At 64.5% G+C, this 55397-nt stretch carries 56 protein-coding genes (2 of these 56 cut by a window edge); 31 read left to right on the forward strand and 25 right to left on the reverse strand.

The genetic code is table 11. From position 1 onward, the window contains the following. Window positions 1-112: the start of a TIR domain-containing protein gene (locus P6U28_RS10975; protein ID WP_407122206.1), read on the reverse strand. The gene continues 812 nt to the left of window position 1, outside the view; the window shows 112 of its 924 coding nt (coding positions 1-112); the start codon lies at window positions 110-112; its stop codon lies off the left edge, out of view. A 158-nt stretch (window positions 113-270) separates the two neighbouring features. Here P6U28_RS10975 and P6U28_RS10980 point away from each other — a divergent pair, with 158 nt between their 5' ends. The 6 genes from P6U28_RS10980 to der all read left to right on the forward strand — a co-directional run bounded on the left by P6U28_RS10980 (window position 271) and on the right by der (window position 6143). Continuing rightward, the gene (locus P6U28_RS10980; RefSeq protein ID WP_122403615.1) at window positions 271-921 is read left to right on the forward strand and encodes a queuosine precursor transporter; all 651 of its coding nucleotides are present in this window, start codon (window positions 271-273) and stop codon (window positions 919-921) included. Window positions 922-986: 65 nt separating this feature from the next. Then, window positions 987-1571 (forward strand): NnrU family protein, encoded by a 585-nt coding sequence (locus P6U28_RS10985; protein WP_122403614.1) that lies wholly within the window; start codon window positions 987-989, stop codon window positions 1569-1571. Between the two features lie 139 nt (window positions 1572-1710). After that, a complete protein-coding gene (locus P6U28_RS10990) occupies window positions 1711-3303 on the forward strand; it encodes a class I adenylate-forming enzyme family protein (RefSeq protein ID WP_122406717.1) in 1593 nt (530 codons plus the stop codon). 169 nt (window positions 3304-3472) lie between these two features. Continuing rightward, complete coding sequence (locus tag P6U28_RS10995; protein ID WP_209295589.1) at window positions 3473-4126, forward strand: tetratricopeptide repeat protein; 654 nt, start codon at window positions 3473-3475, stop codon at window positions 4124-4126. A 32-nt stretch (window positions 4127-4158) separates the two neighbouring features. Then, entirely contained in the window at window positions 4159-4710 is a 552-nt protein-coding gene (locus P6U28_RS11000; RefSeq protein ID WP_129143366.1) for a hypothetical protein, read from the forward strand. Window positions 4711-4760: 50 nt separating this feature from the next. Next, window positions 4761-6143 (forward strand): ribosome biogenesis GTPase Der, encoded by a 1383-nt coding sequence (gene der / locus P6U28_RS11005; protein ID WP_122403611.1) that lies wholly within the window; start codon window positions 4761-4763, stop codon window positions 6141-6143. Between the two features lie 123 nt (window positions 6144-6266). Here der and P6U28_RS11010 read toward each other — a convergent pair whose 3' ends face one another. From P6U28_RS11010 to radA, 5 genes are all read right to left on the reverse strand, one after another. Further along, on the reverse strand, window positions 6267-7490 hold the full coding sequence (locus P6U28_RS11010; RefSeq protein WP_122403610.1) for an ABC transporter substrate-binding protein: 1224 nt from the start codon (window positions 7488-7490) through the stop codon (window positions 6267-6269). 272 nt (window positions 7491-7762) lie between these two features. After that, window positions 7763-8503, reverse strand: coding sequence for an SDR family NAD(P)-dependent oxidoreductase (locus tag P6U28_RS11015; protein ID WP_122403609.1), 741 nt, complete (start codon window positions 8501-8503; stop codon window positions 7763-7765). 157 nt (window positions 8504-8660) lie between these two features. Next, on the reverse strand, window positions 8661-10184 hold the full coding sequence (gene purF / locus P6U28_RS11020) for an amidophosphoribosyltransferase (RefSeq protein ID WP_122403608.1): 1524 nt from the start codon (window positions 10182-10184) through the stop codon (window positions 8661-8663). Between the two features lie 28 nt (window positions 10185-10212). Then, window positions 10213-10842, reverse strand: a complete 630-nt coding sequence (locus tag P6U28_RS11025; RefSeq protein WP_122403607.1) for a CvpA family protein — start codon at window positions 10840-10842, stop codon at window positions 10213-10215. 168 nt (window positions 10843-11010) lie between these two features. Then, window positions 11011-12456: a DNA repair protein RadA gene (gene radA, locus P6U28_RS11030; protein WP_122403606.1), complete on the reverse strand. Its 1446-nt coding sequence runs from the start codon at window positions 12454-12456 to the stop codon at window positions 11011-11013. 195 nt (window positions 12457-12651) lie between these two features. Between radA and P6U28_RS11035 the strand changes: the two genes are divergently transcribed. Then, window positions 12652-13800 (forward strand): ABC transporter substrate-binding protein, encoded by a 1149-nt coding sequence (locus P6U28_RS11035; RefSeq protein ID WP_122403605.1) that lies wholly within the window; start codon window positions 12652-12654, stop codon window positions 13798-13800. Beyond that, window positions 13800-15869 carry a putative bifunctional diguanylate cyclase/phosphodiesterase gene (locus P6U28_RS11040; protein WP_407122208.1) on the forward strand — a complete coding sequence of 690 codons (2070 nt, stop codon included), beginning with the start codon at window positions 13800-13802 and terminating at the stop codon, window positions 15867-15869. The genes P6U28_RS11035 and P6U28_RS11040 overlap by 1 nt, the downstream gene beginning before the upstream one ends. A 12-nt stretch (window positions 15870-15881) precedes the next feature. On the opposite strand, the gene P6U28_RS11045 is transcribed toward P6U28_RS11040, so the two are convergent. Then, on the reverse strand, window positions 15882-16607 hold the full coding sequence (locus P6U28_RS11045) for a sulfite exporter TauE/SafE family protein (protein ID WP_122406716.1): 726 nt from the start codon (window positions 16605-16607) through the stop codon (window positions 15882-15884). 367 nt (window positions 16608-16974) lie between these two features. On the opposite strand from P6U28_RS11045, the gene P6U28_RS11050 reads away from it, so the two are divergent. Continuing rightward, the gene (locus tag P6U28_RS11050) at window positions 16975-17343 is read left to right on the forward strand and encodes a GFA family protein (protein ID WP_122403603.1); all 369 of its coding nucleotides are present in this window, start codon (window positions 16975-16977) and stop codon (window positions 17341-17343) included. Window positions 17344-17346: 3 nt separating this feature from the next. Here the strand turns inward: P6U28_RS11050 and P6U28_RS11055 are convergent, their stop codons facing one another. Further along, on the reverse strand, window positions 17347-18117 hold the full coding sequence (locus P6U28_RS11055) for an exodeoxyribonuclease III (protein WP_122403602.1): 771 nt from the start codon (window positions 18115-18117) through the stop codon (window positions 17347-17349). 40 nt (window positions 18118-18157) lie between these two features. Here P6U28_RS11055 and P6U28_RS11060 point away from each other — a divergent pair, with 40 nt between their 5' ends. Further along, on the forward strand, window positions 18158-18379 hold the full coding sequence (locus P6U28_RS11060; RefSeq protein ID WP_122403601.1) for a cysteine rich repeat-containing protein: 222 nt from the start codon (window positions 18158-18160) through the stop codon (window positions 18377-18379). 134 nt (window positions 18380-18513) lie between these two features. On the opposite strand, the gene alr is transcribed toward P6U28_RS11060, so the two are convergent. The 4 genes from alr to P6U28_RS11080 form a co-directional block, all read right to left on the reverse strand. After that, window positions 18514-19779, reverse strand: a complete 1266-nt coding sequence (gene alr, locus P6U28_RS11065; RefSeq protein WP_162500604.1) for an alanine racemase — start codon at window positions 19777-19779, stop codon at window positions 18514-18516. A gap of 106 nt (window positions 19780-19885) precedes the next feature. Then, window positions 19886-20749, reverse strand: coding sequence for an SDR family NAD(P)-dependent oxidoreductase (locus P6U28_RS11070; protein ID WP_122403599.1), 864 nt, complete (start codon window positions 20747-20749; stop codon window positions 19886-19888). Window positions 20750-20798: 49 nt separating this feature from the next. Next, the gene (locus tag P6U28_RS11075; RefSeq protein WP_122403598.1) at window positions 20799-21179 is read right to left on the reverse strand and encodes a carboxymuconolactone decarboxylase family protein; all 381 of its coding nucleotides are present in this window, start codon (window positions 21177-21179) and stop codon (window positions 20799-20801) included. Further along, window positions 21176-22597 (reverse strand): aldehyde dehydrogenase family protein, encoded by a 1422-nt coding sequence (locus P6U28_RS11080; RefSeq protein ID WP_122403597.1) that lies wholly within the window; start codon window positions 22595-22597, stop codon window positions 21176-21178. The genes P6U28_RS11075 and P6U28_RS11080 overlap by 4 nt, the downstream gene beginning before the upstream one ends. A gap of 116 nt (window positions 22598-22713) precedes the next feature. Here P6U28_RS11080 and P6U28_RS11085 point away from each other — a divergent pair, with 116 nt between their 5' ends. Continuing rightward, window positions 22714-23775 carry a LysR family transcriptional regulator gene (locus P6U28_RS11085; protein WP_407122212.1) on the forward strand — a complete coding sequence of 354 codons (1062 nt, stop codon included), beginning with the start codon at window positions 22714-22716 and terminating at the stop codon, window positions 23773-23775. Between the two features lie 37 nt (window positions 23776-23812). On the opposite strand, the gene P6U28_RS11090 is transcribed toward P6U28_RS11085, so the two are convergent. Then, window positions 23813-24079 (reverse strand): hypothetical protein, encoded by a 267-nt coding sequence (locus P6U28_RS11090; RefSeq protein WP_122403595.1) that lies wholly within the window; start codon window positions 24077-24079, stop codon window positions 23813-23815. Window positions 24080-25149: 1070 nt separating this feature from the next. On the opposite strand from P6U28_RS11090, the gene P6U28_RS11095 reads away from it, so the two are divergent. The 5 genes from P6U28_RS11095 to P6U28_RS11115 all read left to right on the forward strand — a co-directional run bounded on the left by P6U28_RS11095 (window position 25150) and on the right by P6U28_RS11115 (window position 29647). Then, window positions 25150-25668, forward strand: coding sequence for a DUF305 domain-containing protein (locus tag P6U28_RS11095; RefSeq protein WP_407122213.1), 519 nt, complete (start codon window positions 25150-25152; stop codon window positions 25666-25668). 104 nt (window positions 25669-25772) lie between these two features. Beyond that, a complete protein-coding gene (locus P6U28_RS11100; RefSeq protein ID WP_122406714.1) occupies window positions 25773-26834 on the forward strand; it encodes an alpha/beta fold hydrolase in 1062 nt (353 codons plus the stop codon). Window positions 26835-26844: 10 nt separating this feature from the next. Then, entirely contained in the window at window positions 26845-28314 is a 1470-nt protein-coding gene (locus P6U28_RS11105; RefSeq protein ID WP_407123052.1) for a YncE family protein, read from the forward strand. Window positions 28315-28349: 35 nt separating this feature from the next. Next, a complete protein-coding gene (locus P6U28_RS11110) occupies window positions 28350-28877 on the forward strand; it encodes a sigma-70 family RNA polymerase sigma factor (protein WP_122403591.1) in 528 nt (175 codons plus the stop codon). Further along, window positions 28874-29647: an anti-sigma factor gene (locus P6U28_RS11115; RefSeq protein WP_122403590.1), complete on the forward strand. Its 774-nt coding sequence runs from the start codon at window positions 28874-28876 to the stop codon at window positions 29645-29647. The genes P6U28_RS11110 and P6U28_RS11115 overlap by 4 nt, the downstream gene beginning before the upstream one ends. A gap of 348 nt (window positions 29648-29995) precedes the next feature. Here the strand turns inward: P6U28_RS11115 and P6U28_RS11120 are convergent, their stop codons facing one another. The 3 genes from P6U28_RS11120 to P6U28_RS11130 form a co-directional block, all read right to left on the reverse strand. Then, window positions 29996-31345: an IS701 family transposase gene (locus P6U28_RS11120; RefSeq protein ID WP_122400733.1), complete on the reverse strand. Its 1350-nt coding sequence runs from the start codon at window positions 31343-31345 to the stop codon at window positions 29996-29998. A 61-nt stretch (window positions 31346-31406) separates the two neighbouring features. Then, on the reverse strand, window positions 31407-32912 hold the full coding sequence (locus P6U28_RS11125; protein WP_122403589.1) for a replicative DNA helicase: 1506 nt from the start codon (window positions 32910-32912) through the stop codon (window positions 31407-31409). An 803-nt stretch (window positions 32913-33715) separates the two neighbouring features. Further along, entirely contained in the window at window positions 33716-34966 is a 1251-nt protein-coding gene (locus tag P6U28_RS11130) for a cyclopropane-fatty-acyl-phospholipid synthase family protein (protein ID WP_162500309.1), read from the reverse strand. Window positions 34967-35244: 278 nt separating this feature from the next. Between P6U28_RS11130 and P6U28_RS11135 the strand changes: the two genes are divergently transcribed. From P6U28_RS11135 to P6U28_RS11145, 3 genes are all read left to right on the forward strand, one after another. Next, complete coding sequence (locus P6U28_RS11135) at window positions 35245-36201, forward strand: hypothetical protein (RefSeq protein WP_162500308.1); 957 nt, start codon at window positions 35245-35247, stop codon at window positions 36199-36201. A gap of 107 nt (window positions 36202-36308) precedes the next feature. Beyond that, complete coding sequence (locus P6U28_RS11140; RefSeq protein WP_122403585.1) at window positions 36309-36905, forward strand: TetR/AcrR family transcriptional regulator; 597 nt, start codon at window positions 36309-36311, stop codon at window positions 36903-36905. Window positions 36906-36919: 14 nt separating this feature from the next. Continuing rightward, the gene (locus tag P6U28_RS11145; protein WP_122403584.1) at window positions 36920-37387 is read left to right on the forward strand and encodes a PaaI family thioesterase; all 468 of its coding nucleotides are present in this window, start codon (window positions 36920-36922) and stop codon (window positions 37385-37387) included. 120 nt (window positions 37388-37507) lie between these two features. Here P6U28_RS11145 and rplI read toward each other — a convergent pair whose 3' ends face one another. From rplI to rpsF, 4 genes are all read right to left on the reverse strand, one after another. Further along, complete coding sequence (rplI, locus tag P6U28_RS11150) at window positions 37508-38107, reverse strand: 50S ribosomal protein L9 (RefSeq protein WP_122403583.1); 600 nt, start codon at window positions 38105-38107, stop codon at window positions 37508-37510. Window positions 38108-38154: 47 nt separating this feature from the next. After that, a complete protein-coding gene (locus tag P6U28_RS11155; protein ID WP_122403582.1) occupies window positions 38155-39117 on the reverse strand; it encodes a DUF2232 domain-containing protein in 963 nt (320 codons plus the stop codon). A gap of 130 nt (window positions 39118-39247) precedes the next feature. Continuing rightward, on the reverse strand, window positions 39248-39487 hold the full coding sequence (gene rpsR, locus P6U28_RS11160; RefSeq protein ID WP_007592020.1) for a 30S ribosomal protein S18: 240 nt from the start codon (window positions 39485-39487) through the stop codon (window positions 39248-39250). Window positions 39488-39492: 5 nt separating this feature from the next. Continuing rightward, window positions 39493-39960: a 30S ribosomal protein S6 gene (gene rpsF / locus P6U28_RS11165; protein WP_024338128.1), complete on the reverse strand. Its 468-nt coding sequence runs from the start codon at window positions 39958-39960 to the stop codon at window positions 39493-39495. 344 nt (window positions 39961-40304) lie between these two features. On the opposite strand from rpsF, the gene P6U28_RS11170 reads away from it, so the two are divergent. The 9 genes from P6U28_RS11170 (at window position 40305) to gmk (ending at window position 48908) form a co-directional block, all read left to right on the forward strand. Then, the gene (locus P6U28_RS11170; protein WP_122403581.1) at window positions 40305-41009 is read left to right on the forward strand and encodes a TetR/AcrR family transcriptional regulator C-terminal domain-containing protein; all 705 of its coding nucleotides are present in this window, start codon (window positions 40305-40307) and stop codon (window positions 41007-41009) included. 3 nt (window positions 41010-41012) lie between these two features. Beyond that, window positions 41013-42038 carry a fatty acid desaturase family protein gene (locus P6U28_RS11175; protein ID WP_122403580.1) on the forward strand — a complete coding sequence of 342 codons (1026 nt, stop codon included), beginning with the start codon at window positions 41013-41015 and terminating at the stop codon, window positions 42036-42038. A 171-nt stretch (window positions 42039-42209) separates the two neighbouring features. Beyond that, a complete protein-coding gene (fabD, locus tag P6U28_RS11180; RefSeq protein ID WP_407123053.1) occupies window positions 42210-43169 on the forward strand; it encodes an ACP S-malonyltransferase in 960 nt (319 codons plus the stop codon). A gap of 11 nt (window positions 43170-43180) precedes the next feature. Next, window positions 43181-43918 carry a 3-oxoacyl-[acyl-carrier-protein] reductase gene (fabG, locus tag P6U28_RS11185; protein WP_122403579.1) on the forward strand — a complete coding sequence of 246 codons (738 nt, stop codon included), beginning with the start codon at window positions 43181-43183 and terminating at the stop codon, window positions 43916-43918. A 311-nt stretch (window positions 43919-44229) separates the two neighbouring features. Then, window positions 44230-44469, forward strand: coding sequence for an acyl carrier protein (locus P6U28_RS11190; protein WP_008551805.1), 240 nt, complete (start codon window positions 44230-44232; stop codon window positions 44467-44469). Between the two features lie 108 nt (window positions 44470-44577). Beyond that, window positions 44578-45843 carry a beta-ketoacyl-ACP synthase II gene (fabF, locus tag P6U28_RS11195; protein WP_027574175.1) on the forward strand — a complete coding sequence of 422 codons (1266 nt, stop codon included), beginning with the start codon at window positions 44578-44580 and terminating at the stop codon, window positions 45841-45843. A 126-nt stretch (window positions 45844-45969) separates the two neighbouring features. Next, entirely contained in the window at window positions 45970-47244 is a 1275-nt protein-coding gene (gene mltG, locus P6U28_RS11200) for an endolytic transglycosylase MltG (protein WP_122403578.1), read from the forward strand. A gap of 113 nt (window positions 47245-47357) precedes the next feature. Further along, on the forward strand, window positions 47358-48245 hold the full coding sequence (locus P6U28_RS11205; RefSeq protein ID WP_122403577.1) for a YicC/YloC family endoribonuclease: 888 nt from the start codon (window positions 47358-47360) through the stop codon (window positions 48243-48245). Window positions 48246-48248: 3 nt separating this feature from the next. Continuing rightward, window positions 48249-48908, forward strand: a complete 660-nt coding sequence (gmk, locus tag P6U28_RS11210; protein WP_122403576.1) for a guanylate kinase — start codon at window positions 48249-48251, stop codon at window positions 48906-48908. Here the strand turns inward: gmk and P6U28_RS11215 are convergent. Further along, the gene (locus tag P6U28_RS11215) at window positions 48841-50061 is read right to left on the reverse strand and encodes a hypothetical protein (RefSeq protein ID WP_174221587.1); all 1221 of its coding nucleotides are present in this window, start codon (window positions 50059-50061) and stop codon (window positions 48841-48843) included. The two genes, gmk and P6U28_RS11215, sit on opposite strands and share 68 nt — an antisense overlap. 634 nt (window positions 50062-50695) lie before the next feature. Here P6U28_RS11215 and P6U28_RS11220 point away from each other — a divergent pair. Then, window positions 50696-51694, forward strand: coding sequence for an IS110 family transposase (locus P6U28_RS11220; protein ID WP_122403573.1), 999 nt, complete (start codon window positions 50696-50698; stop codon window positions 51692-51694). Window positions 51695-52260: 566 nt separating this feature from the next. Here P6U28_RS11220 and P6U28_RS11225 read toward each other — a convergent pair. Both P6U28_RS11225 and P6U28_RS11230 read right to left on the reverse strand, forming a co-directional pair. After that, the gene (locus tag P6U28_RS11225; protein ID WP_122403571.1) at window positions 52261-52962 is read right to left on the reverse strand and encodes a Crp/Fnr family transcriptional regulator; all 702 of its coding nucleotides are present in this window, start codon (window positions 52960-52962) and stop codon (window positions 52261-52263) included. 17 nt (window positions 52963-52979) lie between these two features. Next, window positions 52980-53219, reverse strand: a complete 240-nt coding sequence (locus tag P6U28_RS11230) for a hypothetical protein (RefSeq protein WP_407122219.1) — start codon at window positions 53217-53219, stop codon at window positions 52980-52982. Between the two features lie 152 nt (window positions 53220-53371). Here P6U28_RS11230 and P6U28_RS11235 point away from each other — a divergent pair, with 152 nt between their 5' ends. Both P6U28_RS11235 and P6U28_RS11240 read left to right on the forward strand, forming a co-directional pair. Further along, the gene (locus P6U28_RS11235; RefSeq protein ID WP_122403569.1) at window positions 53372-54109 is read left to right on the forward strand and encodes a Crp/Fnr family transcriptional regulator; all 738 of its coding nucleotides are present in this window, start codon (window positions 53372-53374) and stop codon (window positions 54107-54109) included. A gap of 78 nt (window positions 54110-54187) precedes the next feature. Then, window positions 54188-54415, forward strand: coding sequence for a hypothetical protein (locus P6U28_RS11240; protein ID WP_122403568.1), 228 nt, complete (start codon window positions 54188-54190; stop codon window positions 54413-54415). A gap of 54 nt (window positions 54416-54469) precedes the next feature. On the opposite strand, the gene P6U28_RS11245 is transcribed toward P6U28_RS11240, so the two are convergent. Both P6U28_RS11245 and P6U28_RS11250 read right to left on the reverse strand, forming a co-directional pair. Then, a complete protein-coding gene (locus P6U28_RS11245) occupies window positions 54470-54706 on the reverse strand; it encodes a hypothetical protein (protein ID WP_122403567.1) in 237 nt (78 codons plus the stop codon). A gap of 76 nt (window positions 54707-54782) precedes the next feature. Beyond that, on the reverse strand, window positions 54783-55397 hold the 3' portion of the coding sequence (locus tag P6U28_RS11250; protein WP_407122220.1) for an alcohol dehydrogenase. Its footprint extends 444 nt past the window's final position; the window shows 615 of its 1059 coding nt (coding positions 445-1059); the start codon falls outside the window, past its right edge — the gene reads right to left on this strand; it ends in the stop codon at window positions 54783-54785.

Raw genomic sequence — 55397 nt, forward strand, 5'->3', positions numbered from 1 at the left:
TGATCAGCACCGATCCGGCATCGGCTGCCGGGCTGATCGCAATCGCCGTTTGCAGGAATTCTACAATGATTGCTTCCTGCGAACGGCCGTGGGAAGCACGAAGGAAATCCAATATTCTGACGTCAAAACTGATTTTGTCGGCGTCCGGTCGTTATGCAATGCCCGGATCATATTCCGCCGGATGTCTAATTCAACAAGAAGTTGTTTTTGGGAGTTTGGGCCCGTAGCCTTGACCTATCAACGCCAGACCGCCCCGGGGGCCGTGAGCCGATGGATGCCAGGATCAGCTATTTTCTATTTCTGCTCACACTCCATTCCTCGCTGCTGATCACCAGCACGATCGCGGGCTCAAAGCTGTTCGCCCTGCCTTTCGGCCTGGACGCCAGCGCGACCGTGTTCAGCTATCTCTTGACATTCATCATTCTCGACACGATCGCGGAATTGTTCGGCAGGGAGTATTCCAGGCGGGTGATCAATCTCGGCCTGGTCAGCATGGCCTTGTCCGCCGCCTATTTCGAGTTTGCCGCCTATCTCCCGGCGGCTTCGGGCTGGCACCACCAGCAGGATTTCGAAACGGTCGTCAGCTCCTCGGTTCGAATCTGGATCGGAGGCTGGATCGCCTACATGGTCAGTCAACACTTCGACCTGTCGTTCTTCCTCCTGCTGCGCAAGACGGCGTTCGGCAGGAGGTCCGTGGTGCTGTCGGCCTGGCTTAGCCTGATGTTGGCTCAGCTGCTGGACACCGTCATATTCGTGTCGATCGCGTTCTACGGTACCGGCGTCGTCCTGCCGACGATCGTTGGCCAGTACATGATCAAGCTGCTCTTCTCCACGGTTGCCGCGCCTCTGGTGAAGTTGAGCATCGCGATGGGACGAGACTGGATCGAAGCCCGAAGCGGAAAGCTGGTTGAGAAGGACTGACGCATTGCGCTTCGCTGGGTGAAGATGATACCTGATGGAGCACGGGTCTTACGCAAGGGGATGTCGTGGGTCTGCTGGTCATGGTCCTGGGGCTGGTGCTGTTCTTCGCGGCCCATATTTTCACGACGAAACGCGAGGCGCGCGCGCAGGCGATCGCGAAGCTGGGCGAGGGGACCTACAAGATCCTCTATTCGCTGGTCTCGCTGGCGGGCCTCGCTTTGATCATTTGGGGCTTTGCCCACTACCGCAGCTCCGGCTGGATCGACGTCTGGTATCCGCCGAAGGCGATGAAGCACGTCACGCTCGCGCTGATGCTGCCCGCCGTCATCCTGGTGGTGGCGTCATATTTGCGCGGCCGTATTTATGCGACGCTGAAGCATCCGATGTTGGCCGGCATCAAGTTGTGGGCGGCGGCGCATCTGCTCGCCAACGGTGATCTCGGCTCGATCATCCTGTTCGGCTCGTTCCTCGCCTGGGCGGTGTATGACCGCATTACGCTCAAGCATCGCACCGACGCCGGCGGCCCGCCGATCCCGGTGGGCGGCGTCACCAACGATCTGATCGCGGTCGGGGTCGGGGTCGTTGCTTATCTGGCGCTGGCCTTTGCGTTCCATCCCGTCGTGATCGGTGTTCCCGTCGTGGGCGTGTAGCGCATGATCCGTTAGCGCAAAGTGTGGAGCGGTTTTCCGACGAGATCATGCGCCAAAGGTGAAGACAGCCGGTCAGCGCAAGACAGCTCCGCCTGCGCATGCGCGGAAGCTGACGAAGCAACAAGGTCAGGGCATTCCGATGGACTGGTCGCAATCTCAGATTCCGCCGATGCGGCTCGAGGCGCGCTTTGGCGACCGGGTGGTGCCGGCGTTCTGCGACCGGCCGGCGAGTCTCTGGGCGATGATCGCCAATGCCCGCGCCCGCAATCCCGACGGTGAAGCGCTGATCGCAGGCAATATCCGCCTGAGCTGGCAGCAGGCCGTGGAGCAGGCCGCACGGATCGCAGCTGGATTTCGCAAGCTCGGATTGCAGCGCGGCGACCGCGTCGCCATCCTGCTCGGCAACCGCATCGAATTTCCGCTGCTGCTGTTTGCCGCCGCGCATGAAGGGCTGGTCACCGTGCTGCTCAGCACGCGCCAGCAGAAGCCGGAAATCGCTTATGTGCTGACCGATTGCGGCGCAAAGATCCTGATCCACGAAGCCGCCCTCGCCGAGCGGCTGCCCGATGCGCCGGATTTGCCCGATCTGATCCACCGTATTGCTATCGACGATGATCCGGCTCTGTCGCGGTTCGCAGTGCTCGCCGACAACTCGCCGGCGCCTGCGCCGGTCGAGGTAGGGGAGGAGGACACCGCGATGATTCTCTACACCTCGGGGACGACGGGCAAGCCGAAGGGCGCGATGCTGGCCCATTGCAACATCGTGCACTCCTCGATGGTGTTCGAGTCCTGTCTGCAGTTGGCGGAAACCGATCGCTCGATCGCGGCGGTGCCGCTCGGCCATGTCACCGGGGTCGTCGCCAACATCACGACCATGGTCCGCTGCGGCGGCGCGCTGATCATCATGCCGGAGTTTAGGGCGGCCGACTATCTCAAGCTCGCCGCGCGCGAGCGCGTCACCTACACCGTGATGGTGCCGGCGATGTACAATCTCTGCCTGCTCCAGCCCGATTTCGACAGCTACGATCTGTCGAGTTGGCGCATCGGCGGCTTTGGCGGCGCGCCGATGCCGGTCGCGACCATCGAGAAGCTGAAGGCGAAGATTCCCGGACTGAAGCTGATGAACTGCTACGGCGCGACCGAGACGACGTCGCCCTCGACCATCATGCCGGGCGAGCTGACGAAGATCCACATCGACAGCGTCGGCCTGCCGTGCCCCGGCGCGCGCATTGTCGCGATGGGGGCGGACGGGCGCGAGCTGCCGCGCGGCGAAATCGGCGAGCTCTGGATCCATGGCGCCTCAGTGATCAAGGGGTACTGGAAGAATCCGAAAGCCACGGCCGAAAGCTTCACGGGCGGCTTCTGGCACTCGGGCGATCTCGGCTCGGTGGATGCGGACGGATTTATCCGCGTGTTCGACCGGCAGAAGGACATGATCAATCGCGGCGGCCTGAAGATCTATTCGGCCGAGGTCGAATCCGTGCTGGCCGGCCATCCCGCCGTGGTGGAGAGCGCGATCATCGCCAAGGCCTGCCCGGTGCTGGGCGAGCGCGTCCACGCCGTGGTGGTGACGCGCGCACCCGTTGCCGACGCGGATTTGCGCGCCTGGTGCGCCGAGCGGCTGTCCGACTACAAGGTGCCCGAAACCATGGCGATCACATCAGAGCCGCTGCCACGCAATGCCAATGGCAAGGTGCTGAAGCGGCAGCTGCGGGAACTGCTCGGCAGCTGAGCCGGGCAGGCGGTTCTCCCAGGGCCTTCCCGGGTGGTTAACGCCTTGATCGGGCTCGCTTTGCCTTGCCACCGCCATATCGTTAGGGTACCTCGCCGCCACGTGGGGACGGGATTTCTGACGCGAACGCTTCCGCGCGCGTACCCGGACGGGCATGGGATTAGCATAAGTGTCTGAATTATTTGACGAAGTCGACGAGGAAGTACGTCGCGAACAGCTCAAGAAGCTGTGGGACAAGTATTCGATCTACTTCATCGCCCTGATGGTGCTGGTCGTGGCCGCCGTCGGCGGCTGGCGCGCCTACCAGTATTTCGAGGCCAAGAAGGCGGCCGAGGCCGGTGCCGCCTTCGAGAAGGCGGTCGAGCTGTCCGAGCAGGCCAAGCACGAGGACGCCGAGAAGGCCTTCACCGAGCTCGCCGCCAAGGCTCCGTCCGGCTATCGCACCCTGGCGCGGCTGCGTGCTGCGGCCGAGGCCGCGAGCCGCGATCCCAAGGCCGCCGCGAAGATGTATGACGACATTGCCGCCGATCGCAGCGTTGGTGGCGAGTGGCAGGATCTGGCGAAGATCCGGGCCGCCGGCCTGCTGCTCGACAGCGCCAGCTACGCCGACATGCAGCAGCGGCTGGAAGCCTCCACCGCGCCCAAGTCGACCTTCCGCCACAGCGCTCGCGAGATGCTGGCGCTGTCGGCCTGGCGCAACAACGACATGACCGCAGCCCGCAAATGGCTCGACGCGATTGAAGGCGACGGCGAAACGCCGCCCGGCCTGCGCTCGCGCGCCGAGGCGCTCCAGGCCCTGTTGCCGCCCGTTGCCAAGAGCTGACGACGGTCCTCTGACGCAAGACGAGACACAAGATGCGCCGCACGCCACGCTTGATCGCAGCCGCCATCCTGATCGCCTTCACGGGCGTCCTGGGCGGCTGCTCGAGCTTCGATCCAAGCGATATGCTCGACTTCCTCGACACCAAGAAGAAGCTGCCGGGCGAGCGCAAGCCGGTCTTTCCGGAAGGCGTGCCGGGCCTCGAACAGGGTGTCCCGAAGGAGATGTACAAGGGCGCGCAGCAGCAGCAGGACGCGAATGCGCCGGCCGTCGCGGCCTTGCCTGCGGAGCCGCCGCCCGAGCCGGCCAAGCCGGCAAAGGGGAGCAAGGCGAAGCGCACCAAGCAGCCCGCCGCCGCGGCAGCAGCACCGGCTGAGGCGCCTGCCGGCGAGGTCGACGGCGAGGCTCAGCCGGAGGCCGCACCAGCTACGGCCGCTCCGCCGCCCAAGCACAAGATCGTCCGCAAGCGCACCACCGCGCCGGCGCCGGATCAGCCCGCCCAGCAGGCGCAACCGGCCCAGACCACCCAGCAGCAATCGCAGAGCGCTTTCCCGGCGCCGCTGCCGAGCGGCAGCTTCTCGCGCTGATATCCCTCATTGCATTGACAGGCGCAGCCCCGGCAGCGCACGAATGACCGATGTCCTTCACGATCGCCATCATCGGCCGGCCCAATGTCGGCAAATCGACGCTGTTCAACCGCCTGGTTGGACAGAAGCTCGCGCTCGTCGATGACCTGCCGGGTGTCACCCGCGACCGCCGCGAAGGCGAGGCCAGGCTCGGCGACCTCCAGTTCACCATCATCGATACCGCCGGCCTCGACGAGGGCGCCAGGGGCTCGCTGACTGCGCGCATGCAGGAGCAGACCGAGACCGCGATCGCGCAAGCCGACGCGCTGTTCTTCGTCATCGACGCCCGCATCGGTCTCACGCCCACCGATCGCGCCTTCGCCGATTTCGCCCGCAAGGCCAACAAGCCGGTGCTGCTCATCGCCAACAAGAGCGAGGGCAAGCATGGCGATGCCGGTGCGATGGAAGCGTTCGCCCTCGGCCTCGGCGATCCCATCCAGATCTCGGCCGAGCATGGCGAGGGCATGGGCGAGCTCTATGACGCGCTCAGCAGGCTGATGCCGGAGCCCGCCGAGAACGATGAGGCCGAGGACGACGAACCGCTCTCCGAGGAGGAGGCCGCGACCCGCCCGATCCGTGTCGCCATCGTCGGCCGGCCCAATGCCGGCAAGTCGACGCTGATCAATCACCTGCTCGGCGAGGAGCGCCTGCTGACCAGCCCCGAGGCCGGCACCACGCGCGATTCCATCGCGGTGGAGATCAACTGGAAGGGCCGCGATTTCCGCGTGTTCGATACCGCCGGCCTGCGCCGGCGCTCGCGGATCGAGGAGAAGCTGGAAAAGCTCTCCGTCGCCGATGCGCTGCGCGCGGTGCGCTTTGCCGAAGTCGTCGTGCTGATGATGGATTCGCAGAACCGCTTCGAGGAGCAGGATCTGCGCATCGCCGATCTGATCGAGCGCGAGGGAAGGGCGGTCGTGCTCGCGGTCAACAAATGGGATCTGATGGAGACCAAGGGCGGCGGCGCCATCTCGGGCCTGCGCCGCGATGCCGACCATTGGCTGCCACAGCTCAAGGGCGTGCCGATCGTCGCCGTCTCGGGCCTGATGGGTGAGGGCATCGACCGCCTGATGCAGGCGATCCAGGACGCCTACGCTGTCTGGAACAGGCGCGTGCCGACCTCGGCGCTCAATCGCTGGTTCGAGCAGGCCATCCAGGCCAATCCGCCGCCGGCGGTGTCCGGCCGCAGGCTGAAGCTGAACTATATCACGCAGAACAAGGCGCGCCCGCCGAGCTTCGTGCTGTTCTGCTCGCGCGCGGACGCGGTGCCGCAATCCTACTTGCGCTACCTCACCAACTCCATGCGCGAGACCTTCGATCTGCCGGGCACGCCCGTGCGCATCACCTTGCGCGAGAAGGCCAATCCCTTCGCGCACAAGCGCAAGCGGCCGTCGTGAGCGAACAGGCGGCGAGGCGATAGGCCTGAAACGTCGATGCCCGGGCCTTTGCCGCGCCGAAGCGGTTTCGGCCGCGCAGGCGGGACAAGCCCGGGCATGACGGAATGCCCGACCGCTACGGGGTCACTTCTTCACCAGCGGACACTCGCTGTCCTTGAGCGGCCTGGCGGCATCTTCCGCCGGGATGTTGGCAACCAGCTTGTAATAGTCCCACGGTCCCTTCGACTCCTCCGGCTTCTTCACCTCGAACAGATAGGCCGGGATGATGCGGCGGCCGTCCTCGCGGAGCGGGCCCTTGCCGAACAGCGGATCGTCAGTCGGGATTTCCTTCATTCTGGCGACGACTTTGGCGCCGTCATGCGGATTGCCGCCGAGCGCTTCGAGCGCCTTGAGGTAGTGGATCACGCCGGCATAGTTGCCGGCCTGGGTCATCGACGGCATCGCGTGGTTGCTCACCTTCTCCTGGAAGCGCTTGGACCAGGCACGGGTGCCATCGTTGAGATCCCAGTAGAAGGACTCCGTGAAGGTCAGGCCGTGCGCGGTCTTGAGGCCGAGCGAGTGAACGTCGTTGATGAAGAGCAGCAGCGCCGCGAGCTTCTGGCCGCCTTCGACGATGCCGAACTCGGCCGCCTGCTTGATCGAATTGGTGGTGTCGCCGCCGGCATTGGCAAGCCCGACGATCTTCGCCTTGGAGTTCTGCGCCTGGAGCAGGAAGGACGAGAAGTCCGAGGTGTTGAGCGGGTGCTTGACGCCACCCAGCACCTTGCCGCCGTTTGCGGTGACAACGGCACTCGTGTCGCGCTCGAGCGCGGCGCCGAAGGCGTAGTCGGCGGTCAGGAAGAACCAGGTGCCACCGCCGGCTTTCGTCAGCGCCTTGCCGGTGCCGTTAGCCAGCATGTAGGTGTCATAGGTGTAGGAGATGGTGTTGGCGTTGCAGGCCTTGCCGGTGAGGTCGGCGGTGGCGCCGCCATTGTTGAGCAGGACCACGTTCTTTTCCTTGGCGACATTGCTGACCGCCAGCGCCACGCCGGAGTTCGGCGTGTCGGTGATCATGTCGACCTTCTGGGTGTCGATCCACTGCCGCGCAATGTTGACGCCGACATCAGGCTTGTTCTGGTGGTCGCCGCTGAGGACTTCAATTTTCCAGCCTTTGGCCAGCAGGCCCGAATCCTCGACCGCCATCTTGACCGCCGCCACGGAGCCGGGACCGCCGATATCGGCGTAGAGGCTGGACATGTCGTTGAGCACGCCGATCGTGACGGTCTTGTCCTGAGCGTAGGCGGATGATGCAAAACCGAAAGCGGCGCAAGCCAGAAGGGCCGCGGAGCGGCGCGCGAACGTCGTCATGAAAGGTCTCCTCCATTGTCAAATATTCGGACGGCTCTCTTGCGGAGCCTTATTCCTGCTGTTGGCTCTACCGTGTCCGACGGCTGGCGGCAATGCGCCTAAAGCCGGATGACGCTGCGTCGCAGCGTGATCCGTCGGTTAACTTTTGGGCAAAATGCGTTGAGACGCTATTTGAGCGCGTCCGATGTCAGCTTGAATTTCTGGATGCGTTTTCCGGTATCGACCTCGGCGGTATCGTCGTCACCCGCGATGGTTCGACAAACCGCTCGCCTTCATGCTGGCGACTGAAAGCTCATCAAGGTGCGGGTCTTGTAATCGTAGAACTTGCCGGTCTCGGTCCAGTCGGGCGCGCACAGCGGGACGATGAATTCGGCAACCTGCTCGGGTGTGTCGAGCGTCGCAGGATCCTCGCCCGGCATGAACGTGGCGCGCATGCGGGTGCGGATCGGTCCCGGATTGAACAAATTGACGCGCAGTGGCGTGTTCGCGGTCTCCTGCGCCCAGGCGCGCGCCAGCGTTTCCAGCGCGGCCTTGGAGGCGGCGTAGGGACTGACATAGGCGGTCGCCTTGTTGGCGGCGCCCGAGGTGATGAACACTGCGCGGCCGGCGTCGGACTGCTTCAGCAGCGGCTCCATGCAGCGGATCAGCTGGAAGTTCGCGGAAACGTTGACGGCCATCACGTCGTTGAAGGCCTTCAGCTCGATGTGGCCGATCGGTGAAGAGGGCCCGAGCACGCCGGCATTGCCGACGAGGATGTCGAGCTTGCCGTAGCGCTCGTGCAGGCCGGCGCCGAGACGCGCGATGCCGTCGAAATCGGTGAGGTTGAGCGGCACCAGGGTGGCGCTGCCGCCGTCCTTGCGGATCTCGTCGTCGAGTTCTTCCAGCCCTCCTTGCGTGCGTGCGACCGCGACGATGTGCGCACCGGCTTTGGCAAGCGCGCGTGCCGTGGCGAAACCGATACCGCGCGAGGCGCCGGTGACGAGAGCGATGCGGTTGGCGAGGGGCTTTGTCATGTCGGGGTTTTACAGGCGTGGACGGCCGGGACAAGCCCCCACCACACCGTCATTCCGGGCGTGCGGAGCGCAACTTCGGAATCTCGAGGTTCTCAGATGCGGAAGTGCGCACCATAGTTCGGTCCTTACGGACCGCCCCGGGATGACGGCTGCGCCTTCAGCTCGCTTCCGCCAGCAGGGACAATTGCCGCGGCTGCGGCTCGGTCTGGGTCTGGTCGGTGAGGTGGGTCGGATAGGCCCCGGTGAAGCAGTGGTCCGAGAATTTCGGATTGGCGGGGTCGCGGCCGGGCTCGCCCATGGCGCGGTACATGCCGTCGATCGACAGGAAGGCGAGCGAGTCGGCGCCGATGATCTCGCGCATCTCCTCCAGCGAGTGTGTTGCGGCCAGGAGGCCGCCGCGGTCGGGCAGGTCGATGCCGTAATAATCCGGATAGAGGATCGGCGGCGAAGCGAGACGGAAATGCACTTCCTTGGCGCCGGCATCGCGCATCATGCGCACGATCTTCTTCGAGGTGGTGCCGCGCACCAGCGAGTCGTCGATCAGGATGATGCGCTTGCCTTCGATCGCGGCGCGGTTGGCCGAATGCTTCATGCGCACGCCGGATTCGCGGATCGCCTGCGTCGGCTGGATGAAGGTGCGGCCGACATAATGGTTGCGGATGATGCCGAGCTCGAACGGCACGCCGGAATGTTGGCTGTAGCCGACTGCGGCCGGCACGCCGGAATCCGGTACCGGCACCACGACGTCGATCGGCACGTGACTCTCGCGCGCGAGCTGCGCGCCGAAGGCCTTGCGCACCTCGTAGACCGAGCGGCCGTGAACGATGGAATCCGGGCGAGCGAAATAGATGTATTCGAAGATGCAGGGGCGCGGCGCCATCGGCGGGAACGGCTTGTGGATGTCCTGGCCGTTCTCGTCGAACACGATGACCTCGCCCGGCTCGATGTCGCGCACGAAGCGCGCGCCGATGATGTCGAGGGCGCAGGTCTCCGAGGTCAGGATCGGGCAGCCGTCGAGCTCGCCGAGCACGAGCGGGCGGATGCCGCGCGGATCGCGCGCGCCGACCAGCTTCTTGTTGGTCAGCGAGACCAGCGCGTAGGCGCCCTCGATCTCGCGCAGCGCGTCGATATAGCGCTCGATGAAACGGGCGCGCTTGGAGCGCGCGACCAGGTGCAGGATCACCTCGGTGTCGGTGGTCGACTGCATCATCGCGCCGTGCTTCACGAGCTCGCGGCGCAGCGTCAGGCCGTTGGTGAGATTGCCGTTGTGGGCCACTGCAAGGCCGCCGGCATTGAGCTCGGCGAATAGCGGCTGCACGTTGCGCAGGATGGTGGCGCCGGTGGTGGAATAACGGACATGGCCGACCGCCACACTGCCGGGCAGGCGGTCGATCACCTCGCGGCGGGAGAAGGTGTCGCCGACGAGGCCGAGGCGGCGTTCCGAGTGAAAGCGGCTGCCGTCGTAGGAGACGATGCCGGCGGCCTCTTGGCCGCGGTGCTGGAGGGCGTGAAGGCCGAGCGCGGTGATCGCGGCCGCATCAGGGTGACCGTAGATGCCGAAGACGCCGCATTCCTCGCGCAACGTATCGCCTTCCAGATCGTCCTGAAGTTCCAGCGCGGCCGGACCCGGACCGGCGTTTGGATCGAGATCAAGTTGGGCGTCCTGGTCAGGGTGTCGCATCTCGTCCGCGCCTCTCTTTAGGGCTCTATCAACGCGCCGCAGGTTTCTCGATCAGCTTTTTCATGCCGTCACGAGCAGATTTGCTGTATCCGTCGCCACTGCCCGAAGGCTGCTGCTCGGATTCAGCTTGATCATCATCTGGTTTGTTTTTCTTGAATCTCTTCAAGATGGTGTTCTCGGGATCATCAGGCAAGAGGGCCATCAGCCAATCCCCGGTTCCCTGGAGCACCACGCGCGACTTGGCCCCCGTGACCCAGTCCGGACGCTGCTTGTCCGGCACCAGCCAGGTGAAGAACAGGAAGGCGACCACGACGATCAAAAGGCCGCGAGCCAGGCCAAACAGGAAACCCAGGGTGCGGTCCAGCGCGCCGATGCGCGAATCCAGGATCATGTCGGAGATCCGGACCGTGATCACGGAGACCACGATCAGGGTGCCGACGAATACGCCCGCAACGACGACTACGCTCGCGACTGTGTCGTTGTTGAAATAGCTCTTGGCGGTCGGCAGCAGCTTCGAGAAGGAATAGAGCGTCACGATCGCAGCCGCACCCCAGGCTGCGATCGACAGGATTTCGCGCATGAAGCCGCGGACCATGGCGAGCAGGCCCGAAATCAGCATCACACCGAGCAGGATCAGGTCGAGGAGTGTTACTGGCATCGGCTGGTCTGGTCCGCTCGTACTTCAAAGATGCTCTAGCCGAATCGGTGTTTGGCCGTTGCCCTAAAAGAAGGGCAGACGGCGTTCCCGGCAAGGCCGCAACCACGCAATCCCATGCTGCTTTTGTGACGGCTGTATAGCGGTGGGGACCTGCGACGTCACCTCCAGCTAACCCTGTTCACGGCGGAATCTTGCCGGTGTGGCATTTTTCTCGGCCGGCGGGTTCGATTCGCTCCGGCGGGAGCCGCGGGCGGCGATCTCGGCCACCAACGTCGTCAGGCTGTTCACCGCGTTGAGCGACAATCCGGCATCGCCGCCCGCCTCGCCGCGGGCCGATTCGGGCAGCACGGCGCGCTGAAAGCCCAGTTTCGCCGCTTCCTTCAGCCGGGCCGGGGTCTGCGCCACCGGGCGCACCACGCCGGACAGCGAGATCTCGCCGAAATAGACCGCATCGGTCGGTAACTGCGCATTAACCAGGGACGACACCAGCGCCGCGGCAGCGGCGAGATCAGCCGCGGGCTCCTGGATGCGCAGGCCGCCCGCGACGTTCAGATAGACGTCGTGGCCGGACAGCTTGACCCCGCAATGGGCCTCCAGCACGGCCAGCACCATCGAGAGTCGGCTCGGGTCCCAGCCGACCACGGCCCGGCGCGGAGTGCCGAGCGAGGTCGGGGCGACCAGCGCCTGCAATTCGACCAGAACGGGCCTCGTGCCTTCGATGCCCGCAAAGACTGCCGTGCCGGGCGTGCCGAGATCGCGCTCGGACAGGAACAATTCGGAGGGGTTGGTGACCTCGCGCAGGCCGAGGCCCGTCATCTCGAACACACCGATCTCGTCGGTCGGCCCGAAGCGATTCTTCACGGCGCGCAGGATGCGGAATTGCTGCGAGCCTTCGCCTTCGAACGACATCACCGCGTCGACCATGTGCTCGACCACCCGGGGCCCTGCGATCTGGCCGTCCTTGGTGACATGGCCGACCAGGATGATGGCCGCTCCCGTCTTCTTGGCGAAGCGGATCAGCGCCTGGGCCGAAGCGCGCACCTGCGTCACCGTGCCGGGCGCGGACTCCACGGTGTCGGTCCACATGGTCTGGATCGAGTCGATCACGATCAGCCGGGGCACCGCGCCCTCCGACAGCGTCGAGACGATGTCCTCCACGGACGTTTCGGCCGCGAGCTGTACCGGCGCGTCCGACAGGCCGAGCCGCTCGGCGCGCAGCCGCACCTGGGCGACCGCCTCTTCGCCGGAGATGTAGACGACGCGATGGCCGGCGCGCGCCAGCAGGCTGGTCGCCTGCGTCAGCAGCGTCGACTTGCCGATACCGGGATCGCCCCCGACCAGCAGCACCGAGCCGCGGACAAAGCCGCCGCCGGTGACGCGGTCGAGCTCGGTCATCCCCGAGGACAGGCGCGGCGCATCCGGGCTTTTTCCGGCGAGACTCTCCAGCGCAAACGTCCGCCCCTTGCGCTTGGAGCGGATCGACACCGGCACGTTGCCGCCGGTGTCTTCTTCCGCGAGCGTACTCCACTCGCCGCAGGACTCGCATTTGCCCTGCCAGCGGTTATAGGCCGCGCCGCAGTTCTGGCAGACGAAGGAAAGGGTGGATTTGGCCATGAGGATAGCGAGTCGCGGGTTTCAGATTGCTGATAGCACGGAAATAGCGCCCTGATCGCCGGCGCTTCCATGATCTCGATTCGGCACGGTGGATATACCTTTCGTTAGCTCTGCGCTGCGGTGCCCGCTTGGATTTTGCCAAATGTTAGCGGACGCAGGTCCAATCTCGGAACCATTGGGGGGCGGCGAAGAGAAATGACGAGATTCTTGCGAATATTGCTCGCTGCGGGCATGGCCTGCGGCGTTTTCGCGTCCGCCGGCCGTAGCCTTGCCAAGCCCCTCGACATCGTCTTCGTCAACCCCGGCAAGACCGGCGAGGTCTTCTGGGACATGGTCGCGCAGAGCATGCAGGCTGCCGGCCGCAAGCTCGACGCGCATGTCGAGGTGCTGACCAGCGAGCGGAATTACCGCACCATGCAGGAGCTCGGCTTTAGCGTGGTGGCGCGTCCCGACAAGCCCGATTTCCTCATCCTGTCGAACGAGGAGTCCGCCGCCGTCCCGATCCTGGAGGCGGCCGAGGCTGCGGGCGTCAAGACGCTGCTGCTCTCGAACACGCTGATCGGCCAGGATGCGGCGCGTCTTGGACCGCCACGTCAGAAGCTCAAGACCTGGCTCGGCGACATCACCACCGATCTTCAAACCGCGGGCGCCCGGATGGCCAATGCGCTGATCGGCGTGGCGCGTGCCGAGAAATGGCAGAGCCCCGACGGCAAGATCCACATTCTCGGCATCGGCGGCGACGAGATCACGCCCGCCTCGATCGCCCGTAACGCCGGTCTCAAGCTCGCTGTGGATGCCGCGCCAGACGTCGTGGTGGACCGACTTCTGTTCGCCAACTGGACGGAGTCGGAGGCCGAGCGGGTCACAGCCAACTACCTGGGCTGGGCTTCTCGCAAGGAGATCCGGCCTGCCGGCATCTGGGCCGGAAACGATCCGATGGCACTCGGCGCGCTGCACGCGGTGATCGCTGCCGGTCTCGTGCCCGGTCGGAATATCCAGGTGGTGGGTCTCAACTGGTCCGAGGACGCGCTGCGCGAGATCAAGGCGGGTCGTCTGCTCCTGACCGACGGCGGGCATTTCCTGCTCGGCGGCTGGTCGATTGTTCTCCTGCGCGACTATGCCGACGGTTGCGATTTCGCAGCCGTTTCCCCCCGCGTCGAGGTCAAGACGTCGGCGATCACGCGCGACAATCTCGCTTCGATCGGCGACCTCATCAGGATGCGTGCGTTCGACCGGATCGACTTTACGCGGTTCCGGGCGAAGGCCGGCCGCTGCGGCCAATACGACTTCTCTCTCGATGCGCTCATCTCGTCGCTGCCGCTTGCCGAAGGCGTCACGGACTGATGCGCAAGGATGAGGCGATGATCGATCCGGACTGCAACCAGGAGGGAGCGCCACCGCGCTTGCGCTCGGTCGTCCACGCGATGATCTGGGCCACCGTGCCCGTTCTGCTGCTGGTGCAACTGCTCGCCTCCGCCGGCGTCGAAGCATCGAGCTTCTGGTCGCGGGTCAGGCAGCTCGACGCCCGCATGGTCCGCGTCGCCGAGAGCCGGGCCGAGCTGATCGCCGAGCCGCTCTGGAAGATGCGCTACGATCAGGTCACGGGCGTGCTCAACGAGATCATGCACGACGAGACCATCGCGGCGGCGGCGGTCTATGACGACACCGGCGCCGCGATCGCCCGCGTGGTCGCGCGCCCCGAAGGCCAGTCGGTCGCGGAGGTCTCGCGCCCCATCCACTACAGCAACGGCAACATGGCCGTTCAGGCCGGCCGCATCGCCATCGCCTATTCCCGTACGACGCTGTATGCGGATGCGGGCAGCCGCCTGGTGCTGCTGCTGGTCGTCGGCCTGCTCGCAACGTTTGCGACGCTGATCGCCATGCGGATATCAGCCAACATCTTCATCGGCAGGCCGCTCGCGGCCATGATGTGGGCGATCCAGCGCAGCAAGCAGGACGGCCGCGCCTATCCGGCCGACGTCACATCCTCGAACGAATTCGGTCAACTCGCGCGCGCCTTCAACGCCATGCAGCACACGACGTCAGGCGCGCTGGACCGGCTCGGGCACATGGCCACGCACGATCCGCTCACCGGGCTGCCGAACCGGCGCGCCCTGACCGAGCGCCTTGCCGTGGCAAGCGGGGACGGAGGCTCGCCGGATACGCTGGTCGCGTTCTGCTTCATCGATCTCGACGACTTCAAGGGCATCAACGACACCTTCGGTCACGAGGCCGGCGACGCGTTCCTGGTTCAGATTTCGCAGCGTCTTCGTGGCGCGGTCGAAGCGGAGGACTGGGTTGCCCGGCTCGGCGGCGACGAGTTCGTCGTCATTCGTCCCGAGGTGAGCAACGAGCAGGCCGCGCACGCATTCGCACAGCAGGTGCTCGATGCCATTTCCGAACCGATCCGGCTTCACGACAAGCAGGTGGTGCCGCGCGCCAGCATCGGTCTTGCCGTGCGCCACGCCGACGATCCGGAGCTGTCGCATCTGCCGACGCTCGCCGACATCGCGCTCTATCATGCCAAGAGCAAGGCGCCCGGCACGGTCGCCGTGCTGGACGAAGCGCTCCAGCGCGACTATCGCCGCCGCCGGGATATCGAGCTTGCCATTCCCACCGGTTTCGCCGAAGGGCAGTTCGAGGTCTGGTACCAGAGCCAGGTCGATCTCGAAAGCCACGAGGTCGTCGGTCTGGAAGCGCTGATCCGCTGGCGCCATCCTGAACATGGCTTGATCGGTCCCGGCGAATTCTTGCCGCTGATCGAGCGCAGCGGCAACAATGCGCGGCTGACCCGCTACGTGCTGACCGATGCCTGCCGGGCGTTGCAACGATTGGCAGCCGCCGGCAGGCCGCAGATCCGGATCGCGATCAATCTGCCGCCGTCCGAGCTTGCCGACCATTCGCTCGCCGCCGAGCTGCGCGCGACCTGCGCGCGCTTCGGTGTCGCGGCATCGCTGCTCGAACTCGAGATCACCGAGGGATCGCTGATCAACAACATCGCCAGCGCCTCCGAGACGCTGCATCGCCTGCGGCGCTTGGGCGCCACGATCGCACTCGACGATTTCGGCACCGGGTACTCTTCGCTCGCGCATCTCAGGCGCTTCCCGCTCGACAAGGTCAAGATCGACAAGGCGTTCATCCGGGAGATACCGGACAGCGCGGAAGACAAGGCCATCGTCGGCGTCATTGCATCGCTCGCCGGCACGCTGGGGCTGACCCTGGTCGCAGAAGGCATCGAGCGGGCCGATCAGGCCGAGGCCATGCGTGAGATGGGCGTGGGGCTCGGGCAGGGATTCCTCTATCAGCGGCCGCAGCCGCTCGAGGCCGTGCTGCACTGGCTCGACGGGCAGCCGGCGGCGGCGAGCCGCGTCATCACCGAGAGCCCATCGATCACCCCGGAATTCGCTGCCTGAGCCGCCGCCGTGTCACGGCTGAGCTGCGTTCCAAAGCATCGAGAGCCCGGCCGCGATCATGATCGCGTCCATCACGAGGCGGAACACGTCCGGCTTCAGATGCAGCACGAAACGTTTTGCGATGAAAGCGCCTGACATCAGTGAGGAGCCCGCGATCAGGCCCTTGATGAAGACGTCGCCCGTCAGCGCGCCGAAACGCTCGAAGGTCACTGATTTCGCGAAATAGAGGCCGAGCGAGGAGGCCGCCTCGGTGGCAAGGAAAGCGCCCTTGGACAGGCCATAGAACAGGAACAGCGGCACGCTGAGCGGGCCGGTCGAGACCACGATGCCGGTGAGATAGCCGATCACCGCGCCGCCGATCGCGAGATGCCAGAGATTGGCCTTCAGGTCATGCCGTGCCAGCCAGTGCCGCACCGGCACCATCGCGATCAGGAAGCTGCCGATGGCGAGATCGACCGCATGCGAGGGCAGCGCCAGCAACGTCCGCGCACCGAGTGCAGCCGCCGGAATGCCCGTCGCCGAATAGGCCGCGCAGGCCCGCCAATCGACCTCGCGCCACCACGCCAAAATCCGGGAAAAATTCGCCATCACCGAAGCCACGGCCATGATCGGCACGGCCTCCTTCGGCCCATAGGCATAGACCAGCACCGGCATCAGCATGATCGACGAGCCGGTGCCGACGATGCCTGAGATGGTGCCGGCGATGAGGCCGACGATGAGAACGAAGAGGAAGGCCAAGGCGATCTCCACGAATCGGGAGAGTTTAGCCGCGGGCCGCGCCCCGAGCGATGCGTTCTACGCGAGGGCAGCTATCGGGCAGTGCACCGGCCATCAGCAATAACGCGGATCGCGTCGAGCCTCCCGAAGAGTACTCGCCGCCGCCGAGAGGCACCTGTGGAGTTCCTGGATGCTGACATCCTGCCAGTGTTTTGCCCGACGAGTCAAACCGAACTCCGAATAAGCGCAAGTCATTGAACGGACAGGGGTCGGCTACTGTGCATGGGGTTGTTTTTCATATTTTTGTCCTGGCATCCCGCGCTGCTGACAGCATGTTGGCAGCAGGGGCGGGCTACGACCCTCTCCTGACAAATGGGGAGAGCGGATCATGCCGATCGAGGCGAGTTGTCATTGCGGTGAGACGGTGTTCGAGGTGACGGAGGCGCCTTCGAGCGTGACGCGCTGCACCTGCACGCTCTGCGCCAAGCGCGGCGCGCTGTGGGCCTATTACGCGCCGGCGCAGTTTCGATTGCTGTCACCGGCGGAGAACGTCGCGACGTATCTCTGGGGCAGCCGCACCGTCAAACACCATTTTTGCGCGGCTTGCGGCTGCGGCACCTATTCGGAGTCGCCGGACTGGTCGAGCGGCAAGCCCGACTTCGACAATCCCAAGGTCGCCGTCAATGCGCGCCTGTTCGACGACTTCGATCTCGATGCCGTGCCGGTGAACGTGATCGACGGCAGGAATTTGTGGTGAGGGTCACCGCAACACCACCCACGCCGGCGCATGATCGCTCGCGCCATCCTCGCCGCGAATGTTCTTGTCGACGCCGGCTTTGGCCAGACGCGGGGCGAGGGCGGGGCTGAGCAGGAGATGATCGAGCCGCAGGCCCGCATCGCGCAGCCAGCGGTTTCGCTTGTAGTCCCAGAAGGTGTAGATGCGCTGGCCCGGATGCAGCTCGCGGATCGCATCGCACCAGCCTTGTTCGACCAGCGCGGCGAACGCGGCGCGGCTCTTTGGCTGGATCAGCGCATCCTTGTCCCACGAGCGCGTCGGGTAGATGTCGATTTCCGTCGGCGCGACGTTGTAGTCGCCGGCGAGCACCACGGGCAGGTCGTGCTTGATGAAGGTCTTGGCGTGGCGCCTCAGCCGCGCGAACCAGTCGAGCTTGTAGTCGAATTTCGGTCCCGGCTGCGGATTGCCGTTCGGCAGATAGATGCTGGTGACGATGATGCCGCGCACGGCGGCTTCGATGTAGCGGGCTTCGAGATCGCTCGCCTTTCCCGGCAAGCGATCGCGGGTCATCACGGGCGCGGCGTTGCGGGCGAGGATGGCGACGCCGTTCCAGGTCTTTTGTCCACACCACACCGCGCCGTAGCCGGCCTTTTCGATGGCGGCCGCCGGAAATTCGCCATCACTTGCCTTCAACTCTTGAAGTGCGACGACGTCGGGCTTCGCGACGCGCATCCATGCCAACAGATTGGGCAGGCGGCGGTTGATGTTGTTGATGTTGAATGTCGCGATCTTCATGTAGAGCTAGCGGCTCCTGCCTTCCGTCACCGGAGATCCAATGTCCAAGTTGAGCTTTGTTGCCATCGCACTCGTCATCGCGTTCTCCGGAGGCGTATCGGCACAATCGTCCGATCCGCGCGGCGCGTGCAAGGCGGACTATGACAAATTCTGCGCCGGCGTCGCGCCGGGCGGCGGCCGCGTCGTTGCCTGCCTCAACGGCAAGCGCGATCAGCTCAGCGCTGCCTGCAAGACGGCGATCGACAGCCGGAAGAAGCAGTAGACCTCGCGTCCCGGACGCGCGGAGCGCGAGCCGGGACCGAGAAGGCGACACGGTATGCTGTTGAGAGATGGGCCCCGGCTCTGCAGCGCACTACGCCGCGAATCGCGGCGCGCTGCGTCCGGGGCACGAGTCGCTTAGCTCGGCGGTCGCGGAGGGTTTGCGGGCTGCTCGACCGGCGGCGGCTCGGCCGCTTGCACGAGTTCAGGCTTGACCAGCGGCTCGACAACATTGCCGCCCTTGTAGACGCGGGCATAGCGGTGGCCGAGGCTGGTCAGCACCTCGTAACCGATGGTGCCGAAATGGTGCGCGAGCTCGTCGACGGTGATGCCGTCTCCGAGCAGCGTCACCATGTGGCCGCGTCGCGCCGCGTTCGGCGGCAGGTCGGTGATGTCGATGGCAATCAGGTCCATGGAGATGCGGCCCGCGATCGGGCAGCGTTTGCCGGCCACGATGACCTCGGCGCCGCGGGTGCCGTCATTGGAGCTCGCGGCACGGAAATAGCCGTCGGCATAGCCGACCGCGATGATCGCAAGCTTGGTCGGCCGCCGCGCCGTCCAGGTACCGCCATAGCCGACGGTCTCGCCGCGCTCGATGGTGCGGATCTGCACGATGCGTGCCTTGAGGTCGACCACCTGCTGCATGGGATTGTCGGCTTCCGGGGTCGGGTTGACGCCATAGAGCGCAGCCCCCGGTCGCACCAGGTCGAACTGGAAGGGCGCGCCGAGGAAGATGCCGGAGGAATTGGCAAGGGCCGCCGGGACGCCCGAGAACTCACTGGCGATGCTGCGGAAGGTCGCGAGCTGTCTTGCATTGATCGGGCTGTTGAGCTGCTCGGCCGAGACCAGATGGCTCATCACCAGCGTGATGCCGTGATCCCCGGCGTTGATGCGGGGGATGATGGCCTGCGCATCCGATAAGGTCAGGCCGAGCCGATTCATGCCGGTGTCGATGTGAACGGCAGCGCCTCCGTTCCAGCCGGTGCGGCGGCAGAACACGTCCCATTCGGCGAGCTCGTTGAGATCGCCGATCACGGGCCGGCAGTTGATCTGGGCATAGTGCTCGCCGGTGTTCTGGAAATAGCCGCCGAGCACGTAGATCGTGGGTTCCGGAACGGCTGCGCGCACCTTGCGCGCTTCCTCGATGGTGGCAACGAAGAAGGTCTTGCAGCCGGCCTTGCTCAGCGCGCGCGAGACCTCGGCGGCGCCGCAGCCATAGGCGTCGGCCTTGATCACCGCCGCGCATTCCGCCGGCACCGCCGTCTTCTCGAGCTTGCGCCAATTGGCGATGATCGCGTCGAGATCGACGGTCAGCACGCCGCCATAGGCGGCGAGCGCGGCAGCCTGATTGGCCTCTGCGGAGAGAGGGCCGGATTGCGGGATCGTTTTCGGGTCGGACGCCATTGTCATGGCGCCGTTTTACGCAAGAGGCCCGTGCCGTTCAACCCGGGTGCACGATCTAGCCAACGCGGCCAATAATCTCACCCGTTGCCCGGTCCCTGCTCCGCTATCACGTCGCCGGAATATCTATCGGGAACGCTTCAGCGAAGTCGGCAGAGGCGCTGACACCTTGCCAACGGGTAGCATCAGCGATCTGTTGGGTCGCGTACGCGATCGCGCTGGAGGCAGCGTAGGCGCCAAGCGGCAGGTGTGAAGGCACGTCGCGGCGAGCTACCGTGCGGACCAGAATGTCCGCCGCCCGCGCCGGGTCGCCAGCCCGCATGAGGTCATGGGAGCGCATCATGTCGGCCGAGACGCCGACCGTGGCCGCATAGTTCTGGTCAACCGCATCGATCTGCATCGAGGATCCTGCCCAATCGGTGGCGAAGCCGCTCGGCTCGATGACGAGGCAGCGGATACCAAACGGCGCCACTTCGGCGGCCAGGACGCGGGTGAAGCCATCGACTGCGAACTTGGCCGCCTGGTAGGAGCCCAGTCCCGGCGTGCCCCCTACGCGACCGCCGATCGATGAGAATTGAACGATCGTTCCCGATTTCTGCTCGCGCAGCACCGGCACCGCCGCCCGGGTGACATTGTAGACGCCCCAGAAGTTGGTCTCAAACTGGGCGCGAAAATCGCCGTCGGGGATGGTTTCGATCGGGCCGACATTGGCGTAGCCGGCGTTGTTGACGACCACATCAAGTCGGCCGAACCGCTCGACCGCTGCCGCAATGGCGCTGAGGGCGGCGGCCGCGTCGGTGACGTCCAGCGCGAGCGGCATCACGGCCGACCCAAACTGCTCCGTGAGGTCCGAGAGTTGTTCCGGACGCCGGGCCGTAGCGACGACGTTATGACCAGCCTCCAGCGCAGCGAGTGTGATCGCGCGGCCAAAGCCGCGTGTCGATCCGGTAATGAACCAAACCTGCTTATCCATTCCAAACCCTTCTGTTGATCGCAATTTACGTGAATTGCGACTTGGCTGATCAGCCGCGATGCTCGCCAAGGATTTGCCGCCATCGGTCAGCCGCGCGCCAGGCAGCCGGCAGGCCCGCATAGGGAGCGGCCTGTATGATCGCCTCGTCGATCTCCTGGCGCGAGAGGCCGTTGGCGAGACCTGCCTGGAGGTGATTGCCGAGTTCTTCCGTTAACCCGAGCGCGATCAGGACGCCCATGGTGACAAGGCTGCGTTGTGCGCGGCTGAGCCCTTCGCGCGACCACACCCCGGCAAAGACGAAGTCGCACGACAATTCGGCCAGCGCGCCCTGCGCCCCTACGGCGCCGATCTTTTCCGCCATGGATTTAGCGGCGGCTTCGCCCCTGATCTCGGCCAGCACGCGCAGACCCTCCTGCGTGCTCGGCTTCATGCAGGCACCGACTCTAGCAACGTTTTCGGCTCCAAATAGGACTGGAGGCCGAAGATACCGAACTCGCGGCCGATGCCCGACTGCTTCACGCCGCCGAAGGGCGCCCGCACGTCGGGCGCAGCCCCATTGATGCCAATCGTGCCCGCCTCTAGCCGGTCCGCGATCGCGTGGATGCGCTTCGTATCCTGGCCGAGGATGTAGGCGCACAGGCCGTAGGGCGTGTCGTTGGCGATGCGGATCGCCTCCTCATCGTCGCGATAGGTGAGCACGCACAGCACCGGGCCGAAGATCTCTTCGCGCGCGATTACCATGTCGTTAGTGACGTCGGCGAACAGGGTTGGCCGCACGCAGAAGCCGCCCGTTCCCTCCGGGTGACCCTCGCCGCCCGTGACCAGGGTCGCACCCGCGTCGATGCCCGCGCGGATATAGTGCTGGACCCGATCATATTGGGTCCGGCTGACCATGGGACCGATCACAGTCTCGGGGTCGCGCGGATCGCCGGACGTCATCTGCTCGACCGCCGCCTTGAGCGCGGCCACCGCTTCGTCGCGCCGCGATGCCGGCACTAGGATGCGGGTGCCGTTGACACACGCCTGGCCACTATTGCCCATGCCGATCCGGGCGGCGACGGGTATCATGCTGGCGAAGTCGACATCGTCGAGAACGATCGTCGGCGACTTGCCACCGAGTTCCAGCGTCACTCGCTTCATGGTATCGACGGCAGCGCGCTGGATCGACTTGCCCACGGGAGTGGACCCGGTGAACGAGATCTTGGCGACGCCGGAGTTCACGGTGAACTCGGCGCCGACCACATCGCCGCGCCCGGTGACGACGTTGAACACGCCGGGCGGTGCGCCCGCCTCGTGGAGCGCCTCCACCAGCACCTGCGTCTGCCAGGCGCTCATTTCGCTCGGCTTGAGGACGGCCGTGCAACCCGCGGCGAGTGCGTAGGCGAGCTTGGTACCGATGAAGCCGGCATTGTTGTTCCACGGCATGATGAGCGCAGCAACCCCAATCGGCATCATCCGCACCCGTGACTGGCCGACTGAAAGCTCCAACTCGGTCTGTTCGAGCGCGTCGGCCGCATGGCGGTAGGCATCGGCGGCGTGCGTCACCATGAAACCGGACCGCGCGACGGGAGCGCCGAATTCCTGTGCAATCGCGTCTTGCAGGCGATCCTTATGGCGCGTCACCGCCTCGTGCATCCGGTGAAGTAGCGCGATGCGCTCGGCCTTGTCGGTCCGAGACCAAGCGGGGAACGCGCGTCCCGCCGCAGCGATCGCCGCCTTCGCATCCTCGCGATCACCGAGCCGAACTGTTCCAGTAAGCTCGCCGGTGAAGGGGTTGTGCAGATCGAACAGCTCCGTGCCATGCGGCTCCACAAAACGTCCGTCGATGTAAATTTCGTCGATATTCATTGCATCTCCATGTCGTTGGACAGGACGTAGCATCCGGGGCATGCTACGATAAGTGCGACTATGCATGACACGCTGTCATGGAAACAGGATCAATGCGGTACTCAGGACTGTTGGAATTGGAAGCTGTCGTCGCCGTGGCACGACTGGGCGGCTTCCGTGCGGCGGCACGCGACCTGGGCGTGTCACCGACTGCTGTCAGCAATGCGGTCGCTGGTTTGGAGGAGCGGATTGGCACGCGGCTGTTCAACCGGACAACGCGGAGCGTGACGCCGTCGGACGCGGGCTCGCGATTCATCGCCACGATCGCGCCGGCGCTGGCTGAAATCCAGGGTGCGATGGCAACGCCCGAGGCGAGCGACGCGGAACCGCGCGGCACGCTCAGGATTAATTGCGCGGTCGCGGTCGCCGATCACATCGTCCTGCGGCATTTGCTTGACTTCCGCGCGCGCCATCCGGCAGTGACGGTTGATCTCATCACGGAAGATCATCTGATCGACATCGTCGCGCACGGTTGCGACGCCGGTATACGCACGCGCGACGCGGTCCCCCGCGACATGATGTCGATCCCGTTCGGGCCGGATCTTCGCTTCGTCGTCGCGGCCTCGCCAGATTATCTGCGCGCCAACGGAACGCCGACGGTGCCAGGCGAACTCATGGATCACCAATGCATCCGCGCGCGCTGGCCGAGCGGCCCCATGTATCGATGGGAGTTCCGCGGAGAGGGCAAGCCGCTGACGATCGACGTGCCGGGTACGCTCATCCTCGACGATCCGCGTCTCATGCGACAGGCAGCGCTCGCCGGGGCAGGCTTTGCCTATCTCTGGGAGGCGCATGTCGGAGACGATCTCGCAGCCGGCCGGCTCGTCGCGGTGCTCGACACGTGGGTGCCGACCTCGCCGGGCCTCGCGCTTTATCACCCTGGCCGGAGGCATGTTCCTCCCGCTCTGCGCGCCTTCACCGCTGCGCTGGTTGGGGCTGAAGGGAGACGACCAAGGCCCATAAGCGGGATTCCTTCGGCAACCGGAATGTGCTTCAGGCTCCGCATCAGCGGGAGCGTGGATTTCAGCGAATTCTGGTTGAGCGAGGAGCAATTCGAGCGGCTTCGGCCACTGCTGCCCAACGAGGTGCGAAGTCAAATTGTCCGGCCAGCCCTGACCGACAAAGCACCGAGCGCTTAGTCTGATGAAATCGACCAACGCTGGGTTCGAGGGTCATTCATGATGGACGAGATTGTTTTAACCCAACGCACAGATCGTTCAATTCGATCTGACGGGTGGTGATTATCACCTGTCGAGCGCCCTCACTAACTGCGCCCATCGCCTGCAGGGCGTCGAGAACGAGGTTAAGCACGACTTGCTGGAGTTGGACCCGATCACCTGCAATGATAGGCAGACCTTTCGGGAGTTGGCTCTCCACTGAGACTCCGTTCTTCAGTGCTTCTCCTCGGGTAAGGTCAATCACTTCCTGCAGATCCTCGTTCATATCCACCCTAATCGGGCCGACGCTTTCTGCATAAGCGCACGCATTCGACCGACGATGGCACCAACTCGGTCAGCGTCCTTAACAGCAGCGGCGAACGCTTCTCTGACCTCCTGCAAATCCGGAGGGTTCCGATCCAAGACATGCAGCGCCGCAATGACGTTGTTGCGCCCCGCTGCAATCGGCTGATTGACCTCGTGTGTGATAGAGGCGCTTAGTTCCCCAATCGTTACGAGGCGGTTCAGATTACGTTTCGGTAATCCGCCCTGCGAGCAGCATCTAAACGGCGTCCATCACAAACCTTCGATTAGGGCAAGCTAACCCAGCCGAGCCGGAATAAAACGCCGCGCGATTCGTCATGACGAGAGCGCAACGGGTGGCGGCAGTGAGGGTAAACGTCCTCGCGCTTGCTGAAGCCCAAACCCAAAGGAGACGTTCGATGACTCCAATTCAACTCTTTTCGGCGGGATTGATTGCGGTCGCCATGCTCACAACATCAGCCGCGGCTCACGAGACCTCAGCGGCCGAGCGATACGTCGTACAGACGCACCATGCGAAGTCCGCGCCGGCGGACCACTGGCTCTACAGTCATCCCCGGATGCCGGCACTGGCCACCGCGAAATCCGACCTGTCGCTCCAGAACCAGCCCGGAGGCGTTTGCGACGCCGGCGATAATCCGCGAATCTGTTGAGCCCGGTTGGTAAGGGCGGGTTAGCGAAGCGTAACCCAGCGCCGTATTGCGAGAGAGAGGCGGATTTGGCTTTGCGGGAAAAGCTGAGCCCAATCCGCCGCTTGGACGGGCAAATCGGCGGGTTGGCACCCTTCAAGATGCGATGGACGTAATCGGCCAGCTTCGGGGCATGTCCTTTCGGCCCGATAAATGCGAGCCCGCCGCTAGGTGCCAGCAATCCTAACGTCTATGTGATCGGTCTCCCTGGACGATCCTTTGTCCTTGCAACGATTGCGCTTTTCAAGATTCGGCGAGCCGCCGCTCCGGAGTTTCTTGCAGGCGCGGCGGAATAAGACGCCCCCCGGCACGTCACACCCCCAACACACCAGTCATGGAGCTGACAATGCATCAGTCATCGTTTCGCGGCGTCGCAATGGCATTCTTGGGCCACCTCCCTAAGCATGGTCTCGGCGCTGCGTTCCTCGGCGCGCGCCTTCTTGTCGCGGTTGCCCTTCCGTCACATGTGATGGCGCAGGAACACCACCCGCCTGCGTCGCCGGCAGCCACCGTCGACGAAGCTCCGTTCTGGAAAGAGAACGAGGCGGCAATGATCAAGATGATGAACGATATGGCGATCAAGCCGACCGGCGATATCGATCGCGATTTCGTAGCAATGATGATCCCTCATCATCAGGGCGCGATCGAGATGGCGGTCAGCGAATTGCGCTATGGCAAGAACGAACAGCTGCGGCGCATCGCGCAGGAGATCATTGTCGACCAGGTTCAGGAAATCGCGGCCATGAAACTTGCTATTGGCGAATCCGTAGCGAATTCCACGCCTGCTCCAACGCAACAGCAACCGGCTTCCAGTCCGGCGCAACATCACCACTCCGGCATGCAGATGGACACGCCATTACGGTAACGAGGCCTCCAGCTGGTGAATTGATCGTGGCATTGCAAACCAAACCGGCAAGGGCGGGCGAACTCATCAGCGCACGAAGATGCAACGATCAGGAGAACATCAAGATGTCAGAAAAGATCAATCACGATCGGCGGCGCTTCTTCGGCACAGCAGCGACGATCCTCGCCGCCGCCCAATTCGCCCTCAACGACTCCGCCGACGCGCAATCAGCGAGCAAGAAGACTTGGGATGCGCGCACCTTCAAGCCGAGCACGAACACCTCGTTCGCGTCGCTGAAGCAAGTCGACGCAGGGCTTCTCAATGTCGGCTACGCCGAAGCCGGTCCCGCCGACGGCGCGCCCGTCATCCTACTGCATGGCTGGCCCTACGACATTCACAGTTTTGCCGATGTCGCGCCCTTGCTGGCGTCGGCGGGTTATCGCGTGGTTGTGCCCTATTTGCGCGGTTACGGCACCACGCGCTTTCTCTCGGATGCGACGATCCGCAACGGCCAGCCGTCGGCAGTCGCCGTCGATACTATCGCGCTGATGGACGCGCTCGGGATCGAGCAGGCGACGCTCGCCGGTTTCGACTGGGGCGCGCGGACGGCTAACATCGTCGCGGCACTCTGGCCGGAACGCTGCAGGGCCATGGTCTCGGTGAGCGGTTATCTGATCGGCAACCCCGAAGCCGAAAAGAAACCACTGCCTCCAAAGGCCGAGTTGCAATGGTGGTACCAATTTTATTTCGCGACCGAACGCGGGCGAGACGGCTATGACAAATATCGTCACGACTTCTCCAAGCTGATCTGGCAGCTCGCGTCGCCGAAGTGGGCGTTCGACGACGCCACCTTCGATCGCAGCGCGAAGGCATTCGACAATCCCGATCATGTCGCGGTCGCGATCCATAATTACCGCTGGCGGCTCGGCCTCGCCGAGGGCGAACGGAAATACGACGATCTGGAGAGAAGGCTCGCCCAGCGTCCGGTTATCACCGTGCCGACCATGACCATGGAAGGTGACGCGAACGGTGCGCCGCATCCCGACCCTGCGACCTATGCAAAGATGTTTTTCGGCAAATATTCGCACCGGACCATCACGGGCGGCATCGGGCACAATCTGCCGCAGGAGGCTCCTCAAGCCTTTGCCGAAGCGGTGGCTGACGTCACGAAAGCTGCTGGCCTTTAACCAAAGGATGATGAAAATGAGCAAGCTGTTCTCAATCGCCAAAAGCCTTCTTCTTGCAAGCACGATGCTTGCGGCCTGTGGCAGTGCGTGGGCGGGCCAGGCGCCCGGCGCGCTATCCGCGCCTGATGTCCCGATCAGCCATCACGACCGCGTTTATGCCGCGGAACAGTTCTCCAACACGGTCTCGGTGACTGACCCGGTCGATAACAAGCTCCTCGGCGTGATCAGGTTGGGAGATCCGCAGCCAGCCAATTTCAGCCCTCTCTACAAGGGCCAGGTTCTCGTCCATGGCATGGGCTATTCGCCCGATCATCGCACGCTGGCCGTGGTTTCGATCGGATCGAATTCCGTGACCTTTATCGACACTGCCACGAATGCCGTGAAACATATGACCTATGTCGGCCGCTCTCCGCATGAAGCGTTCTTCACTCCCGACGGCACGGAGGTCTGGGTAACTGTGCGCGGCGAGAACTATATCTCCGTGATTGACAGCAAGACCTTCACGGAGAAGACGCGCATCACGACGCCTAACGGGCCCGGCATGCAGATCTTCTCGCCCGACGGCAAATACGGCTATATCTGCTCGTCCTTCAATCCGGAAACCGACGTCGTATCCGTCGCTGACCACGAAATCATTGCAAAGGTCCAGCAGGAAAGCCCGTTCTGTCCGAACATCGCCGCGACGCCGGACGGGAACCAGGTGTGGTTCACGCTCAAGGATGTCGGCAAGACCCAGGTGTTCAACGCCAGGCCGCCGTTCAACCTGATCAAGACGATCGACACAGGCCCGATCACCAACCACGTGAACTTCGCTCATACGGCGAAGGGAACGTTTGCCTATGTAACAATCGGCGGCTTGAACGAAGTCAAGGTATTCCGCACCGACGATTTTTCGCAAGCCGCAACCATCCCGGTCGGGAATCTTCCGCACGGCGTGTGGCCGTCCGGCGACGGGTCGCGCATCTATGTTGGACTGGAGAATGCCGATGCACTCGCGGCCATCGACACTGCAAGCAACACCGTGATCGCAAACATTCCAGTCGGACAAGCGCCCCAGGCGATTGCCTATGTGCCCAATGCTGCTCCAGATCCCGACGATCGCCAGAACCTGCAGCCTCTTGGTGTCGCCGCCCAGGCCTCGCATCTGTCGCTTGCGGCAAAGGACGCCAAGGACGGACAGCCGCCGACCAACGTTGCGCTGTTCGATCAGGGATTGATCCAGGTGTTGCAGGCGTCCGTCACGGGGCTCGAGCCAAAGCAGAAGTACGTGCTCGCGCTGGCCGATCGCGCGGACGGGGGTGGTCCCCTGCAACCGCTGGCGGCCTTCATGACCAATCCGGCGGGATCGGCGATCGTTACTGCGACCGGTCCGATCCGGCAAACCGTCAAAGATCCCGCGCCCCCGGAGCGGCGCTACCTGGTGATTGCCCCCGGAGATATGACGACGTTCGGAGAGGCAGTACAGGTGCAGACCCGATAGTGCTAGAGTAATGCAAGCCGCAGGCGGAGCGCGCCATGAAAGACATGCTGCTGCAGGTCGAACCGCTGATACCCGCGCTCCGCCGCTACGCCCGCTCCCTTGTGCGCGATCGCACCAATGCCGACGACTTGGTGCAGGATTGCCTGGAGCGGGCCGTGAGCCACTGGTACCAGCGCCGCGACGGCAATGTTCGCGCCTGGCTCTTCACTATCGTCCACAACCTGGCAATCAGTCAGTTTCGTCAAACGGCGACGCGCGGCAGGCATGTTCCGATCGATGAGACCAATGAGGACGATTTCTGCGAGCCCGCCGTGCAGGAACGGAAAATGATGTGTCAGGATGTCATGAACAAGCTCGCGAGACTTCCGGAGGACCAGCGCGCCGTGCTGCTGCTTGTTGCGGTAGAGGATCTCTCTTATGCGGATGCTGCAAAGGTGCTTGATATTCCCGTGGGTACGGTGATGTCGCGGCTTTCGCGGGCCCGGGAAAGGCTCCAGCAGGAGATCGAAGGGACTGCAGGCAATATGCCGGCCAACGTCGTGTCACTACGGAGCGGGAAATGAGCCCTCGACCGATCACAGAAGATGATCTCCACGGCTATGTGGATCGTGTCCTTGAGCCGGAGCGGCAGGCGGAAGTCGCCGATTATTTGGGCGAACATCCTGATGTGGCCAAGCGTGTCGCTGCCTTGACTGGCCAGCGGGATCTGTTGCGCGCGGCGCTCGCGCCCATCGCCGAAGAACCCCTGCCGCCGGAGCTCAATTTGTCGCGAATCATCGAAAACCGCGCGCGGCCGCCTTCGATAGCCCGGTGGGCGATGGCGGCAATGTTATTGCTGAGCATCGGAGGTTTGGGCGGCTGGGCGGTACGCGGTGCGCTGGAGGTGGCGCCTGGCGGATTGGCTGCGCTCGCGCAGGAGGCCTCCGTTTCGTATAACGTCTACGCGCCGGACCGCGTCCGCCCTGTCGAGGTCCGCGCGTCCGATTCCGCTCAGCTCGTGCAATGGGTTTCTGACCGGCTACATCGGCCGGTGAAGGTTCCGGATCTGACTACGTCGGGATACCGGCTGATGGGAGGACGGCTTGTCGCCACCTCGCACGGGCCCGCTGCGATGTTCATGTATGACGATGATCGCGGCGGCCGGATTGTCGTGCTGACCCGGCCGATGAGCAATGCGGACCAAAATGCGCCCATGACGCCCCGGTCGCAGGGCGATGTCGGAGGCTTCGCCTGGGCTGATGACGGCGTGGGCTACAGCCTGGTCGGTCAGGCAGCCCCGGAAACCCTGAGGCCGATTGCAAATGAGGTTCGCAGGCAGGCACGGGCGGTTTAGACGCCGGATCGGTGACACCGATCAAGGCAGGACCTCGCCATGAGTACAACCGCGTGCAGGTTGATCTCGGAACTTCGAGTGAGGAGTCTCAACCGACGCTGCCGTTGCGTCACGATCTGGCGGAAGGGCTACTATGGGAATGAATTGAAAACTCCCGCGGCGGACAAATCCGCCCTTCCTCTTAGAACAGACATCTTGCGCCCCGCCACCATGTCGCCTTTGGGTCAAAACCGGTAATGCTATGACCAAGCAGAATTTTTCCGCTTTGCTCTCAAAATCGGACATCGGTGAGTTTATGAGTACACGCCCTAGCACTACTTTGGCAGATTGTGTTTTCGCCGCTGTTTTTCACGGATTTGCCTTCGGCAATATGGGCAATGCTGAGACGGCGGCCGAAGGATGAGATCGACGATGGCGTGACGTACGGCTGGCATGGTTGGCTGAGGCGGAGGCCCGTAGATTCTTTTTTTTCCGCCCCGCGTGTGCGAGGCGACGATGTTGCAGGAAGGCGTAGGCAATCATTGTCATCAGGGCGTGGCGATGAAGACCTTGCCATGATCGCCCTTCGAAGTGATCAAGTCCAAGTTCCTCCTTCAACTGCTGATGCGCCTGCTCACAAATCCACCGTGCCTTGATGGTGGCGGCCAGCGTGCGCAGATCCGTCGCCGCCGGAAGATTGGCCAGATAGTATTTCTTCTCCCCGGACGCACGTTGCTCGCCAATGAGCCAGGCTTCGTCGCCTGGGAGATGCTGCTGACCTTTATCCCATATCCGCTGCGGAGGGCCGTCGGCGGTCCGGACACGGACCGCAGCAAATTGGGCTTTAAGCCGACCTTTCGTCCCGCTACGCCAACTCACGGTTTTCCATTTGGCGCCGGCCAGCATTTGCTCGGCCGCAATTGATAAGATATCGGGCACGTGGTGCTTTCGTGGTTTGCCGCGGGCTTTGGTAATCGGCCAAATGAGCTTCACATCGACCGGATACACTTTCAGGTGCCGCGGGATTCCGACAGCCCAGACCAGCCCGCGCTCTGTTAGCCCTTGTCGAAACGGTGCGCTGAGGCCGTATCCTGCATCCGCCAGCACATATCCAAAGCGCACGTTGGCTGCTATCGCGCGGTCAATCTCGGCCAAAGCAATCTCCGGCTTGGACCGTGGCGTTCGATGTTCGACTGGCACGCGAGCGCGCTTCAAACGAGATTCGTCGCTTGTCCAACTGTCAGGCAGAAAGAGACGTAACGCGACCATCACGGGTACTTCGCCGCGCGCAAGCGTCAAAGACACCAGTGTTTGGCAATTTGCCGTTTTACCGAGAGCCGAGGCGTATTGAGCCGCAACACCGACCGAGCGCTCACCCTTCTTGGGAAGTGAGGTGTCATCAATAACCAGCACCGCATCCCTGCCGCCGACAAGTCGGTCCGCCTGGTTGAGCAACTCTGTCTCCAGCGGCGTCGCGTCCCAGACACCGTCCGCAATGAAATGGTGCAACTGGTCGTAGGTGCTGGTGGCAAGGCGTTCCGCCATCGGCTGAACGCTCTTACGATCGCCGGGACCGATCAATCCCGCAACATACAGAGGACACATCCGCTGCCGGGTCTTATGACCCAGTCGGTCCAAGAACGGCATCAGCCAGCGTTCGAGTTCGTCTTCCCATCCCGGCATGGTCAGCCCTCCAAGAGCCGACCACCCATGAATCATTGAAAAATTGATTCGGGAATCCTATAAAACGCGCCAAAATCAACAATCTGCCAAAGTAGTGCTAGTAGTCGCTGCGGTCCGGCAGCTGGCCGTCATGCGCGAGGTCGCCGAAGCGCGTGACCGAGGAATCGAAGTGCAGTTCGACCGTGCCGGTCGGACCGTGGCGCTGCTTGCCGATGATGACTTCGGCGCGGCCGACGGTGCGTTCCATGTCGGCCTGCCATTTGGCGTGCTCCTCGGTGCCGGGACGCGGCTCCTTCATGGCGAGGTAATATTCCTCGCGGAACACGAACAGCACGACGTCGGCGTCCTGCTCGATCGAGCCGGATTCGCGCAGGTCCGAGAGCTGCGGCCGCTTGTCATCGCGCGATTCCACCTGACGCGAGAGCTGCGACAGCGCGATCACGGGAACGTTGAGCTCCTTGGCCAGCGCTTTCAGGCTGGTGGTGATCTCCGTGATTTCCTGCACGCGGCTGTCGCTGGCGCGCTTGCCCGAGCCTGAGAGCAGCTGGATGTAGTCGATCACCAGCAGATCGAGGCCCTTCTGGCGCTTGAGGCGACGCGCGCGCGCCATCAGCTGCGCGATCGACAGACCGCCGGTGGCGTCGACATAGAACGGCAGCGACTGCAGTTCGATCGAGACCTGGCGGATCTTCTCGAAATCGGCTTCCGAGATGCCGCCGCGGCGGATGTGGGAGGAGGGGATGCCGGTGCGCTCGGCGACGATACGCGTGGCGAGCTGGTCGGCCGACATTTCGCAGGAGAAGAAGCCGATCACGCCGCCATTGGCGGCCTTCATGGTGCCGTCGGCCTGCAGTTCGGGCACGTAGGCCTGGGCGACGTTGTAGGCGATGTTGGTCGCCAGCGACGTCTTGCCCATGCCGGGACGTCCCGCGACGATGATGAGGTCGGAAGGCTGCAGCCCGCCCATCTTGGTGTCGAGGTCGCGCAGGCCCGTCGAGATGCCCGACAGCTTGCCGTCGCGCTGGAACGCCTTTGCGGCGAGATCGACCGCAACCGTCAGCGCCTGCGAGAATTTCTGAAAGCCGCCGTCATAGCGGCCGGATTCGGCGAGCTCGTAGAGGCGGCGCTCGGCGTCCTCGATCTGTGCGCGCGGCGCGAAGTCGACCGGCGCGTCATAGGCGACATTGACCATGTCCTCGCCGATGCCGATCAGGTCGCGCCGCAGCGACAGGTCGTAGATGGTGCGGCCGTAGTCTTGGGCGTTGATGATGGTGGTGGCTTCGGCCGCAAGCCGCGCCAGATACTGACCGATGGTCATGCCGCCGACATCGGTGTCGGCGGGCAGGAAGGTCTTCAGCGTGACGGGTGTCGCGATCTTGCCCATCCGGATCAGGCTGCCGGCGGTCTCGAAGATGGTCTGGTGCAGCGGCTCGAAGAAATGCTTCGCCTCCAGGAAGTCGGAGACGCGGTAGAAGGCGTCGTTGTTGACCAGGATCGCGCCCAGGAGGCTCTGTTCCGCCTCGATGTTGTGCGGCGCGCTCCGATAGGCGGGAGTTCCGGCATCGGGCGCGAGTTTGAGAACGTTCGAATCAGTCAGGGCCATGGTCGGACGTGCTTAGCAATTTTCTTGGGCGGATGCGGGGCCGGGATAAAGCGCCGCCTCAAGCCAAAGCGGAAGCAAAAGCTGGCCGCTATCAACCGCTCAGTTAAAATGGTGGATGATTGGCAGCTGCGGCACGCGCCGCGCTTGACGAGATTTTCGCGGAACCGGTGCGCGCTGGAAGCGGCCGCGCGGTCGCGCCGTGGAAAAATCCTGGACCCCATGAACCTGTCGGCTGGCGCGCAGACCTATCGAGGAGCGCGCGAAATTGACGCGCGCCGGCCGGCTTCGGCTCGGGTTCAGACCAACAGGAGGTAGACCAGCGCAACCAGGGCCGCCCCGACGCCGGTGACGATCAGGGCGTAATCGGTGCGGAGGTCGTCCTGCACGTCGAATGAGGTTTGGCTCTTTTTGCTCATGGCGGCGGTCTAAGCCAGCCCCGACCAGACTTATGTGAAGCAGATCACATCTCCCCGGATTCTTTCGGGGCTAATGCCGGAACTGGACGGCGGATCGGAGATTGTCCCATTTCCCCGCCAACAGGGACACGAGGCGAGCGATGCGGCCAGAACAGCGGCACCAGAATTGGCGAAGCGAGGCAGGCAGCCGGCTTTGGCTGTCCGGGTTGATCGCGGCCATGAAGCAGGCTGAACGCCCTGACGTGCGTCGCCAGCCGGTCGCACCCGAGGTCCTGCTGGAATTGCGGGCGCAACTGGCTTTAACCGCCTCTTTCCGCACAGCTCGGATTTCGACCCTGCGCCACTAGGACCTCTGACCAGGGACTTGGCCCAATAGGGGACTTGGCCCTATTCACCAGCCAGCTTCAGCCGGGGCTTGCTCGCGCCTTCACGCGCCCGCAGCCGGGCTTCCTCCCGCGGGATGTAGTCGCGGATCATCGGCACCACGCCCTGGCGACGGGTGAGCTGGATCTGGAAGTTCATCATGGCTTGCTTGCGGAACGTCATCTCGCAGGCCGCCAGATAGAATTCCCACATCAGGGCGAAGCGCTCGTCGTAGAGCTGCACGGCCTCCTCGCGCCGCGCCATGAAGCGCTCCCGCCACGCCTTCAACGTCTCGGCATAGTGCAGGCGCAAGATCTCGATGTCGCAGACCAAGAGGCCGGCGCGCTCGATCGCCGGCAGCACCTCCGATAGGGCGGGGATGTAGCCGCCGGGGAAGATGTATTTCGCGATCCAGGGATTGGTCGAATCCGGGCCCTGCGAACGGCCGATCGAATGCAGCAGCATGATGCCGTCCTCGCTCAGCAGTTCGGCGCAGCGCTGGAAGTAGGCCTCGTAGAACCTTGCCCCGACATGTTCGAACATGCCGACCGAAACGATCCGGTCGAACTTACCATCAATGTCGCGGTAATCCTGGAGCAGGAATCTGGCCGAGGCCGTCAGGCCCTTTTCGGCTGAGCGCGCGTTGGCGACCTGCAACTGCTCGGTCGATAGCGTGACACCGGTGACATCGGCGCCGGCGATCTCTGCGAGATAGAGCCCTAGGCCGCCCCAGCCGGAGCCGATGTCGAGCACCCGCTGGCCGTCCTTGATGAGAAGCTTCGCCGCAATGTGCCGCTTCTTGGCAAGCTGCGCGTCGTCCAGCGGCATCTCAGCCGTTTCGAAATAGGCGCAGCTATATTGCTTGTCGGCATCGAGAAAGAGCGAATAGAGCCGGCCGTCGAGATCGTAATGGTGCGCCACATTGCTACGGGCGCGCGAGCGCGGATTGAACTGCTTCAAGTGTCGGGTCAGGTAGCGCAGGTGCCACCACGGTTTTGCCCACTGCGGCAATAGGTCGGGTTGATCGAGCAGGATCGCGAGGGCATCAGCTATGGTGCCGCGTTCGACCACGAACTCGCCGTTCATATAGGCCTCGCCAAGCCCCAGTTCGGGATTGATGAGGATCTTCCGCTCCGCGTCCGCCGTGACGAAGCGCACCGCGACCGGCTCACCAGAGCCGTCGCCGACGGTAAACTTCGATCCGCTTGCGCTGGTCACCGTCATCGACCCGCGGCGGATGAATTGAGACAGGAATCTGCGCAACAAACGGTCCATCGGCACTTCCTCTCGAGCGAACCCGAAAGATGCGACTAACCCGGCCTTCACATCTGACGCCCAGGCGCCGCAGCGGTTCCTATGCGTTTGCATCTAAATGTAGCGAGGCGGTTCCAGCCGCGCTATTGCACTGTGCTCAAAGCCGATATTCAAAAACCGCTTAATCACATCCTTGCGCGTGAGCCTGCTTCCATTCGCGGCTCAATCGGTTAAAAGGTCACCCGCCGCCGCGCCGGATGCCGGCTGCATTCGCGTTAAATTCAACGGAGACAATGGGAATGTCGAGCCGAGCGCTCAGCCTCGCGACGGTGACGGTGTTGCTTCTGATCTGCTTCGGTGTAGCCGATTCCGTTCTTGCGCAGGCGACGAACCTCGAGGCCGGCAAGACCCCGTCCCAGCTTTTCGCGCAGACCTGCAATGCCTGCCACAAGAGCCCGCGCGGACTTTTGAAATCCGTGGCGCCGGGCTCGCTGCCGGGATTCCTGCGCCAGCACTACACCACGAGCTCGGACATGGCGGGCATCCTCGCCTCATATCTGGTCTCGAACGGTGCCACCGATACCCGCTACCAGGCCAAGGACGGCAAGAAGGACGGCGCCAAGGAGAAGGAAGCGAGCACCGCTCCGGGCCAGTCGCCCGAGCATCACGGCCGCCGCCAGCGCTCGCAAGAGGCCGCCAGGCCCGAGGGCGAGGGCACCGCTCCGGCCACCGAGGGCGCGCGTCAGAAGCGTGCTGCGCGGCCCGGCGAGGACGGCGCGAAGCCGGAGGGACAGGCGGCGCCCGAGCCACGCAAAGGCAAGCGGCGCGCTAAGCCCGGGACTGAGGAAGCCCCGAAGGTCGATGCTGCCGCCCCGGCTATCGAAGACAAGAGCGAGCCAAAGGCCGAGACCGTCAGGCCCGACAGCGCCAAGGCCGAGCCCGATGGCGGCAAGGCATCCGAGAAGCCCGTCGAGACCAAGCCTGATAGCGCGAAGGTCGAGCCGCGCGAGGCTCCGGCACTACCACCCGACCCCGTCCCGCAAGCGACGCCGGCTGCAGCTGCCGACGCAAAGCCTGCCGAGCCGGCGGCGCCCAAGCCGGCGGAAGAGGCTGTTTCCAAGCCCGCCGCGCCTGCGGCCAGCTCCGAACGCGCGGCCAAATCGCAGCAGGAGCAGGCATCGCCCGCCGCCGCTGCAGCCGCGCCCCCTGCGCCAGCCGAGTCATCCGGTCCGCCGGCACCGCCGATCTCGCGCTAAGCCGCCACTTCTTTTGACCGACATGCGGAGGCCGCCTTCATCGCGGCCTCCGCGTCGTATTGACCGGCAGTAGAGTAACACTCTAGAGTGATGCTCTCGGAGGCATGATGGCGAACAGCGTGCGCGACGATCTGCTGGCAGCCGGGCTGATGGTGTTCGACCGTGTCGGCTTCGAAGCCGCGACGGTCGCCGCGATCCGCGCCCGGGCGCGCGCCTCCAATGGCAGCTTCTTTCACGTCTTCGGCTCGAAGAAGGAGCTCGCCGGCGCGCTGTTTCTGGAGGTTTTGCGGCACTATCACGCCGCGGTGCTGGCCGCGCTTGATCCCGTCCCCGACGCGGAGCAGGGCATCGATCGTCTGATCCGGGCGCACCTCGACTGGGTCGTCACCAGCCGGCGCGAGGCGCGCTACCTGTTCGAGATCTCGCGCAGCGAATGGGGCGAGGACGTGCGCGACGCCCAGCGCGCACAGAATGCGCGGCTTGCCGAAGGCATTGAACGCTGGCGCGCGCCTCTGGTTGCAAGCGGCGAACTTCTGCCCATGACGCCGGTGATGTTCGTCAGCCAGCTGATCGGTCCGGCGCAGATCTTCTGCCGCGCCTACCTGTCGGGGCGCGACCGCACCGATCCGCGAATTGAGGCCGACACGCTGATCGCCTGCGCCAATCGTGCGCTGAGGCCATGCGACCGCATCAACAAGCAATGAGGAGAGACGACTGCATGCGAGTCGACGCTGATCCGGAATTCGCGCCAATTGCCGAGCGCATCCACACCAATGTCGGCCGGCAGGGTTTTATGAACCTGGTCGGCGCCGAGCTCTCGGAATTGTCGCGCGGCACCTGCACCATCGCGGTGGAGCGGCGGCCGGAGCTCTTGCAGCAGCACGGCTTCTTCCACGGCGGCGTCACCGCCTTCCTGGTCGACAATGCCACGACGATCGCAGCCGCCAGCTCGCGCGGTCAGCCGGCGCTGACGGCCGAATACAAGCTCAACCTATTGTCGCCTGCGGTCGGCGAGAAGCTGATCTGCCGCGCCAGAGTGATCAAGCCGGGCCGGCAGGTCTCGGTGGTCGCCGCCGATGTGTTCTGCGTCAGTGATGGTGTGGAGAAGCATACGGCAACCGCGCTCGCCTCGATCGCGATGTTGAGCGAGGATGTTGCCGGCAAAGCGAAAAGCCCGGCCGCCTGAGGCGACCGGGCTGATCCAACCCTCCATTGTCATTGCCGGGCTTGACCCGGCAATCCATCCTTCAACAAGAGGCCTGATGATGGATGCGCGGGGCGCGCCCACGCATGACGTGTTGTACTCTTACTTCTCTTCCGCAGCCGGCGCCGGCACGACGTCTTCGTGCTGGGCTTCCGGATCGAAGAATTCGCCTGCGGCGGCGATCGCCTCGGCGGCCGCATCGCGATCCTCGTTGCGGGTCGAGATGTCCTCGCCGCGATTGATGCGCTCGGCTTCGTCCTGGCTGCGCGCGACCGTTACGGTGATCTCGACCTCGACCTCGGGGTGAACCGCAACGGTGACCGTGTGCTTGCCGATGACCTTGATCGGTGCGTCGAGCTGCACCTGCGGGCGGTCGAGATGGACGCCGTCGGTCTCGAAGGCGAGGACGAGGTCGCGCACCGTGACCGAGCCGAATAGCTGGCCGGCTTCGGAGGCCTGGCGGATCACGATGATGTTCTTGCCCTCGATCTTCTCGGCGACCTTGGACGCTTCGCCCTTGGCCTTGAGGTTGCGAGCCTCGAGCTCGGCCTTCATGCCGTCATACTTGGCCCGGTTGTCGGCGGTGGCGCGGAGCGCCTTGCCGCGCTTGAGCAGGAAATTGCGGGCATAGCCGTCGCGAACCTTCACGACTTCGCCCATCTGGCCGAGCTTGTTGACGCGTTCCAGCAAAATGACTTCCATATTCGTTCTCCTTTTGAAGTGTTCTGCAAGTTTCAGTTTCGGGTGACTTAAGGGGTTGGCAGTGGTGGCGGCTGCCGGCTGCGCAGGAAGCGCTCGCGGAAGCCGAACACGGCATCCGCAAGGCCGAGGATCACCATCGCGATCACGGGCCATCCGAACACGACGACGACGGCGTAGGTCGAGCCGAGCCAGAACGTGCGGCTCTTCAGCGCGAGCGTGAGCGTATGCAGCACGGCGAAACCGGTCAGCGCATAGCCCATCATCAACGCGGCCGTGGCGATCTGCGCGACGATGGCGAGCAGCCCGCCAGTAAAGCAGAGGGCGAGGGCGATACAGAGCGCCACCAGTGTCATCGGCGGCAGCTCGGCCGTCATCAGATCCGGCCAGGGACGGCGCAGCCGACCTGACGTCGCGGTCACCTTGGCGCTGAGCCAGAGATTGAGAGTCAGGGTCATCATCGCGATGATGGTGGCGGCGGCTGGCGCGATGTGCACCAGCGCGTCGACGAACTGGCTGGCTTCGCCCGAGGTTTGCGGGTCGGCGGCGCGGAGCAGGCGCATCAGGCCGCGCCGCAGCGTGCCGGTGATGGTTTCGGCGTCGGTCCCGAGCGTGAGCAGAGCGGCGATCGTGGTCAGCACGGCGAAGCCTGCGATCCAGAGCAGGATACGGCCGACCGGGTACCACTCGATCTCCGGCTCGGCGGCGTCCGGCGCGACACCAGCCACCTGGCGGCCGAGCAGGACGAGATGGCCGAGCCACCAGGCCGGCAACGCGACGGTGACGGCGAAGGCGATACAGTAGGGCAGGCCGAACAGGGCGCCGAGCCCGATCGCGGCGGCAATGCCGCCGAGGCTGGCGCAAAGCGGTCCCCAGCCGATCGCGGCGACCATCAGCGGCAGCGGTGCGAGATAGAACAGGACGAGCGAGATCAGTGCGCCCGAGATGATCGAGGCGAACATCAGGGCCGACGCGGCGCCGGCGATCAGGGCTATCAGCACAAATGGCATCATCAGCTGTCCCGCTCCCTTCGAGCGGTTAGAGGCATCGTTTGCCCCAACCATCGGCGACCGGACGACCCGGAAGCCTTATGAGTTCTAGAAGTCGCGACCGGCGGCCTGGCCGCCGGTCGAAGTGGTCGTATCAGCGAATGACGTAGGGCAACAGGCCCAGGAAGCGCGCACGCTTGATGGCGCGGGCGAGCTCACGCTGCTTCTTCGCGGACACCGCGGTGATGCGGCTCGGCACGATCTTGCCGCGCTCGGAGACGTAACGCATCAGCAGCTTGGAGTCCTTGTAGTCGATCTTCGGAGCATTGGCGCCCGTGAACGGGCAGCTCTTGCGACGACGGAAAAACGGGCGGCGTGCACCAGCTTCAGCCATGATTCTTACTCCCCATCCGTGGTTTCAGCTTCGTCACGCGGGCGGCGCGGGCCGCGATCGCCGCGGAACCCCCCCTCACGGTCGCCACGGAAGCCGCCTTCGCGCTCACCGCGGAAGCCGCCGCCACGATCGTCACGCTCGCGGTCGCGATCGGCCTTGCGCATCATCGCGGACGGGCCTTCCTCGAGCTCCTCGACGCGGACGCTGAGATAGCGGATCACGTCCTCGCTGATGCGCTCCTGGCGCTCGATCTCGGCGATCGCCGCGGACGGCGCATCGATGTTGAGCAGCACGAAGTGCGCCTTGCGGTTCTTGTTCATGCGGTAGGTGAGGGAGCGCACGCCCCAATTCTCGGTCTTGGTGACCTTGCCGCCGAGACCTTCGACGATGCCGGTCATCTGCGCAGTCAGCTCTTCGACCTGCTGCGGGCTCGCGTCCTGACGCGCGAGAAAAACATGCTCGTAAAGAGGCATGGACGTCCTTTCCTCATGTTGGCGCATCGCCCGGCGTCAAACCCTTAAGAGACCTTCGGAAAGGACTCTGGGATCAAGCTCAGAAGGCGGAAACACGGGACGACGGGCCGACTGGCCCTGCCACACCAAAATCACGAATGATTTGCTGAGACCGTCCGTTCAGCTCCCGGCCGGGGTCTGCGGATGCGCGCCTTATACGGATTTTGGCCGGCTTTGCAAGGTTGGCGGGACATTTTCGATCCGGATCGTCCCGTCGCGGCGAGGTCAGGCCCATCCTCCCATACCACATCCGGCTTGATCTATTTGTTTGTATGTCATACAAATAAGTCAACGAAGAGGATCCCATGGCGGAAACGTCGGCCTTTGCACCGCTCGAGGCGGCAGGCGATCCCAAGCACGCTGCGCGCGCGACGCGGTCGGCCGGCCGCAAGATGCGGTCGTTGCTCTTGGATGCTGCGAGCCCGCTGTTTCGGGAGCGCGGGCTGTCCGGCACGTCGATCACCGACATCGCAGCCGCCGCGGACGCGTTCCCGAGCCAGATTACCTATTACTTCCGCACCAAGGAGGCGCTGTTCGTCGAATGCGCCTGCCGCGATCTCTTGTACCTGGCGCGCGCCACCGAGCAGGCGGCGCTGAAGGCGCGCACGCCCCGGGAATACACCCACGCGCTGGCCGCGACCGTGACGGCGGGCGATTCGGTCGCCTTCTTCGCCGAAGCGCTGGCATTGACGCGTCGCCGCCAGGATCTCGCACCGCTGGTCGAGCGTACCATCGAGCGCCTGCACAGCGAAGGCGCGCGCGCCTATGCGGGCCAGGTCGAGCGGCACGGCTGGCGCTCGCTGCGCGCGCCCGACGAAAGCTCGCGGCGCTTCTGGGCCGTCGCCATCGGCGTCATTCTCGAAGGCTACGCGATGGGCCGTTCGCCCGAGGAGCTCTGCGCCGAGATGCTGCGCGTGCTGGGCGAGCAGGCGAAATCCACGGGCGACGCAGGGCGCCTGCGTCTCGTCGAGGAGCGCAACGCATCCAGCAATTCGAATGGAGAGGGTTAGGCCATGACCGCGCTTCGCATGCGTGCCCGCGATTTCCTGACCGATGATCAATTGGCCGAGGTGCGCCAGCGCGCGACGTGGAAAGGCGCTGCGCTGATCGCGCACGCCTGGGCGCTGATCATCGGTGCCGTCGCATTGGTCGCATGGTGGCCGAATCCGGTGACCTACGTTCTCGCCGTCGCCATCATCGGCTCGCGCCAGCTTGGCCTTGCGATCCTGATGCATGACGGCGCCCATGGCTGCCTGTCCGCCGACGAGAGAACCAACCTGACCTTGAGCCAGTGGTTCTGCGCCTATCCGCTGTTTGCGGAGACGCGCAGCTACCGGCGCTATCACCTTCAGCATCATGCGCGCACCCAGCAGGAGGACGATCCCGATCTCGTGCTGTCGGCGCCGTTTCCGATCACCAAGTTGAGCTACCGCCGCAAGTTCATTCGCGATATCACCGGGCAGACCGGCTATCAGCAGCGCAAGGCGCAGTTGCTCAACGCGCTCGGGCCAAAGGACTGGTCATGGCGGCAGCGTGCGGCGCATTTCTGGCAGATGCTTGGCCCGCAATGTGCGGTCAACGCGATCATGTTTGCGGCGCTCGCTGGGGCCGGTGTGTGGTGGGCCTATCCGCTGCTCTGGCTGGTGCCGCTGCTGACCTGGATGATGGTCATCACCCGCATCCGCAACATCGCCGAGCACGCCGTCGTTCCTGATAGCAATGACCCTTTGCGCAACACCCGCACCACGCATGCCAATTTTCTCGAGCGCCTGTTCATCGCGCCGTACTACGTGAATTACCACCTTGAGCATCATCTCTTGTTCTATGTGCCCTGTTACAATCTGCCGAAGGTGCATCGTCTGCTGAGCGCGAGCCGGTACGCCGGCCGGATGGAAGTGCAGCCGAATTACGCGGCGGTGCTGCGGCTGGCGACGGCAAGGCCGAACCGCGAGGATCGGCCGGGGCAACTTGTCAACAGTGCGCGCCGCGCGCGGGCCGGGGCGGAGGTCGATGCCAACCAGACTGCCGGCGGGTTCTAAGGGCCATTCCCCGTTGAATGCTGGCCCCAGTTCCCGTCTCGGCTTGACAGTGCGGCCCCGGACGGTGTCTACGGCCCCCTTTGGAGCATGATCCGGAACCATGGCCCAAGGCCGTGCGTAATCGGCTGCCGGTTCTCGAGAGGGATCATGCCTGACAAGCAGGGAGCGCCGATGACGGCTGCATTCACATTTCCTGGGCAGGGTTCCCAGGCTGTCGGCATGGGCAAGGCTCTGGCCGACGCCTTTCCGGTGGCGCGCGCCGTGTTCGACGAGGTCGATGCTGCGCTTGGGGAGAAGCTGACGGCCATCATCTGGGACGGTCCGGCCGAAACCCTCCAACTCACCGAGAACGCCCAGCCGGCGCTGATGGCAGTGTCTATCGCCACCCTGCGCGTGCTCGAAGCCGAGGCTGGTTTTTCCGTCGGGCGAGACGCGGCCTTCGTTGCCGGCCACTCGCTTGGTGAATATTCGGCGCTGGCCGCGGCCGGCAGCCTGACGGTTTCGGATACCGCCCGTCTGCTTCGCACCCGCGGTCTCGCAATGCAAAAGGCCGTCCCGGTCGGCGCCGGCGCGATGGCCGCGCTGCTTGGTCTCGACTATGAGGCCGCCCTGGAGGTCGCCGGCGAGGCGGCGCAGGGCCAGGTCTGCCAGGCCGCCAATGACAATGGTGGCGGGCAGGTGGTGGTTTCCGGCGACAAGGCCGCGGTCGATCGCGCCGTCGAGATTGCCAAAGCCAAGGGCGCCAAACGCGCGATGCTGCTGCCGGTGTCCGCGCCGTTCCATTGCAAGCTGATGCAGCCCGCCGCCGACGCCATGGCGGAGGCGCTCTCGAAGGTCACGATCAAGGCGCCGGCGGCGCCGCTGGTATCCAACGTGCTGGCGAGCGCCATCACCGATCCCGACGAGATCCGCCGCCGCCTGGTCGAGCAGGTCACCGGCACTGTTCGCTGGCGCGAGTCGGTCGCCTACATGGCCGGGCAGGGCGTCACCCGCTTCTTCGAGATCGGCGCCGGAAAGGTGCTGACCGGTCTCGTCAAGCGCATTGGGGACGGTGCCGTCGGCGTTGCGGTCGGCAGTCCGAACGATATTGCCGCCGCCAAGGATGCATTGGCCGCCGTGAAGCAGGCGTAAAGGAGTCATCAATGTTCGATCTGACTGGCCGAAAGGCGCTCGTCACCGGCGCGACCGGCGGCATCGGCGGCGCGATCGCGCAGGCGCTGCACGCGCAGGGCGCCACCGTCGCGATATCGGGGACGCGGAAGGAGGTGCTGGACGAGCTTGCGGGCAAGCTCGGCGAACGCACCCATGTGCTGCCATGCAATCTTTCCAAGACCGATGAGGTCGAGGCCCTGGTGCCGGCTGCGGAAGCAGCGATGGGCCAGGTCGACATTCTCATCGCCAATGCCGGCATCACGCGCGACAACCTCTTCGTGCAACTCCGTGACGAGGACTGGGACGAGGTCATCAACGTCAATCTGACCGCGACCTTCCGCCTGGCGCGCGCCGCGACCAAGCTGATGATGCGCAAGCGCTTCGGCCGCATCATCGCCATCACTTCTGTGGTCGGCGTCACCGGCAATCCGGGGCAGGGCAATTATACTGCATCGAAGGCAGGCCTGATCGGCATGATCAAGACGCTCGGCGCCGAATACGCCAAGCGTGGCGTCACCGCGAACTGCATCGCGCCCGGCTTCATCAAGACGCCGATGACGGATGCGCTCAACGACAAGCAGCGCGAAACGATTCTGACCAAGGTTCCGGCCGCCCGCCTGGGGACGCCCGAGGACATCGCGGCGGCCGCCGTCTACCTGAGCTCGAACGAAGCATCCTACGTCACCGGGCAGACCATCCACGTCAACGGCGGCATGGCCATGATCTGACGTCTCGAGCCGCGCCGCCTGTCAGGGCGGTGCGGCATGCGGCAAACGGCCGTTTCCGGAGCGAAATGAGGCTTGTAGTCAAGGCAATTGAAGTATGATAACCGGACCTTCAACGGATGGGCAAAGAACGCCATTGCAGGTTTTTGAAACCCTGTATATTGGCGATGCGGAGCCTTTGGCCGTCGTTCGCCGGGGCCGCATCTGTTAGGATGGGCCAAATCAAAGTTCGTAAGCGAAGGCAGTCAAACGACCACGACGGCTCGTATCGTCCCGGGGGGTCGGGTCTACAGGGAACAACACGAGGTTAAGCAATGAGTGACATTGGCGAACGGGTTAAGAAGATCGTGGTCGAACACCTTGGTGTTGAACCCGAGAAGGTTGTCGACAACGCGAGCTTCATCGACGACCTCGGCGCCGACAGTCTGGACACCGTCGAGCTGGTGATGGCGTTCGAAGAGGAATTCGGTTGCGAGATTCCGGACGACGCCGCGGAAACGATTCTCACCGTCGGCGACGCCACGAAGTTTCTCGAGAAGAACGCGAAGAGCTAAGGCTCTTCATTTTCGCGGGGACAACATTGAAACCGGACGGGCCGCTTCGCAGCGGTCAGCCGGTTTCTTGTTATTGGCCGTGAATCTTTCGATGCGGAGTTTTCGGATATGAGGCGGGTCGTCGTCACGGGTCTCGGCATGGTCTCGCCACTCGGCTGTGGCGTCGAGCCGACCTGGAAGCGCATCCTTAACGGCGAAAGCGGCGCGCGCAGGATCGAGAGCTTCGATGTCTCCGATCTTCAGACCAAGATCGCCTGCACGGTCGTACGCGGCGACGGGTCGAACGACAGCTTCAATCCCGACAAGTGGATGGAGCCGAAGGACCAGCGCAAGGTCGACGACTTCATCATCTTCGGCATGGCCGCGGCCGGCCAGGCGCTCGACGATGCCAACTGGCATCCCGAGACCGAAGAGGACAAGTGTGCGACCGGCACCATGATTGGGTCCGGCATCGGCGGCCTCAACGGCATCGCCGATACCGCGATCCTCTTGAAGGAGCGTGGGCCGCGCCGGGTGTCGCCGTTCTTCATTCCAGGCCGCCTGATCAATCTCGCCTCCGGCTACGTCTCGATCGCGCACGGGCTGAAGGGGCCGAACCATTCGGTGGTCACGGCCTGCTCGACCGGCGCGCACGCGGTCGGCGATGCCGCCCGCCTGATCGCACTCGGCGATGCCGACGTGATGGTCGCAGGCGGCGCCGAGTCGCCGATCAGCCGCATCGGCATTGCCGGCTTCAATGCCGCGCGTGCGCTCTCGACCGGTTTCAACGAGACGCCCGAGAAGGCCTCGCGTCCCTATGACAAGGACCGCGACGGCTTCGTGATGGGCGAGGGCGCCGGTGTCCTCGTGCTGGAAGAGCTCGAGCACGCCAGGCGCCGCGGCGCCAGGATCTATGCCGAGGTGATCGGCTACGGCCTCTCCGGCGATGCCTACCACATCACCTCGCCGTCGCCGGACGGCGATGGCGGCTTCCGCAGCATGTCGGCGGCGCTCAAGCGTGCCGGCCTGACGCCGTCCGATCTCGACTACATCAACGCGCACGGCACCTCGACACCGCTCGGCGACGAGATCGAGCTCGGTGCCGTCGAGCGCCTGCTCGGCAATGCCGCCTCGAAGGTTGCGATGTCCTCGACCAAGTCGTCGACCGGCCATCTCCTCGGCGCGGCCGGCGCGATCGAGGCGATCTTCGCCATTCTCGCGATTCGCGATAATGTCGTGCCGCCGACGATCAATCTCGACAATCCCTCGGTCGAGACCGCGATCGATCTCGTGCCGCACAAGGCGAAGCAGCGTGAGGTCAACGTCGCGTTGTCGAACTCTTTTGGTTTTGGCGGTACCAATGCGTCGGTGATCGTCCGGCGCCTGGCCAGTTAGTTTGCGTTTGAGACGAATCCACCGTTTTGCCGTATTCGGCGATAGTCATGGACGTGGGCGCGTGCATTTTGGCACGGCAAGCGATTGTCGGGCCGCGATTGAACCGGCAGGATTCAGGTTGTCTCAATGAGTGAAAGGCCGCCCATTTCACCCCGGAGTCCGCGGGCCGCGCTCGAGCCCGAGCAGCTCCCGCCGCCGCCCAAGCGGTCGGACCGCGCGCGCAACCCGCTCGTGATCGTCGGCAATGCCATCATCACCCTTGTGCTGATCACCATGCTCGGCGCCGGCGGCATCTATTATTACGGCCGGCAGGTGCTCGAGGCGCCTGGACCGCTGAAAGAGGACAAGATCGTCAACATCCCGCAGCGTGCGGGCAAGCGCGATATCGCCGAGACGCTGAACCGGGAAGGCGTGACCGACGTCAATCCCTGGGTGTTCATCGCCAGCGTCGCCGCGTTGAAGGCGAGCTCGGACCTCAAGCCGGGTGAGTATTCGTTCCAGAGGAACGCGTCGCTGCGCGACGTGATCGCCACGATCGTCGAGGGCAAGGTGGTGCAGCATGCCGTCACGATTCCGGAGGGCCTGACCTCCGAGCAGATCGTGGCGCGGCTGACCGACAACGACATCTTCACCGGCAGCGTGCGCGAGCTGCCGCGCGAAGGTACGTTGTTGCCGGAGACCTACAAATTCCCGCGCGGCACCCCGCGCGAGCAGGTGATCCAGCGCATGCAGCAGGCACATAAGCGTGTGCTTGCCGAGATCTGGGAGCGCCGCAATCAGGACGTTCCGGTCAAGACGCCGGAGCAGCTGGTCACGTTGGCGTCCATCATCGAGAAGGAAACCGGCAAGCCCGATGAGCGCAGCCGCGTCGCCGCGGTGTTCGTCAATCGCCTGAAGCAGAGGATCAAGCTGCAGTCCGATCCCACGATCATCTACGGGCTCGTCGGCGGCAAGGGGACGCTGGGCCGGCCGATCAAGCGCAGCGAGATCACGCAGCCCTCGCCCTACAACACCTATGTGATCGAGGGCCTGCCGCCGGGTCCGATCTCCAATCCGGGCCGCGCTTCGCTGGAAGCCGCCGCCAACCCGGCCCGCACCCGCGACCTCTATTTCGTCGCGGACGGCACCGGCGGGCACGCCTTCACCGAGACCTACGACGCGCACCAGAAGAACGTCGCCAAGCTGCGCGCAATGGAAAAGCAGATCCAGAACGACACGGTCGAGCCGGCCGAGGACGCGCAGCCGCCGGCCGCCGCCGCTCCCGGACCTGCCGACACACCGACTGCGACAACGCCGGCGCGGCCCAATCAGCAGAAGAAGCCGCCTGCGGCGCGCCCGGCCAATCCCGCACCGGCCCGGCAGGGCGCGGTCCAATCCTCGCCGCCGGTGGTCCAGCGCTAGGCTCGCGGACCTTGCCTGCGGACATTGCGGATTCCACTTTCCGGCAAAATAGTCTTAAGATTCGCGTGGCTTGATGGCCTCGCGAATCCCGAGTTCCTGGAGAATCTGAACTGATGGCGCTGTCGTCCATGACCGGCTTTGCCCGAAGCCACGGCGCGAGCGGGCCGTACACCTTCGAATGGGAATTGAAGTCGGTCAACGCCAAGGGCTTTGACTTGCGGGTGCGGCTGCCGCAGGGGTTCGACGAGCTCGAGGCTCATGCCAAGAAGCGCGCCGGCGAGCTGCTCTCGCGCGGCACCGTCTACGCCAATCTCAACGTCAAGCGCACCAACGCTGCCGCCACGGTGCGCGTCAACGAGGACGTCCTCAACGCGGTCCTGAAGGCCGCCGCGCTGATTTCCGGCAAGGTCGACGCGGTGGCGCCGAGCATCGACGGCCTGCTCGCCATCAAGGGCGTCGTCGAGGTCGCCGAGCCCGAGGGTGACGAGGAAGAGGACAAGGCCGCGCGTGCCGCTGCAGCCGACGCCTTCGATAAGGCGCTCGCCGACCTCGTCGCGATGCGCAAGCGCGAGGGCACGTCGCTGGGGCAGATTCTGATCCAGCGCGTCGACGAGATCGAGCAGCTGGCCAAGAAGGCCGAGGCCGCGCCCGGCCGCAAGCCGGAGGTGATCAAGGCCAAGCTCGCTGAGCAGATCGCTACGCTGCTCGACACCACCGATCGTTTCGATTCCGATCGCCTGATGCAGGAGGCGATCCTGATCGCGACCAAGGCCGACATCCGCGAGGAGCTCGACCGCATTGCCTCGCACATCGCGCAGGCGCGCGAGTTGATCGGCAAGGGCGGCCCGATCGGGCGCAAGCTCGACTTCCTGGCGCAGGAGTTTCATCGCGAGGTCAACACCTGCTGCTCGAAGTCGAACGACATCGAGCTGACCAACACCGGGCTGGCCATGAAGAACGTGGTCGAGCAATTCCGCGAGCAGGTCCAGAATCTGGAGTGATCGATGGCGACGGGCGGTCACGGAACTGACGGTGTCGAGCGGCGCGGATTGATGTTCGTGCTGTCTTCGCCGTCGGGCGCGGGCAAGACGACGCTGTCGCGTCTCCTGATGGAGCGGACGCCCGGCTTGAAAATGTCGGTCTCGGCGACGACGCGGCCGATGCGTCCCGGTGAGGTCAACGGCAAGGATTATTCGTTCGTCGACAAGGCGACGTTCGACGCGATGGCGAAGGCCGGCGAGCTCCTGGAATGGGCGACGGTATTCGACAATAGTTACGGCACGCCGCGCGGCCCCGTCGAGGCGGCGCTGTCGGCGGGACAGGACGTGCTGTTCGACATCGACTGGCAGGGCACTCAGCAGCTGCGCGAGAAGGCGCGTGCCGACGTCGTCAGCGTCTTCATCCTGCCACCCTCGGCGGCCGATCTCGAGAAGCGCCTGCACTCGCGCGCGCAGGATTCCGACGAGGTGATCCGCAAGCGCATGAGCCGCGCCAGCCACGAGATGAGCCACTGGGCCGAGTACGACTACATCGTCATCAACCGCGACGTCGACGAGGCCTTCGCCGAGGTGCAGTCGATCCTGAAGGCCGAACGCCTCAAGCGCGAGCGGCGGATTGGCCTCGTAGGCTTCGTGCGAAGTTTGCAAGGTCAGCTTCAAGGTTAGGCCGCGACAGGCGCGGCCCTTCCTTCGCCAGCTGCTCCAGCATCGACGTGATAGCGTCGATGTCGACGGCATCGGCATCACGGCCTGCCGGCGCGTCATCGTGATCCTTGCTGATTTCCTTGGCGGCGCGTTGGGGCGCAGTGGCGACGGTCTCGAATTTCTTCTCGACCAGCTTGATCTCGACATTGCCGCTTCTGGCCTCGACAGGTTCAGTTGCCGGAGCGGCGGCACGCCGCCCGCGCGCATCGATCAACTCGAGCTCGCGACCGATCGCTGCAAGTTTCGTCACGTGTCTCGTCGGTTGCGGGCGCGCCGCATCGAAGTCGACGGGGCGCGGCGGCTGAGCGACGGCCGGCTGTGAAGCGAGCCAGGGCGCATGGCTTCCGTCCTGATGCTGCGCCTCCCAATCTGCCCAATGTGCGTGACGGCCGGCCGAGTGGAGGCGGACGCGCGCACCGGCGAAGCGGTAGATGAGGCTGGCCAGGATTCCGGCAAGCGCCAGCGCGCCGCCGATCACGAGCAGCAGCATCTGGAGCGAGCCGGTCGGCTTGTCGGTCGTGTTGTCTGCAGCAGCGAGCGGGGACGGGGATTTCGACGGCTTTGCGCTCGGCTGCGCGGCTGCCGCGACAACGGTCGGTGCCGGCGGTGGCGCCGGCGGAGCGGACGCTGTGGAGACATCAGGCCAGGGCGCGGCGCCGGCGGGTTGCTGCGCGCTGCCATCAGCGGCCTGATCCGCGGATTGCTGTACCGGTGTCGCGGCGGCTCCTTGCGCGACGGCATTCGGCGTTTTGGGGTCGGCGCCATTCCGCGGCGTCAGATATTCGGCGCGCGCGTCCTGCACCGGATGCTGCTGCGGCGCCGGCGCATCTGCGGTCGGTGTATCGCTCGTGGTCTGCGTGGTCTGCGCGGTCCTCGCGCTGTCCTTGTCGCCGGCGGCGCGCAGATACCAGCATTTGCGCTTGGTGGTGCGGTCGAGGCGATAGTACCAGTGCTGGCCCTGCGGCGCGGCATCCTTCGGTGAAGCCAGGCAGTCGGGGGCCGCGTTGGCCGTGCTCGATGCGGTTGGCGCGTTCTGCGATACCGCGGCCAATGGCGCGCCGGCAATGATGCTGGCGACGAGGGTCGAAATGAACTTTGCGGCGCGGTTGCCCATCCTGGTCTCCCGGTTACGCATGACGCAACTCTCTACCAGCCCCTTCTCGTCAAAGACTTGGGTGGCAATGAGCCGCAAATCCGGAGAGGATGTGGCTTGAATCGGGCCTGCGGCGCGTTCGTTCCGCTGTGGTGAGGCGTTTTTGTCCGCGCGAAGGCTCGGTGGAGGATGAATCCCGCAGCAGCTCTGCGCATGAGAGTTCCCCTTGTTCGGCGCCAATGATCTGGCTGGGCCGCGGCCACGGCCTTGCAGTCCCGCGGCAGGTTCTGCCCGAGGCTTGCTGACTTTTGCCGCCCGTTGGATGCCAAAGGGCGCAGGGAAGGCCAGCGCCGGCTGGCACCCGCAGATCCGTGCGCTTTCCAAGAATGCACACGGGGTGGATCACAGGTCTCGCCGAACGCTTGGCCTTCCCTGCGCGGCTGGTTTTAACGGTGTCCTTCGTGCTCTTGTGTCCAGAAAATCTGCCAGAATGTGCGAACGGGCGGTTCTCGCAAAACCGCCCGTCGCTGGATCTGAGCCCGTTCGTGCTCAAAGGCCTTGAGCCTGTCGGGGAGCGAGGGACAGATCCGGTGGTCTTCCTCAACCCGAACAGTTGCATGGGCTTCGAGCCCGAACCGAGCAAGGAAGGGAGTAGATGATGGCACAAAACGACGTCCTTGTCGCTGGCATCGACGTGGCCAAGGACAAGGTGGATGTGTGCATTCGCTCATTGTCACAACGGCAGACGTTCGCGAGCAGCCCAGAAGGTCGGCGAGCGCTGATCCGCTGGCTTCGCAAGCACAAGGTCGGCAAAGCCGCCATGGAGGCTTCCGGTGGTTATGAGCGGGAGTGGGCCAAGGTGCTACGCCAGGATGGTATCGAAGGCTTGGTGGTGGATCCAAAGCGGGTGCGCAACTTCGCCAAATCGGCTGGACAGCTCGCCAAGAACGATCCGATCGATGCGGAGATGATTGCCTGGTTCGCCGAGACCTTCATTGAGGCAAGGGGGCAAGCCTACGATGCGGCACGCGAGAAGCTGGCGCAGATCGTGAGTGCGCGCCAGGCTCTGATTGACGTGCAGACGAGCTTGCGAAACAGGACGGAGCATTCCACTCCTGACGTCGTGCAGAAGATGCAAAATCGCCTGCTGAAGCGGCTCGCCGCCGAAATTGCCAAGCTGGAAGCAGCGATCGCAGCCCTGATCAAGACCACACCGCGTTTTGCCGAACTCGCCGAGATCATCGAGAGCGTACCAGGTCTTGCCGGGGGCACATCCGCCGGACTGATCGGGGCGATGCCGGAACTCGGCCAGATAGGCAACAAAGTGGCCGCGGCCCTGCTGGGTGCTGCGCCTTATGACGACGACAGCGGCAAACGTCGGGGCGTCCGTCATATCCAGGGCGGACGCCGCAAGGTCCGCAACGTCTTCTACATGGCGTCCATGGGAGCCGCGACCCGGCATAACCCCGTGCTCAAGGCCTTTTACGATCGCCTGATCGCCAAAGGCAAGGAGCCGAAGGTTGCGCTCATCGCCTGCATGCGCAAGCTGATCGTGATCCTGAACGTCATGATCGCACGCGGCGAGAAATGGGACGCCGGCCGGTACGAAGTGAGCAACTCCGCTCGGCTTCCGCCGAGCGCTTGCACGCCCTGAAGACCGGCGAGCGGACGGGGTCAAGGCCGGAAGCCGCCGGAGGCGGTGGCGCGCCAGCGCCAGCCTTGAGGCCGGCCGATCGCCGGGCTACTTCAACACAGTTGCTCCCCGGGGAGCGATGCACTATTGCCCCCGTCGCCTTGCGGATGGCTGATGCGCGTGCCCGGTCGGGCCGCCGCATCACCACAAGCCTTGACGCACAGACCCCGGGCGTCAGGACCACACGACTTCTCCGTCCCCGGACGACCCCACCGGATCATCAGGGGCTGGCGCGTGCTCACCCAAGACGACCAACGAGGCCGCTTTAACTGCGCCGTGTCGTACCGCGTCGCGTGAGACTCACGGTTGCCCGCCCTGTCACCACGCCATCCGCGCCGGCGCTGCCGCGTCCACCGCCACCCGGCCCGCATCTCGTGACGATCGCGAAGCGCCCCTTTGGCAGGGCCGGGATGCGAGGTGTATGCCATAAATCCGAAATTCGGAAAAGTAAAATATTTTTGCGAGGAGGGGCTTGACGCGGTGTTTTGCCCGACGCCTCGCGAAATCACACGCTCATGCTCCAACGCTCAGCTCAGATAATCCGGCGTAAAATCCGCAAGTCTCCGCAGCTCGTCGGGCTGGAGCAGCGCGATCTCGCTGCCCTCCCACGTGATCAGTCCACGATGCCTCAGCTCCTGAATGGTGCGATTGACGTGGACGATCGACAGTCCGCAGGCGTCAGCAACGTGCCGCTGCGTCATCGGCATCTGGAAACTGCCGTCCTTGACGAGGCCGACGACCTCCAGCCGCGCGGCGAGCTCGCAGATGAGATGCGCAAGCTTGGGCAGCGCCGCCTGTGCGCCGAGGCGCGCGATCCATTGCCGCGAGATCGCGGCATCGATCAGTGTCTCGTGCCAGAAGGCGCGGGTCAGGTGGATGGAGCCGTCGAGCAGCTGGCGCAGCTGGCTGTGCGCAACGGTGCCGACGATGGTCGGGCCTAGCCCGACGAGGTCTGCATCGATCGGCGAGATCAGCAGCGTGTGCAGGCACGGCATGTCGCCGGGAACGTGGAAGGCGAGGATCTGGCTGCGATCGCCGACGATACGGGCCTGGTAGAGGAAGCCGCTGACGACGAAGACGCAGCGTGAAGGGGCCTCGCCCTGGCGTAACACGATCTCGCCGTCCGCGACCTGGCGCAGCGTCGACGGCAAGCCTGCGATCTGCCGGCGTTCGTCCTCGGATAGGCCTTCGATCGCCTGGAGACGCGCGATGAACTTCGGATGCGGCATGAGACCAGTGGTGCGCTTCAGACGTCGCGCGGCCCGGACGCCTCGAGCAGGCGCCGCGAGAGTCTTGCGATGGTCCAGTCCGAGACCGGAACGGAGCGGAACTCGCGGATGGCACGGGCCAGTTCCTGATCCGACATCGGGTGGGCAGGCTCCTTCAGCGTTCCGTTGAGGAGGGCCTCGCTAATGCTGTCCAGGTGCTCGCCTGTACCGGATGCGAACAGTCCGCGAATGCGTTCCAGGATCGTCGGGGGATTCATAAGGCGGCTGGGTCCGAAATCGGGGGATGGTGTGGCTGCGATCGGTGCGTCACGAACCGGTTAGCAACCTGTGCTTCCGACCCGCGTTCTAGTCCGCTGAACGCAAGCCGGACGTATCATTTGATAGAACCGGCGCGATTTTCGGCGGGCCCATGCAAAATGCTCACGACGTGCTGATCCGGAACCTCGGCGAGCACACCGGGCTCGCGGAGGAGGATATTGCCGAGATCCGCGCGCTCACCTTCACGCTGCGCGATTTCGCGCCCAACGAGGATTTCATCCGTCAAGGTGACGAGCCGAAGCATTCGGCATTGGTCGTCTCCGGCATGGTTGCCCGCTATCACCTGCTCGGCAGCGGGCGGCGACAATATTTGGCGTTTCATCTCACCGGCGACCTTCCGGATGCGCAGGGCTTGTTCATTGACATGATGGATCATGGGCTCAGTGCGCTCGGGCCGGCGTCGATCGCCTTCATCCCGCATCGCGAATTGTTCGTCGCGTTCCGGCGGCGGCCGACCTTTGGGCTGGCCGTCTGGCGCGAGACGCTGCTCGATGCCGCGATCTTCCGCGAGGCCATCACCAACAACAGCGCGCGGCCGATGCAGGCGCGTATGGCGCACCTTTTTTGCGAGCTGTTCTACCGGGCCCGCGCGGCGCAGCTGGTCCGCGGCAATCGCTGCCGCCTGCCGATCAGCCTGGCTCAGCTTGGCGAGACCTTGGGCATGGCGATCGCGACGGTGAACCGGACCCTTGCCGACCTCAGGCGGAGCGGAGCCATGGACCTGCGCGAGGGCGAGCTGATCGTGCTGAAGTGGCGTGAATTGCAGCGGCTCGGAGATTTCAGTCCAGCCTATCTGCACCTGAAACGGCAGGCGCCGCCCTTTGTGTAAGGCGCGTTAGCGCGAAGTTCAGCCTGAGGGGAACAACTCTCTTGCGGGCACGTCATTTATGAGACGAGGGAGATGCCAATGAAAGCGCTCATCGTGGCGATCGCGTTTGCAGCGATGGCCGGGCCCGTCATCGCGCAGAATTCCGGACCGGCTCCGCAGTCCGGCATGGAGAGGCCGGAGAACACGAACGGTGCCACCGAGAAAGGGACGATGGATACCACCGGCATGAATGCAACTCAGGCAGATCGGCCCGGCATCAAGGATGCGTCCAAGACCGAGCACAGGACCGGCGGCAAGAAAAAATGAGTGCGCCGGCCATGCAACGGCGTCGGTTGCGCACGCAGCGATAGCCGAAGGCCATCATCCAGGGCGGGCTTCACGTCCGGCGGCGGCATCGCCCTTCGCCGCAGCCGCGCGATAGGCGTCGATCGCTCTGTTGGCAAGCATCAACTGCCGGCGTTCACCGGCCCGGAGCTGGGCTTCGATCGAGTCGAGCAGGAAATTTGCGCTCTCGTCGGGCGGCCCGAGCTCGCCACTCTTCTCCAGGCAGCTCCAGGCGATGAAGAACGCGCTTTCAACGGTGCAACGGATCGACATGCGCTGCCAACGCGGCGCGGTCGCAGGCGTTCCGTGCGGCGGGCGAGACTTGCGTCGGGCCCGCCGCTCGAGCGGATCAGTTCTTGAGCACGATGCGGCCGACGACCTTGCCGGCGCGCAGCTCGTCGATCCATTTCTGCACGTCGCCCATCGGCTCCTCGCGCATCGGCGTCGGCTTGATCTTGCCGGCGCGTGCGAGCGCCATCAGCTCGTGCGCCTCAGCCAGCGTGCCGACCATGAAACCTTCGATGGTCATGCGCTTATAGACCCATTGCACCATCGGCAGCCTGAACTGGCCGCCCATCAGGCCGGAGACCACGATCTTGCCGCCGCGCGCGGCGACCGCGACCGCGAACGCCATCGACTTCTCGTTGCCGGCGAAATCCACGATCTCGTCGAAGCCGCCTTCGGTTTCTTTCAGGATACGTTTGATCACGTCGGGCTCGGCCGGATCGTAGGCGACGGCGGCGCCGTTCTCGAGCGCGGTCTCGCGTGCGGCCGGTGACAGATCTGCGACCGTGATCGGTTGCTTGAACATTGCCTGCGCGAACGACAGGCCCATCATGCCGACGCCGCCGAGGCCGATCAGCAAGAGGTTGCGCTGGCGCGGACGGTCGACCAGGCGCTTGAGCGCGCCATAGGCGGTCACCCCGGAGCACATCAAGGTCGCGGCCTGGTTGACCGGCAGGGG

The organism is Bradyrhizobium sp. STM 3561 (assembly GCF_045571455.1).
In the GTDB taxonomy this organism is placed as follows: domain Bacteria; phylum Pseudomonadota; class Alphaproteobacteria; order Rhizobiales; family Xanthobacteraceae; genus Bradyrhizobium; species Bradyrhizobium vignae.

What these genes read in the sequence shown, in the direction of transcription:
- P6U28_RS10980 (WP_122403615.1), top strand. Translation starts at nt 271, where the DNA reads ATGGATGCCAGGATCAGCTATTTTCTATTTCTGCTCACACTCCATTCC.
- P6U28_RS10990 (WP_122406717.1), top strand. Translation starts at nt 1,711, where the DNA reads ATGGACTGGTCGCAATCTCAGATTCCGCCGATGCGGCTCGAGGCGCGC.
- P6U28_RS11000 (WP_129143366.1), top strand. Translation starts at nt 4,159, where the DNA reads ATGCGCCGCACGCCACGCTTGATCGCAGCCGCCATCCTGATCGCCTTC.
- der (WP_122403611.1), top strand. Translation starts at nt 4,761, where the DNA reads ATGTCCTTCACGATCGCCATCATCGGCCGGCCCAATGTCGGCAAATCG.
- P6U28_RS11010 (WP_122403610.1), bottom strand. Translation starts at nt 7,490, where the DNA reads ATGACGACGTTCGCGCGCCGCTCCGCGGCCCTTCTGGCTTGCGCCGCT.
- P6U28_RS11015 (WP_122403609.1), bottom strand. Translation starts at nt 8,503, where the DNA reads ATGACAAAGCCCCTCGCCAACCGCATCGCTCTCGTCACCGGCGCCTCG.
- purF (WP_122403608.1), bottom strand. Translation starts at nt 10,184, where the DNA reads ATGCGACACCCTGACCAGGACGCCCAACTTGATCTCGATCCAAACGCC.
- P6U28_RS11025 (WP_122403607.1), bottom strand. Translation starts at nt 10,842, where the DNA reads ATGCCAGTAACACTCCTCGACCTGATCCTGCTCGGTGTGATGCTGATT.
- radA (WP_122403606.1), bottom strand. Translation starts at nt 12,456, where the DNA reads ATGGCCAAATCCACCCTTTCCTTCGTCTGCCAGAACTGCGGCGCGGCC.
- P6U28_RS11035 (WP_122403605.1), top strand. Translation starts at nt 12,652, where the DNA reads ATGACGAGATTCTTGCGAATATTGCTCGCTGCGGGCATGGCCTGCGGC.
- P6U28_RS11040 (WP_407122208.1), top strand. Translation starts at nt 13,800, where the DNA reads ATGCGCAAGGATGAGGCGATGATCGATCCGGACTGCAACCAGGAGGGA.
- P6U28_RS11050 (WP_122403603.1), top strand. Translation starts at nt 16,975, where the DNA reads ATGCCGATCGAGGCGAGTTGTCATTGCGGTGAGACGGTGTTCGAGGTG.
- P6U28_RS11055 (WP_122403602.1), bottom strand. Translation starts at nt 18,117, where the DNA reads ATGAAGATCGCGACATTCAACATCAACAACATCAACCGCCGCCTGCCC.
- P6U28_RS11060 (WP_122403601.1), top strand. Translation starts at nt 18,158, where the DNA reads ATGTCCAAGTTGAGCTTTGTTGCCATCGCACTCGTCATCGCGTTCTCC.
- alr (WP_162500604.1), bottom strand. Translation starts at nt 19,779, where the DNA reads ATGGCGTCCGACCCGAAAACGATCCCGCAATCCGGCCCTCTCTCCGCA.
- P6U28_RS11070 (WP_122403599.1), bottom strand. Translation starts at nt 20,749, where the DNA reads ATGGATAAGCAGGTTTGGTTCATTACCGGATCGACACGCGGCTTTGGC.
- P6U28_RS11075 (WP_122403598.1), bottom strand. Translation starts at nt 21,179, where the DNA reads ATGAAGCCGAGCACGCAGGAGGGTCTGCGCGTGCTGGCCGAGATCAGG.
- P6U28_RS11080 (WP_122403597.1), bottom strand. Translation starts at nt 22,597, where the DNA reads ATGAATATCGACGAAATTTACATCGACGGACGTTTTGTGGAGCCGCAT.
- P6U28_RS11090 (WP_122403595.1), bottom strand. Translation starts at nt 24,079, where the DNA reads ATGAACGAGGATCTGCAGGAAGTGATTGACCTTACCCGAGGAGAAGCA.
- P6U28_RS11095 (WP_407122213.1), top strand. Translation starts at nt 25,150, where the DNA reads ATGCATCAGTCATCGTTTCGCGGCGTCGCAATGGCATTCTTGGGCCAC.
- P6U28_RS11100 (WP_122406714.1), top strand. Translation starts at nt 25,773, where the DNA reads ATGTCAGAAAAGATCAATCACGATCGGCGGCGCTTCTTCGGCACAGCA.
- P6U28_RS11105 (WP_407123052.1), top strand. Translation starts at nt 26,845, where the DNA reads ATGAAAATGAGCAAGCTGTTCTCAATCGCCAAAAGCCTTCTTCTTGCA.
- P6U28_RS11110 (WP_122403591.1), top strand. Translation starts at nt 28,350, where the DNA reads ATGAAAGACATGCTGCTGCAGGTCGAACCGCTGATACCCGCGCTCCGC.
- P6U28_RS11115 (WP_122403590.1), top strand. Translation starts at nt 28,874, where the DNA reads ATGAGCCCTCGACCGATCACAGAAGATGATCTCCACGGCTATGTGGAT.
- P6U28_RS11120 (WP_122400733.1), bottom strand. Translation starts at nt 31,345, where the DNA reads ATGATTCATGGGTGGTCGGCTCTTGGAGGGCTGACCATGCCGGGATGG.
- P6U28_RS11125 (WP_122403589.1), bottom strand. Translation starts at nt 32,912, where the DNA reads ATGGCCCTGACTGATTCGAACGTTCTCAAACTCGCGCCCGATGCCGGA.
- P6U28_RS11130 (WP_162500309.1), bottom strand. Translation starts at nt 34,966, where the DNA reads ATGGACCGTTTGTTGCGCAGATTCCTGTCTCAATTCATCCGCCGCGGG.
- P6U28_RS11135 (WP_162500308.1), top strand. Translation starts at nt 35,245, where the DNA reads ATGTCGAGCCGAGCGCTCAGCCTCGCGACGGTGACGGTGTTGCTTCTG.
- P6U28_RS11140 (WP_122403585.1), top strand. Translation starts at nt 36,309, where the DNA reads ATGGCGAACAGCGTGCGCGACGATCTGCTGGCAGCCGGGCTGATGGTG.
- P6U28_RS11145 (WP_122403584.1), top strand. Translation starts at nt 36,920, where the DNA reads ATGCGAGTCGACGCTGATCCGGAATTCGCGCCAATTGCCGAGCGCATC.
- rplI (WP_122403583.1), bottom strand. Translation starts at nt 38,107, where the DNA reads ATGGAAGTCATTTTGCTGGAACGCGTCAACAAGCTCGGCCAGATGGGC.
- P6U28_RS11155 (WP_122403582.1), bottom strand. Translation starts at nt 39,117, where the DNA reads ATGATGCCATTTGTGCTGATAGCCCTGATCGCCGGCGCCGCGTCGGCC.
- rpsR (WP_007592020.1), bottom strand. Translation starts at nt 39,487, where the DNA reads ATGGCTGAAGCTGGTGCACGCCGCCCGTTTTTCCGTCGTCGCAAGAGC.
- rpsF (WP_024338128.1), bottom strand. Translation starts at nt 39,960, where the DNA reads ATGCCTCTTTACGAGCATGTTTTTCTCGCGCGTCAGGACGCGAGCCCG.
- P6U28_RS11170 (WP_122403581.1), top strand. Translation starts at nt 40,305, where the DNA reads ATGGCGGAAACGTCGGCCTTTGCACCGCTCGAGGCGGCAGGCGATCCC.
- P6U28_RS11175 (WP_122403580.1), top strand. Translation starts at nt 41,013, where the DNA reads ATGACCGCGCTTCGCATGCGTGCCCGCGATTTCCTGACCGATGATCAA.
- fabD (WP_407123053.1), top strand. Translation starts at nt 42,210, where the DNA reads ATGACGGCTGCATTCACATTTCCTGGGCAGGGTTCCCAGGCTGTCGGC.
- fabG (WP_122403579.1), top strand. Translation starts at nt 43,181, where the DNA reads ATGTTCGATCTGACTGGCCGAAAGGCGCTCGTCACCGGCGCGACCGGC.
- P6U28_RS11190 (WP_008551805.1), top strand. Translation starts at nt 44,230, where the DNA reads ATGAGTGACATTGGCGAACGGGTTAAGAAGATCGTGGTCGAACACCTT.
- fabF (WP_027574175.1), top strand. Translation starts at nt 44,578, where the DNA reads ATGAGGCGGGTCGTCGTCACGGGTCTCGGCATGGTCTCGCCACTCGGC.
- mltG (WP_122403578.1), top strand. Translation starts at nt 45,970, where the DNA reads ATGAGTGAAAGGCCGCCCATTTCACCCCGGAGTCCGCGGGCCGCGCTC.
- P6U28_RS11205 (WP_122403577.1), top strand. Translation starts at nt 47,358, where the DNA reads ATGGCGCTGTCGTCCATGACCGGCTTTGCCCGAAGCCACGGCGCGAGC.
- gmk (WP_122403576.1), top strand. Translation starts at nt 48,249, where the DNA reads ATGGCGACGGGCGGTCACGGAACTGACGGTGTCGAGCGGCGCGGATTG.
- P6U28_RS11215 (WP_174221587.1), bottom strand. Translation starts at nt 50,061, where the DNA reads ATGGGCAACCGCGCCGCAAAGTTCATTTCGACCCTCGTCGCCAGCATC.
- P6U28_RS11220 (WP_122403573.1), top strand. Translation starts at nt 50,696, where the DNA reads ATGATGGCACAAAACGACGTCCTTGTCGCTGGCATCGACGTGGCCAAG.
- P6U28_RS11225 (WP_122403571.1), bottom strand. Translation starts at nt 52,962, where the DNA reads ATGCCGCATCCGAAGTTCATCGCGCGTCTCCAGGCGATCGAAGGCCTA.
- P6U28_RS11230 (WP_407122219.1), bottom strand. Translation starts at nt 53,219, where the DNA reads ATGAATCCCCCGACGATCCTGGAACGCATTCGCGGACTGTTCGCATCC.
- P6U28_RS11235 (WP_122403569.1), top strand. Translation starts at nt 53,372, where the DNA reads ATGCAAAATGCTCACGACGTGCTGATCCGGAACCTCGGCGAGCACACC.
- P6U28_RS11240 (WP_122403568.1), top strand. Translation starts at nt 54,188, where the DNA reads ATGAAAGCGCTCATCGTGGCGATCGCGTTTGCAGCGATGGCCGGGCCC.
- P6U28_RS11245 (WP_122403567.1), bottom strand. Translation starts at nt 54,706, where the DNA reads ATGTCGATCCGTTGCACCGTTGAAAGCGCGTTCTTCATCGCCTGGAGC.